The sequence below is a fragment of the Eubacterium sp. 14-2 genome (genome assembly GCF_000403845.2).
In the GTDB taxonomy this organism is placed as follows: domain Bacteria; phylum Bacillota; class Clostridia; order Lachnospirales; family Lachnospiraceae; genus Petralouisia.
The window spans coordinates 1,113,482-1,171,152 of record NZ_KE159568.1 but is presented as its reverse complement, the minus strand read 5'-3'; the positions used below and the strand labels follow the sequence as shown (position 1 = coordinate 1,171,152).

General features: G+C 41.6%; 51 protein-coding genes, 1 pseudogene and 1 other annotated feature (2 of these 53 running past the window's edge). Of the genes and pseudogenes, 51 read left to right on the top strand and 1 reads right to left on the bottom strand.

Going from position 1 to position 57,671, the window contains the following annotated elements; translation table 11 throughout:
• The 40 genes and pseudogenes from C805_RS22290 to C805_RS22105 all read left to right on the top strand — a co-directional run.
• Positions 1 to 230, top strand: the 3' portion of a protein-coding gene (locus tag C805_RS22290; protein WP_016216293.1) for a hypothetical protein. It extends 97 nt beyond the left edge of the window; the window shows 230 of its 327 coding nt (coding positions 98-327); the start codon falls outside the window, past its left edge; its stop codon occupies positions 228 to 230.
• On the top strand, positions 227 to 2,158 hold the full coding sequence (locus tag C805_RS22285; RefSeq protein ID WP_016216292.1) for a motility associated factor glycosyltransferase family protein: 1,932 nt from the start codon (positions 227 to 229) through the stop codon (positions 2,156 to 2,158). Before C805_RS22290 ends, C805_RS22285 begins: the two co-directional genes overlap by 4 nt.
• A complete protein-coding gene (locus C805_RS22280; RefSeq protein ID WP_016216291.1) occupies positions 2,148 to 3,869 on the top strand; it encodes a glycosyltransferase in 1,722 nt (573 codons plus the stop codon). Before C805_RS22285 ends, C805_RS22280 begins: the two co-directional genes overlap by 11 nt.
• Positions 3,870 to 5,105, top strand: coding sequence for a glycosyltransferase family 2 protein (locus C805_RS25500; protein ID WP_016216290.1), 1,236 nt, complete (start codon positions 3,870 to 3,872; stop codon positions 5,103 to 5,105).
• A 7-nt stretch (positions 5,106 to 5,112) separates the two neighbouring features.
• Positions 5,113 to 6,495, top strand: coding sequence for a radical SAM/SPASM domain-containing protein (locus C805_RS22275; RefSeq protein WP_016216289.1), 1,383 nt, complete (start codon positions 5,113 to 5,115; stop codon positions 6,493 to 6,495).
• 27 nt (positions 6,496 to 6,522) lie between these two features.
• The gene (locus tag C805_RS22270) at positions 6,523 to 7,446 is read left to right on the top strand and encodes an NAD-dependent epimerase/dehydratase family protein (protein WP_016216288.1); all 924 of its coding nucleotides are present in this window, start codon (positions 6,523 to 6,525) and stop codon (positions 7,444 to 7,446) included.
• Complete coding sequence (locus tag C805_RS22265; protein WP_016216287.1) at positions 7,447 to 9,042, top strand: aldolase catalytic domain-containing protein; 1,596 nt, start codon at positions 7,447 to 7,449, stop codon at positions 9,040 to 9,042.
• A gap of 15 nt (positions 9,043 to 9,057) precedes the next feature.
• On the top strand, positions 9,058 to 10,890 hold the full coding sequence (locus C805_RS22260; RefSeq protein WP_016216286.1) for a thiamine pyrophosphate-binding protein: 1,833 nt from the start codon (positions 9,058 to 9,060) through the stop codon (positions 10,888 to 10,890).
• A gap of 5 nt (positions 10,891 to 10,895) precedes the next feature.
• Positions 10,896 to 11,543 carry an HAD-IA family hydrolase gene (locus tag C805_RS22255; RefSeq protein ID WP_016216285.1) on the top strand — a complete coding sequence of 216 codons (648 nt, stop codon included), beginning with the start codon at positions 10,896 to 10,898 and terminating at the stop codon, positions 11,541 to 11,543.
• 71 nt (positions 11,544 to 11,614) lie between these two features.
• A complete protein-coding gene (locus tag C805_RS22250) occupies positions 11,615 to 12,715 on the top strand; it encodes a DegT/DnrJ/EryC1/StrS family aminotransferase (protein WP_016216284.1) in 1,101 nt (366 codons plus the stop codon).
• 522 nt (positions 12,716 to 13,237) lie between these two features.
• Positions 13,238 to 14,461: an ATP-grasp domain-containing protein gene (locus C805_RS22245; protein WP_016216283.1), complete on the top strand. Its 1,224-nt coding sequence runs from the start codon at positions 13,238 to 13,240 to the stop codon at positions 14,459 to 14,461.
• Positions 14,458 to 14,913, top strand: a complete 456-nt coding sequence (locus tag C805_RS25495) for a GNAT family N-acetyltransferase (protein ID WP_016216282.1) — start codon at positions 14,458 to 14,460, stop codon at positions 14,911 to 14,913. Before C805_RS22245 ends, C805_RS25495 begins: the two co-directional genes overlap by 4 nt.
• Before the next feature lie 17 nt (positions 14,914 to 14,930).
• Complete coding sequence (locus tag C805_RS22240; RefSeq protein WP_016216281.1) at positions 14,931 to 16,244, top strand: phenylacetate--CoA ligase family protein; 1,314 nt, start codon at positions 14,931 to 14,933, stop codon at positions 16,242 to 16,244.
• A 1-nt stretch (position 16,245) separates the two neighbouring features.
• Positions 16,246 to 17,052, top strand: coding sequence for a formyltransferase family protein (locus tag C805_RS22235; protein WP_016216280.1), 807 nt, complete (start codon positions 16,246 to 16,248; stop codon positions 17,050 to 17,052).
• 12 nt (positions 17,053 to 17,064) lie between these two features.
• Complete coding sequence (locus tag C805_RS22230; RefSeq protein ID WP_016216279.1) at positions 17,065 to 17,709, top strand: RraA family protein; 645 nt, start codon at positions 17,065 to 17,067, stop codon at positions 17,707 to 17,709.
• Between the two features lie 38 nt (positions 17,710 to 17,747).
• A complete protein-coding gene (locus C805_RS22225; RefSeq protein WP_016216278.1) occupies positions 17,748 to 19,376 on the top strand; it encodes an LbetaH domain-containing protein in 1,629 nt (542 codons plus the stop codon).
• Positions 19,377 to 19,380: 4 nt separating this feature from the next.
• On the top strand, positions 19,381 to 21,720 hold the full coding sequence (locus C805_RS22220) for a PEP-utilizing enzyme (RefSeq protein WP_016216277.1): 2,340 nt from the start codon (positions 19,381 to 19,383) through the stop codon (positions 21,718 to 21,720).
• A gap of 35 nt (positions 21,721 to 21,755) precedes the next feature.
• On the top strand, positions 21,756 to 22,505 hold the full coding sequence (locus C805_RS22215) for a class I SAM-dependent methyltransferase (protein WP_016216276.1): 750 nt from the start codon (positions 21,756 to 21,758) through the stop codon (positions 22,503 to 22,505).
• Between the two features lie 10 nt (positions 22,506 to 22,515).
• The gene (locus C805_RS22210; RefSeq protein WP_016216275.1) at positions 22,516 to 23,124 is read left to right on the top strand and encodes a gamma-glutamyl-gamma-aminobutyrate hydrolase family protein; all 609 of its coding nucleotides are present in this window, start codon (positions 22,516 to 22,518) and stop codon (positions 23,122 to 23,124) included.
• 1 nt (position 23,125) lies between these two features.
• On the top strand, positions 23,126 to 23,905 hold the full coding sequence (locus C805_RS22205) for a phosphocholine cytidylyltransferase family protein (RefSeq protein ID WP_016216274.1): 780 nt from the start codon (positions 23,126 to 23,128) through the stop codon (positions 23,903 to 23,905).
• A gap of 23 nt (positions 23,906 to 23,928) precedes the next feature.
• Entirely contained in the window at positions 23,929 to 24,456 is a 528-nt protein-coding gene (locus C805_RS22200) for an adenylyl-sulfate kinase (RefSeq protein ID WP_016216273.1), read from the top strand.
• 2 nt (positions 24,457 to 24,458) lie between these two features.
• Positions 24,459 to 25,586, top strand: a complete 1,128-nt coding sequence (locus C805_RS22195; protein WP_022751415.1) for a class I SAM-dependent methyltransferase — start codon at positions 24,459 to 24,461, stop codon at positions 25,584 to 25,586.
• 23 nt (positions 25,587 to 25,609) lie between these two features.
• On the top strand, positions 25,610 to 26,386 hold the full coding sequence (locus C805_RS22190; RefSeq protein WP_016216271.1) for a sugar phosphate nucleotidyltransferase: 777 nt from the start codon (positions 25,610 to 25,612) through the stop codon (positions 26,384 to 26,386).
• A gap of 38 nt (positions 26,387 to 26,424) precedes the next feature.
• Positions 26,425 to 27,951 carry a glycosyltransferase family protein gene (locus C805_RS22185; RefSeq protein ID WP_016216270.1) on the top strand — a complete coding sequence of 509 codons (1,527 nt, stop codon included), beginning with the start codon at positions 26,425 to 26,427 and terminating at the stop codon, positions 27,949 to 27,951.
• Positions 27,952 to 28,218: 267 nt separating this feature from the next.
• Positions 28,219 to 29,271, top strand: a complete 1,053-nt coding sequence (rfbG, locus tag C805_RS22180; protein WP_016216269.1) for a CDP-glucose 4,6-dehydratase — start codon at positions 28,219 to 28,221, stop codon at positions 29,269 to 29,271.
• Between the two features lie 44 nt (positions 29,272 to 29,315).
• Positions 29,316 to 30,086 (top strand): glucose-1-phosphate cytidylyltransferase, encoded by a 771-nt coding sequence (rfbF, locus tag C805_RS22175; RefSeq protein ID WP_016216268.1) that lies wholly within the window; start codon positions 29,316 to 29,318, stop codon positions 30,084 to 30,086.
• Positions 30,087 to 30,140: 54 nt separating this feature from the next.
• Positions 30,141 to 31,490, top strand: a complete 1,350-nt coding sequence (gene rfbH, locus C805_RS22170; RefSeq protein ID WP_016216267.1) for a lipopolysaccharide biosynthesis protein RfbH — start codon at positions 30,141 to 30,143, stop codon at positions 31,488 to 31,490.
• A 38-nt stretch (positions 31,491 to 31,528) separates the two neighbouring features.
• Positions 31,529 to 31,894: a hypothetical protein gene (locus C805_RS22165; protein ID WP_016216266.1), complete on the top strand. Its 366-nt coding sequence runs from the start codon at positions 31,529 to 31,531 to the stop codon at positions 31,892 to 31,894.
• A complete protein-coding gene (locus C805_RS22160; protein WP_016216265.1) occupies positions 31,891 to 32,559 on the top strand; it encodes an LbetaH domain-containing protein in 669 nt (222 codons plus the stop codon). Before C805_RS22165 ends, C805_RS22160 begins: the two co-directional genes overlap by 4 nt.
• A gap of 53 nt (positions 32,560 to 32,612) precedes the next feature.
• Positions 32,613 to 33,617, top strand: coding sequence for an N-acetylneuraminate synthase (neuB, locus tag C805_RS22155; protein WP_016216264.1), 1,005 nt, complete (start codon positions 32,613 to 32,615; stop codon positions 33,615 to 33,617).
• Positions 33,614 to 34,780 (top strand): UDP-N-acetylglucosamine 2-epimerase, encoded by a 1,167-nt coding sequence (gene neuC, locus C805_RS22150; protein ID WP_016216263.1) that lies wholly within the window; start codon positions 33,614 to 33,616, stop codon positions 34,778 to 34,780. The genes neuB and neuC overlap by 4 nt, the downstream gene beginning before the upstream one ends.
• The gene (locus tag C805_RS22145; protein ID WP_016216262.1) at positions 34,777 to 35,577 is read left to right on the top strand and encodes an acylneuraminate cytidylyltransferase family protein; all 801 of its coding nucleotides are present in this window, start codon (positions 34,777 to 34,779) and stop codon (positions 35,575 to 35,577) included. Before neuC ends, C805_RS22145 begins: the two co-directional genes overlap by 4 nt.
• Before the next feature lie 32 nt (positions 35,578 to 35,609).
• Positions 35,610 to 35,864, top strand: a pseudogene (locus C805_RS22140) (PD-(D/E)XK nuclease domain-containing protein); the annotation flags it as partial.
• Positions 35,865 to 35,900: 36 nt separating this feature from the next.
• Positions 35,901 to 36,977, top strand: coding sequence for a nucleotidyltransferase family protein (locus C805_RS22135; protein ID WP_016216260.1), 1,077 nt, complete (start codon positions 35,901 to 35,903; stop codon positions 36,975 to 36,977).
• A gap of 36 nt (positions 36,978 to 37,013) precedes the next feature.
• Positions 37,014 to 37,994: an NAD-dependent 4,6-dehydratase LegB gene (locus tag C805_RS22130; RefSeq protein ID WP_016216259.1), complete on the top strand. Its 981-nt coding sequence runs from the start codon at positions 37,014 to 37,016 to the stop codon at positions 37,992 to 37,994.
• Complete coding sequence (locus C805_RS22125) at positions 37,987 to 39,177, top strand: CgeB family protein (RefSeq protein ID WP_016216258.1); 1,191 nt, start codon at positions 37,987 to 37,989, stop codon at positions 39,175 to 39,177. Before C805_RS22130 ends, C805_RS22125 begins: the two co-directional genes overlap by 8 nt.
• A gap of 100 nt (positions 39,178 to 39,277) precedes the next feature.
• Positions 39,278 to 39,502, top strand: coding sequence for a hypothetical protein (locus C805_RS22120; RefSeq protein WP_016216257.1), 225 nt, complete (start codon positions 39,278 to 39,280; stop codon positions 39,500 to 39,502).
• Positions 39,503 to 39,527: 25 nt separating this feature from the next.
• A complete protein-coding gene (locus tag C805_RS22115) occupies positions 39,528 to 42,455 on the top strand; it encodes a P-loop NTPase fold protein (protein ID WP_016216256.1) in 2,928 nt (975 codons plus the stop codon).
• 11 nt (positions 42,456 to 42,466) lie between these two features.
• Positions 42,467 to 45,277 (top strand): amidohydrolase family protein, encoded by a 2,811-nt coding sequence (locus C805_RS22110; RefSeq protein ID WP_016216255.1) that lies wholly within the window; start codon positions 42,467 to 42,469, stop codon positions 45,275 to 45,277.
• A gap of 133 nt (positions 45,278 to 45,410) precedes the next feature.
• On the top strand, positions 45,411 to 46,223 hold the full coding sequence (locus C805_RS22105) for a flagellin (RefSeq protein WP_016216254.1): 813 nt from the start codon (positions 45,411 to 45,413) through the stop codon (positions 46,221 to 46,223).
• A 144-nt stretch (positions 46,224 to 46,367) separates the two neighbouring features.
• Here C805_RS22105 and fliD read toward each other — a convergent pair whose 3' ends face one another.
• A complete protein-coding gene (gene fliD / locus C805_RS22100; protein ID WP_016216253.1) occupies positions 46,368 to 47,669 on the bottom strand; it encodes a flagellar filament capping protein FliD in 1,302 nt (433 codons plus the stop codon).
• Positions 47,670 to 47,930: 261 nt separating this feature from the next.
• Between fliD and rpmG the strand changes: the two genes are divergently transcribed.
• The 11 genes from rpmG to C805_RS22050 form a co-directional block, all read left to right on the top strand.
• A complete protein-coding gene (gene rpmG / locus C805_RS0106645) occupies positions 47,931 to 48,080 on the top strand; it encodes a 50S ribosomal protein L33 (RefSeq protein WP_031201685.1) in 150 nt (49 codons plus the stop codon).
• 79 nt (positions 48,081 to 48,159) lie between these two features.
• Positions 48,160 to 48,366, top strand: coding sequence for a preprotein translocase subunit SecE (secE, locus tag C805_RS22095; protein WP_016216252.1), 207 nt, complete (start codon positions 48,160 to 48,162; stop codon positions 48,364 to 48,366).
• A 16-nt stretch (positions 48,367 to 48,382) separates the two neighbouring features.
• Positions 48,383 to 48,901 (top strand): transcription termination/antitermination protein NusG, encoded by a 519-nt coding sequence (gene nusG, locus C805_RS22090; protein ID WP_016216251.1) that lies wholly within the window; start codon positions 48,383 to 48,385, stop codon positions 48,899 to 48,901.
• Between the two features lie 61 nt (positions 48,902 to 48,962).
• The gene (rplK, locus tag C805_RS22085) at positions 48,963 to 49,388 is read left to right on the top strand and encodes a 50S ribosomal protein L11 (RefSeq protein ID WP_016216250.1); all 426 of its coding nucleotides are present in this window, start codon (positions 48,963 to 48,965) and stop codon (positions 49,386 to 49,388) included.
• Positions 49,389 to 49,477: 89 nt separating this feature from the next.
• Complete coding sequence (gene rplA / locus C805_RS22080; RefSeq protein WP_016216249.1) at positions 49,478 to 50,170, top strand: 50S ribosomal protein L1; 693 nt, start codon at positions 49,478 to 49,480, stop codon at positions 50,168 to 50,170.
• A 34-nt stretch (positions 50,171 to 50,204) separates the two neighbouring features.
• Positions 50,205 to 50,355, top strand: a sequence feature (ribosomal protein L10 leader region).
• Between the two features lie 32 nt (positions 50,356 to 50,387).
• On the top strand, positions 50,388 to 50,921 hold the full coding sequence (rplJ, locus tag C805_RS22075) for a 50S ribosomal protein L10 (protein WP_016216248.1): 534 nt from the start codon (positions 50,388 to 50,390) through the stop codon (positions 50,919 to 50,921).
• 70 nt (positions 50,922 to 50,991) lie between these two features.
• Entirely contained in the window at positions 50,992 to 51,369 is a 378-nt protein-coding gene (gene rplL / locus C805_RS22070; protein ID WP_016216247.1) for a 50S ribosomal protein L7/L12, read from the top strand.
• Between the two features lie 412 nt (positions 51,370 to 51,781).
• On the top strand, positions 51,782 to 52,345 hold the full coding sequence (locus tag C805_RS22065; RefSeq protein WP_016216246.1) for a sigma-70 family RNA polymerase sigma factor: 564 nt from the start codon (positions 51,782 to 51,784) through the stop codon (positions 52,343 to 52,345).
• On the top strand, positions 52,335 to 53,501 hold the full coding sequence (locus tag C805_RS22060) for a DUF4179 domain-containing protein (protein ID WP_016216245.1): 1,167 nt from the start codon (positions 52,335 to 52,337) through the stop codon (positions 53,499 to 53,501). The genes C805_RS22065 and C805_RS22060 overlap by 11 nt, the downstream gene beginning before the upstream one ends.
• Positions 53,502 to 53,648: 147 nt before the next feature.
• Positions 53,649 to 55,268: an IS1182 family transposase gene (locus tag C805_RS22055; RefSeq protein ID WP_016216244.1), complete on the top strand. Its 1,620-nt coding sequence runs from the start codon at positions 53,649 to 53,651 to the stop codon at positions 55,266 to 55,268.
• 387 nt (positions 55,269 to 55,655) lie between these two features.
• Positions 55,656 to 57,671 carry the 5' portion of a DNA-directed RNA polymerase subunit beta gene (locus tag C805_RS22050; protein ID WP_016216243.1) on the top strand. Its footprint extends 1,851 nt past the window's final position, so the window shows 2,016 of its 3,867 coding nt (coding positions 1-2,016); the start codon lies at positions 55,656 to 55,658; its stop codon lies off the right edge, out of view.

Here is a 57,671-nt window from a genome sequence, read left to right as displayed (position 1 = left end):
GGATTTATTTGCCGTCTTTAAATCAGATGGTAACAACTATCATTAATATGGTACAGGTACCGGAGATTTCACTGGAATTAAATCAGGCATTTGTATTACAGGTATTGCAGGATATTCTTTATGGAATAGAAAATGAGGATTCCGTATTTTTACTTGATGTTCTGCGATATGGCCTGTTAGAGATTTATCATTATGTTGAAACGGAATTGCAAAGTGAGGGAATATCATGAACGAACTGATTTATAAAAAAAATATGGAGGCGTTGAGAGGGAAATATCCGGTATGGGCAGCTATACTGGAAAATGTAAAACGGAAAAAGAGAAATTTTGATGTAATAGCGGAAGAAAGTCTGATGGAGAATACAACTATCCTGAAGGTGGTACAGGATGGAAAGACATTGTATCTCAATGGAAAATACGCACCTTCAGCAGTTATTGAGCGTTGGTTCCAAAATCAGGGAAAAATAGATGAGTATGCACCTGTTGTTATCCTGGGTGTTTCTAATGGCGAGCATATACGGCAGATTATGGAGCGAGCCCCGAAAACGTCAAATATACTGATTTATGAGCCATCTTTTGAGGTCTTTCGCAGAGCCATGCAGGAAGTGGATTTATCCTTTATTTTTCAGCCGGATATTCCGGTGGGGATTATAGTAGAGGGGATCAATGAGGAGGAAATAGAATCATATTTCAGATTATTCATTTCCTATGATAATATGACGTTGTTGCGGTATTATATTTCAGGAAATTATCACGACCTGTTTCAGGAAAAGACAGAAAAATTCATTACAAATCTTAAAAAGTATGTGTATGACATACATGTGGCATGGAATACAAAAGTACGTTATGCAAATGTACGGGCGGTAAACGTATTTGTTAATTTACATTATTTATATGAAGGATATAGTGTCAGGGCTTTGTATGGAATGCTGCCAGAAGAGGTTCCGGTTATCATTGTTTCTGCAGGCCCGTCCCTGAATAAAAATATTATGGATTTGAAAAAAGCTGTGGGAAAAGCCTGTATTATTGCCACAGATACAGCTGTGAAGCCCCTTTTAAATGCAGGAATTATGCCGGATCTGTTTGTAATTATAGATGGATTAAAACCGGAGATTCTGTTTCAGCATAAAGATATATCAAGAGTGCCTATGGTTGCCATGACAGCGGTATCTACCGAACCCATGACATACCATAAAGGGAAAAAATTTTTTTATGGCGCAGATTCTGCTCTGGAGGATTATCTTACAGGGGACATTAAAAAGAAAGAAAGTGAGCAGTCAACAAGAGTGATTCCGTATCTTGTAACTGGTGGTTCCGTGGCGACTTCAGCATATGCCCTTGGCCTGAACATGGGAACAGGGACAGTGATTCTGGTAGGACAGGACCTGGCAATGACAGGGAACAGAACCCATGCCGATGGAACTTTTCAGGATGAGATGGATCAGATTGATGCAGACAGCGGAGAATATTTTGAAGTTGAGTCTGTAGATGGAGGTAAAGTTCTGACCAGGCTGGATTTTGATTTGTACCGACGATGGTTTGAAGATCATTTTGAAAAATGGGATCATGTTACTGTGGTGGATGCCACAGAAGGCGGAGCTCTGATTCGCGGTACTAAAATTATGACACTGAAAAAGGCAATTCAGAAATATTGTGTCAGGGAATTTAACGTAAAATGGCATATTGACCGCTGTAAAAAGTTATTTGTGGGAGATGACCGTGAAAAGGTTTTAAATTGTTTTGGGGGATCTCTGAAGAAACTTGAGGAGGTAAAGAAAAAAGCCAAAGAAGGGCTGGGTTATTATGAGCGTCTGGAGAAGCTGTCCAGGAAGAAGAATGTGTCAGATCAGGAACTGGCAAAAGTATTGAAGAAGATATCAAAGGTAAACCGTTATATGGAATCTGACTATATGGCGCGGACCGTGATGGACAGTCTTGAGGGGCTGAATTATACTTTAAGACCCATTGCATATCAGATGCAGGAAGATAAAACGGGGGAACTCATGGATGTGGCAGAGCAGGGAAAAATCCTGCTGTACGGGGTGACAGTAGCAGCAGACGAAATATCAGATATTGCAGAGCAGACCATTGTAAAATATGCGAAAGAACATCCGGTAAAAGATAATGAGAGGCAGGAAGGAAATAAAAATGGCATTTGAGAACAGAGAATTGATGGAATATGCCTGTGTAAGATTTGAGGAAGGGAAATACGATGAAGCGTTAGAGTCTTTTGCTTTGCTCTATATGAGAGGCTATGAACAGGAATGGCTGATAGAGACAATTTATAATTGTTATATGGCAGAAAATGATGGAGAATTCAGGAAGGCCTTTCAGCCATTTGAAGAAAAAAATAAGGATATTTATGAAGAATGTATTTTAGATTTTATTCCATACAGAGATGGGGAATATTACATTTTTGATAAAGAACTGGGGATATTCCGGGGAGTTTTTTCTGTTCCGGATTTGAAAAAAACAGATTTGAGACCGGTATTTCAGGAAATGGAATTCAGTGGGGCAGTGCTGGAACTGGACTGGGACTGGAGTAAAGAAAAACCGGTACTGGCTGCTGCCAGGAATCGGAAAATTTATGCAATTTGCCATGACAGAAAAAGATGCATGTCTTTTTTCAAGATTCCGGAACTGGCAGACTATATGAATAATATCAGATTATTTTCGGATGTATTGGAATTTCAGGATTATTTTCATCAGAACACTTCTGCCTATTTACCGCGTATTTTGCTTGGAAATAAAGATACCATAGAAAAATTAGATAACATTATAGACCAGGAGCACCAGTACCGTTTGACTCCGGAAGGGCGTAATACAGAAAATGTATTGCTGACAATCGGTATTCCAACAGCAAATCGGGGACATATGGTTTTAAAACGTCTGGAAAATTTATTAAGAATGTGCTATGATGCAGAAATTGAAATTGCAATTTCTAAAAACTGTAATGATTATTATCAGGAAGAATATGATGAAGTTGGCAGGATAACGGACGCCAGAATTCATTATTTTGATCATGGAATAAGATTAAAAGCATCTGATAACTGGATTTATACAGTAGAAATGGCCCATGGAAAATATGTTTTATTTGTGTCAGATGAAGATGATGTAGTGATAGAGGCGGTGGAACATTATCTGGCACTTTTAAGTAAACACCCGGAAGCAGGTCTTATAAGAGCCCGGACAGAGTTCCAATGCGCAGATATAAAAGAAAACCTGCATAAAAAAAAGGGGCTGGAAGCCTTTAGCGCAGAATTTCTTCGACAGAATTATTTGTCAGGTCTCATAGTAAGGAGAGAGGATTTTATTCTGGAGGATTTACATAAATTAAATGAATTTTCTGATAATTATTTTTTTGCCTGTTATCCCCATGAATGGTGGTGCGCAATACTGAGCAGACGTGGCGATTATTTGGAGGATCCGGTTACATTGATTTCTGAAAACGAATCATTAATTTCAGAAGAAGTAGAGATGGGCAGGAAAAAAGGGCTGGAGTTGCAGGCAGGAGAAGAAGGGCTTGTAAAAAATTCAAAGCTCCCTACTTACGCCACATATGAGTCGAGATTGAAACAATTTAGAGGATATATAGATTTTATACATTATTTTATGGAAGAAGATTGCCAGGGTGCAGAAGCCGGACTGGCATTGGCCATTGGTAAGGCATCGTTTTTATTTGAGTTAGCAAGAAGGTACAGTTATAAGCCGGATGACTTTTTGAATATGACGGACAAATTACTCTGGAGTTTTATGGAGGCAATAGATGAATTTACTCTGGAAGAGGAACAGAAAATACATCTTTTGAAAATGGCAGAATCATGTGGACTGCATTTAATGGGGCTTCATGAACAGCTTGGGGGAATATAGATGAAAAAGGATATTATGGTGTCTGTATTGTGCCCAACATACAATCATGAAGCATTTATAGGAGATGCGATAGAAGGAGTGCTCAGTCAGAAAACAGAATTCAAATATGAGTTGATTATTCATGAAGATGCTTCTACTGACCGTACAGCGGAAATTGTAAAAGAATATGCGGACAGATATCCGGAGCTGATACGGGTAATCTGGCAAAAGGAAAACCAGTTTTCAAAATATGATATAATGGGGAAATACATGCTGCCGCTTGTCAGAGGCAGATATTTTGCATTGTGCGAAGGGGATGATTACTGGACAGATGACAGAAAACTGCAGAAACAGATTGATTTTCTGGAATCACATCAGGACTACTCCATGTGTATGCATAATGCGGTTAAATTAGACATGAGGACAGGGGAAAAAGTTTTACTGGATACTTTCCCGCGGGACGGGACATATTCACAGGAAGAACAGATTAAGGCAGGTTTGGGTTCAGATTTTCCGGCTACTGCTTCTTATGTTTTTCGGACAGATTTGTATTTGGAAATGCCTTCTTTTTTCTCGGAACCTCGGATAATAGATTATTTTCTTCGCCAGTATTATGCAAGCAGAGGAAAAGTATACTATTTTCAAAAGCCGATGTCAGTATATCGTGTCATGGTACCGAATTCCTATAAAACAAAAACGGTGGAAAATCAGGCGTTTTGTAATGAGCATACGATTAATACGATCCGTTTCATGGAAAAACTGGATGTTTATACAGAAGGAAAATACCACGAGCTGCTGGAAGGTAAAACAGAGTCTGATTATTTCGGATATTGCACTTCGATTGACAAAGAGGCTGGCATAAAAAAAGCTCTGGAGCGAGACATGAATTTAGAGAGAATTCAGAAATGTTATGATTGTCTGGACGTATTACGGTTAAGCTCTTCTGTTATTGAAATATCATTGGCTTCAGAGAACCTGTTTATTTATGGAACCAGCAGACTGGCCATGATATGCAGACAACAGATGGAAAATGCAGGAGTAGAATTTAAGGGATTTGTTGTATCAGATGGGCAGATAGGCCCGAAAATCCTGGAAGGAAAGAAGATATATCATTTACAGGAAGTGATTGACAGGTTTAGAAATCCTGGGTTTATACTGGCAGTGCAGCCGGTGAACGCAGATGTAATTGCAGAGTATTTAGAAGAAAAGCATATGGTGAATTACTGTATGCCATACAGATTGGAAAAAGAGAGGTAAATAGCGAATGAAGGTTTGTAAACGGGCATTATATGCTCAGGTGATTGATGGAATCGGAACGGTTCGTGCCTGCAGCTGGGCAGGATTTTATCTGCTGGGTAATCTCAGGGATAATACTATGAAGGAAGTATTCAACAGTGAGGCGGCAAAAAGATTCCGCCAGACGCTGGTGGATGGTACTTATGATTATTGTAACGAAGAAAATTGCCTCTACATGGCAAATAATAATCTGGAATCCTATATGGTTGAGATTGATGAATTCCCGGAATATCCGGAGATAGTAAGTCTGGCATATGACAGGCGATGTAATTATCATTGTACCTGCTGTGCTTCCAGGAGCGATGAAAAACCGGATCCGAATGTTGAAAAAAAGGTTGAAAGTGAGATACGGGCCGCTTTGCCATATGTAAAAGAGTTTTCGGCAAATGGGCTTGGCGAATTTTTTGTCAGCGACAGTATGATAAGGCTGGTATCAGAATGGAGACCTGAGGTGAAGGAACAGGCAAATTTTTCACTGGAAACAAATGGCTCATTATTTACACCGGAGAACTGGGAGAAGATTAAAAATATTGGAGATGTCCATCTGGATGTGGCTATAACGGTCCATAGTTTTGATGAGGCGGCTTATCAATGGTGTTCAGGAACAAAGCTGCCGGTAAAGCGTATAGAAGACAACCTCAGATTTGTAAAGAAACTTCGTCAGGAAGGGAAAATAAATTTTCTGGAGCTTGCCATGGTGATGCAGGAGCGGAATTTTAGAACGCTGCCGGAATATATTGACAGATGTATCAATGAGTTTGGAGCAGACGTAGTCCGAATTCGCAGATTTTTACCGGAAAAAGCCATGGAAGAAAACCTGGAGTGGTTTTTTGATATCAGAAATCCGCTTCACCCATATCACCAGGAGTATCTCCGGATTATGGAGCACCCTGTATTTGAAGACCCACGTGTATATATATGGACAGGAGATCATTTGAGCAACAGAGGAGAGTTACCGGCTAAGGGAGATTATCGGGTGTTCCGGAATTTATTTTTCATCGAAGATGTTGGAAAGAAGCTGGCAGATTATCTGAAGGAAAGAGGCATAGAAAGGATTATACTGTATGCTGTTTCAGAAATTGGAAAAGCATTGACAAAAATATTAAAAGACCAACCTGTTGAGATTCTGTATATTTATGACAGAAATACTCATATAACAGAGTGGAATGGATATGAGGTGAGAACGCCTGCATGTGAAGCACTGGCGTCAACAGAAGAACCTTTATTGGTGACCCTGGCGTCTCGTTATGGGGAAATTGCAGAATATGTACAGGGACGCGGCTATAAAGGGGATATATTATCCTTGGATAAAATACTGGAAGAACTCAGAAGAACAGAGTGTGGATGCTGAATTTGAATCTGATGGAGGTTCAGATATATGAAGCGTGTGGCAGTAACCGGTGCTACCGGTGCAATAGGGATGGCACTGATACAGAAATGTATTACAGAACAGGTGGAAGTATGGGTATTCTGCAGAAAAGATTCTGAAAGAATAAATTGCATTCCCAGGCATCCTCTGGTACATCTGACAGAATGCAGTTTAGACGGAATAAAAGAGTTATCGGCAGAAAAAATTCCAGGGTGTGAAGTGTTTTATCATTTTGCCTGGGCATCTACAATTGGTGCAGGCAGAAACGATGTGTATCTGCAGCTTAAAAACGTAGAGTATACCCTGGATGCTGTACATCTGGCGAAACGAATTGGGTGTGAAACTTTTATCGGAGCAGGTTCTCAGGCCGAATATGGCAGGCATGAGAATTTGCTTACACCGGATACACCGGCATTTCCGGAAAATGGATATGGAATGGCAAAGCTGTGCGCAGGTCAGATGAGCAGGCTGGAGTGTAAGAAACTTGGGATGCGCCATATATGGACCAGAATATTAAGCGTATACGGTCCTTACGATGGACAGGCTACGATGATTTCCATGTTAATTCGGAAACTTTTGAATGAGGAGAGGCCCCTGTTGACAAAAGGGGAGCAGCAGTGGGATTATCTCTACAGCCAGGATGCGGCAGAGGCGTTATTTAGTCTGGGGTTAAAGGGCAAAGAGGATAAAGTATACTGTGTTGGAAGTGGTAAAACAGCGCCTTTATGTGAGTATATGGAAAAGGTCAGACGAGCTGTTAATCCGGCGGCAGAACTGGGAATAGGTGAAGTGCCTTATACTCCAAATCAGGTGATGTTCCTGGGAGCGGACATATCGGAACTTATCAGAGATACAGGCTTTCAGCCAGATACAGAGTTTGATGAAGGAATCAGAAAGACAGTTCAATGGTTCCGTAAACAGGAGGGACTGTGAATGGGAGAAATAAAACTGCTTGACTGTACGTTACGGGATGGAGGGTATATAAACGACTGGAAGTTTGGGAATAACAATCTCGTAAGTATCTTTGAACGTATCGTAGATGCAGGAACAGACATTATAGAAATTGGCTTTCTGGATGAAAAGCGCCCCTTTGATCTGGACAGAAGTATTATGCCGGATACGGGATGTGTGGGAAAAATATATGGAAAATTGAATAAAAAACAAACCATGGTTGTAGGGATGATTGATTACGGAAAATGTGGTCTGGAGTACATCAGCCCATGCAATGAGAGCTTTCTGGATGGAATCAGAGTAATTTTCAAAAAACATTTAAGAAAGCAGGCCATAGCCTTTTGCGGAGAATTAAAAAAGCTGGGATATAAAGTTTTTGCGCAGCTTGTCAGCGTTACCAGTTATAGCGATGAAGAGATGATGGATTTGATTCAGCTGGCGAATCAGGTCAGGCCTTATGCGGTATCCATGGTAGACACCTATGGACTGATGCACCAGAATAATCTTATGCATTATTTTACCCTTTTAAGTGAAAATCTGCACAGCGGTATTGGATTAGGGTATCATGCCCATAATAATTTTCAGATGGGATATGCAAACTGCATCACTATGTTGTCAAATGAAACAGAGAGAATGATGATTGTAGATGGTTCTCTTTATGGGATGGGAAAGAGTGCCGGTAATGCACCAATAGAACTTCTTGCCATGCATTTGAATCATATTCATGGAAAACGGTATCGTATCAGCCAGCTTCTGGAAGCCATTGATTCAAATATTTCACAATTTTATCATCCTGCAACCTGGGGATATAATATGTTTTATTATCTGGCAGCTTCTAATGACTGCCATCCGGATTATGTATCGTATCTGATGAACAAGCACACATTGTCAGTTAAGTCTATCAATGAATTGCTGGGGAAACTGGAGGGAGAGAATAAACTTCTTTATGACAAAGATTATATGGAGCAGTTATATGTTCAGTATCAGTTAAATGAAATTAATGACCGGAAAGCGCAGGAATTATTAAAGAAACTGTTTGAAGGGAAGGAATTATTACTGGTGGGGCCGGGGAAATCCATGGAGTTGGAACATGATAAAATAGAAAGCTATGTGAAAGAACAGAATTTGCCGATTATATCCATTAATTATATTCCGGATTATCTGCATCCGGATTATATTTTTATCAGCAATTCAAAACGTTATGTACAAATGGCTACAAATTTAAGTCAGGAAAAATATAAAATAATTGCCACGTCAAATGTCACCTGTTCCAGTGGAGAGTTTGATTATGTAATAAATATAGGTCCTTTACTGGATCGTGAAACAGAATTGATTGATAATTCACTGGCTATGTTATTAAGACAACTGATTCGTTTACAGGTAAAGACTGTGGTTTTGGCAGGGTTTGACGGATATTCCTGTGGAGAAATGAATTATTTAAATGAGCATATGGAATATGAATTTATAAAAAATAAGTCAGATTATCTCAACAGATATATGAGCGCGTTTTTGACAGAAAACAAATCCCTGATAAATGTTCGGTTTTTGACAAAAACGAAGTATAAAATGGAATACTGATGGGAGAAAGCAATTATGAGAATAAAAGTTGCACAATACATTTCGGAGTTTCTGGTAAATCATGGTATCAGGGATTGCTTTATGGTAACAGGCGGCGGCGCCATGCACCTGAATGAGGCCATAGGCCATCAGGAGGGATTACATTGCGTATTTAATCATCATGAACAGGCCTGTGCGATTGCAGCGGAAGCCTATACAAGAATGACAGGTGAATTAGCCGCAGTCTGCGTGACCAGCGGACCTGGAGGGACAAATGCCATTACAGGAGTGTTCGGCGGCTGGGTAGATTCCATACCTATGTTTGTCCTGTCCGGACAGGTGAAAAGGGAAACTACAGTCTGGTCGTGTCCGCAGCTTGCATTACGTCAGCTGGGAGATCAGGAATGTGATATTATAAAATCTGTATCAAATATGACAAAGTATGCAGTGATGGTTAGGGAACCGGATGCGATTGCCTATCATCTGGAAAAGGCTTTGTATTTATCCAGACATGGGAGAGGCGGTCCGGTGTGGCTGGATATTCCTCTGGATGTTCAGGGAGCCGAGATTGAGACAGAGCGGCTGCAGCATTTTCAGTCTGAGACAGAGCAGTTCTGGAAGATACCGGAACTGTCAGCCAATCAGGCAGATATTATTTTAAATAAAATCAGAAATGCAAAGTCTCCATTGCTTTTGGCAGGTACAGGGGTGCATTTGGGAAATGCGGAAAATGAATTTCTGGAACTGATTAATAAATTGAAGATTCCGGTTGTGACTGCATGGAATGCCAATGATACGGTGGCTTATGAAAATCCGTATTTTGCAGGAATGCCGGGAACAGTTGGGACAAGGCCCGGTAATTTTGCGTTGCAGAACAGTGATTTGCTGTTAAGCCTGGGATGCAGGATGAATATTCGGATGATTGGATATAATCATTTTGATTTTGCGAAAAATGCATATAAGATAGTGGTTGATATAGATGAAAAGGAACTTATAAAGCCCACAGTTCATGCAGATATGCCGGTTCATGGGGATGTAAAACAATTTGTCAGAAAGATGCTTGACATGGAATATGAACCGCCCGGCCACCATAAGGCGTGGGTGGACTGGTGCCATAAGGCATTGGAACAATATCCCGTTGTTCTGGAAAAGTACCATGATTCAAACAACAGATTAAATCCATATGTTTTCATAGATGTTTTGTTTGAAAAACTAAATGCGGCTGACAGAGTTATTTGTGGGAATGGCGGAGCATGTGTTATTACATTTCAGGCCGGAAAGATAAAGCAAGGACAGCGGATGTTTACAAATTCCGGATGTGCGGCTATGGGATATGGGCTGCCGGCAGCAGTGGGAGTGGCTGTATCAGATAACAGCAGGAGAACTATTTGTATCGACGGAGACGGAAGTATCATGATGAATCTCCAGGAACTGGCGACAGTTGCTTATAATAAGCTGAATATTAAGCTGTTTATCCTGAATAATAGCGGGTATCATTCCATACGGCAGACTCAGAGAAATCTGTTTCAGTCGTCGTTTGTGGGCATTGACAGTGAGAGCGGGGTGGGCTTTCCTGATTTTGAAAAACTGTCCGGGGCTTTTGGCATAAGTTACTGTAAAATAGATTCAGAAGCACAGTGTAATGAAATTTTAGCAGATGTACTGTCCTGCGAAAGAGCATGTATCTGTGAAGTTGTTGTTGATTCGGAGCAAAATTTTGAACCAAAATCGTCTTCAAGGCTGCTGCCGGATGGAAGAATAGTATCGCCTTCTCTGGACGATATGGCACCCTTTCTGGAACGGGAGGAATATGACAAAATGCGATATAAGCGGAATGGTTACAGTAACATAACAGAAAAAGGAGAATAAATGTTATGGGGTGCTTCAGACTTGTGATATTTGATGTGGACGGCACCTTACTGAATACTTCAGAAGGGATTTTAGAATCTGTCCGTTATACAATTAAAAAATACGGCCTGGAAATGCTGGAGGAGTCAGTATTAAAGACATTTATCGGTCCTCCAATACAGGAATCCTTTCAGAGGGCTTATCATCTGGATGAAGAAACTGTAAAAAAACTGACGGAGACATTTCGCGACAGATACAAAAGTGTCGATTTGCTGAAAGCAGTACCCTATGAAGGAATTTTTGATGTTTTCAGGTATTTAAAGGAAAGTGGAACGAGAATTGCCATAGCAACTTATAAAAGGCAGGATTATGCAGAAATTATCCTGCGTCATTTTGGATTTGGAGCATACAGTGATATTATTTTCGGGGCAGATCATAACAATAAACTGAGAAAAAGCGATATTATAAAAAAGTGTCTGTCAGCGGCGCAACTGGATTCTTCAGCAGAAGCAGTTATGATTGGCGACAGCGAAAATGATGCCACAGGTGCGAAAGAGGCCGGTGTGCAGTTTATAGGTGTAACGTATGGTTTTGGTTTTCAGAATCAGTATATGGAAAAAGTTTCGGCGTTGAGAATGGCAGATGAGCCAATACAGCTGAAAAAGTATTTATAAATGGTCACGGTATCGTTGTCTGACAAAATTAATATGAAATACCGTAAAATAAGAAAAAGGAGAAATAAGAAGTGCAGGAAAATATCTTGGTAACACAGTCTTCTATGCCTCCTTATGAAGAATACATAGAAGCGATTAAGCCCCTGTGGGATACCCACTGGCTGACAAATATGGGGCAGTATCACGGGCAGTTGGAGAAAGAATTACGGGAATATCTGGATGTTCCGGAATTATCGTTAATGGTAAACGGCCATATGTCACTGGAAATGGCGATTCAAATGATGGGCTTTCCGGAAGGAGCGGAAGTAATTACAACGCCGTTTACTTTTATTTCAACAACACATGCAATTGTAAGGAATGGCTTAAAACCCATATTTTGTGACATAAAACTGTCTGATGGGACAATAGATGAGACAAAAATAGAAGATTTAATCACGGAACATACAGTGGCAATTGTACCTGTGCATGTGTACGGAAATATCTGTAACGTAGAAGCAATTCAGAGAATAGCAGACAAATATGATTTGAGAGTGATTTATGATGCAGCCCATGCTTTTGGTGTAAAGTATAAAGAAAAGGGGATTGGGTGTTATGGTGATGCGTCAATATTCAGTTTTCATGCGACAAAAGTGTATAATACCATTGAAGGAGGGGCAGTTACCTTTTCGGAACATCGCTATTACGAGAAGCTGTATAATCTCAAGAATTTTGGCATACGCAATGAAAATCTTGTGGCAGGAGTAGGAGCGAATGCAAAAATGAATGAATTCAGTGCAATTATGGGGCTGTGCAATCTGAAGCATGTTGAAGAAGTAAGAGAAAAACGAAGGCACAATTATGATTGTTATATGGAAAATCTGAAAGAAGTAAAAGGAATCCGCTTCTTTAAGAAAAATCCGGAGGCAAACAGCAGTTATGCTTATTTTCCTGTGATTATAGAAGATGAGTATAAGATGAGCCGGAATGAACTTTATGATCATTTAAGGCAGCACGGAATTTATTCCAGAAAGTATTTTTATCCCCTGACCTCAGACCAGGCATGTTATAAAAATAAATATAAAAAACTTGATTTAAGAAATGCAAGAAATTTGGCCGAGAAGATATTGGTACTTCCGTTATATGAAAATTTGGAAAAAGAAGGGATAAAAAAGATTATCAGTTTATGTATATAAATATTATCAGAGCATTTTAAATGGATATACAGGCAGCAAACCAATGGCATTCTCTCAATATTTATGAAGAAGAGAGGAAGGAGTGAGTGAGCGTGAATAGCTTTTGTTCTATAACCGAATTGAAAGAAAAAGGCATTAAATTATGAGGGGAGAGGTAAAAACGTATTAATCAGTAAAAAGGCGAGTATATATGGAACAAAAAACATTTCAATCAGTAGTAATATAGGAATTGATGATTTTTGAATTCTGAGTGGGAAAATTATAGTAGTGAAAATTTTAGAAATACTTCCCCGGAATAAGGCGAAATTGGAAACAATGATTTTTAACCAGGATGAAAAAATGGTTGTTTCCGGATATGTTTTGGTAAAACTACCAAATTGAGTTTACATTTTCAGGAGAAACAACCCTTCGGAAACGCTGAAATTGTGTTCCATATGCATTTTATTTGAATAAAAAATTCAGGAAGGAGAACGTACTGATAATTTAGATTCAGGATTGTATATCAGTACGTGAGTGGTTGTTTTGGGAAAAAAAATTGTGGTATTACCAGGCAGTGAATGGCAGATACCCATAATAAAAAAAAGTAAGGCAAAGGGATATAAGACATTTGTGATTAATCCATATGAAGAATCTCCGGCATTCAAATATGCAGATGGATATTTACAAAGTGATATTTTTGATGTTGAGAGAGTGGTAAAATATTGTGAAGATATAAAAGCTGATGCTGTTATTTCAGAGGAATGCGATATTGCGATGCCTTTGTTGGCAGAATTGGGAGAACGTTTATGTTTGCCGGCACTGGACAGAGAAAGCGCACGTCTTTTTACAGATAAATACGAAATGCGGGAGTTTTCCAGAAGAAATGGATTACATGTACCGGAATACAGGATGTGCAGGACCCTGGAAGAAACAGTTGATTTTTTTGAATTTATTAATTCAAAAATTATTATAAAACCATTGGACAGTAATAGCAGCAGAGGTGTTTTTACAATTGAAAGTACGGAAGATATCCGAAGGCATTTTGAAGAAACATTATCTTTCAGTAAAGTACGGAATGCCATACTGGCGGAACAATATATAGAAGGTACGGAGTTTACTGTTGACGGGATCAAAACTCCGGACAGGCACTGCACGCTGGCTATTTCTCAAAAGAAACACTATGCGTACAATTCCAATATTGCCTGTGAGCTTTATTTTACTCATGACAGCGAACTGTATGATTATCAGGAATTAACAGTGGAGAATGATTTATTTGTAAATAAATCGTCCTTACAGTTTGGCTTAACACATGCAGAGTATAAATTCCAGAATGGCAGATATTATTTGATTGAGATTGCGGCCAGAGGAGGGGGAAACTTAATATCTTCCCATATTGTTCCTTTTATGTCCGGGGTGGATAATTATGATTATTTGCTCGAATGTGCTCTTGGTAATATCACAAGTCCGGAGTTTGAAGTAAATAAAAATCTGAGGGAGCGCTGTGCGGTATTAAGATTTTTTGATCCTCCTGCTGAAAGAGGTATTGTTGAAAAGATAGATGGATTGGATATTTTGAGAAACAATCCTGATATCCTTGCGTATGGATTTAATATTAAGGCAGGCACTTATATAGAGAATGCTCAAAATGATGCTGAGAGAGCCGGATTCTATATTGCGGGCTGTGAGAAAAAAAGTGAGTTGGATCAGTTGATAAAAGATATAGATAATAATGTGAAAATTGTATGTCGGCAGGAGATAAAGATATGATTTTTTCTACAGAAAATGAAAAGGATATAATTGAAAATATTTTATTTGAATGTCGAAATGACTTGTACAACAAAAACATTTCAGATGAAAAATTAAGAGAACTAAGTGAAAAATTTGCATCAAAAGCAGAATTTATGGTTATAAGAGATGAAAATTCCGGTATGGATAATATGGGGTATGCCTCAGTTTATGCAAATGATATAACTGACAGAATTGCCTGGCTGTCGATAATAGTGGTACGGAAAAAATACAGAGGGGGGGGGTACGGGAATTACCTGCTCAAATCGACAATAAAGACTGCCAGGAAGAATGGAATGCATAAAATAAGACTGGAGGTTGCTAAAACAAATCTGATTGCTTATGAAATGTATACAAAATCTGGATTTGAAAAAATTGGAGATAATGATTCCAATATATTAATGGAATTGAAAATCAGAGATGACTGTTTGTAAAAGGAGAGATATACATCATGACAGAAAGAGAATTAAAATATACAGCTTTTGTGAAAGATGATATTGAGAATAATAAAGGGCGTCTGGTAAATTGCTGTGATGAAATTGATTATATACTTGGACATCCGGAATGTACGGAGATATTTCAAAAACATTATTTAAATGAGATTCTTAACTTTGCAACTATGTTTTCAGACTATTACAAAAAGTATAAAGGATATCAGACGTTACAGGACTTCCCTGTTGTTGATAAATCTCACTTAAAAGAGCACTGGGATGAAATTGCAGTAAAAGAATATGAAAACCTGGAAGATAACTGCTGTAAATATACAAGCGGTTCTACAGGTACGCCTTTTAAAATGGTTATGGACAGATATAAACATTGCAGATGGATAGCCGGAAATAAAGTATTTCGCGCTAATGTGGGCGTTCCATCGCATACAAAAACACTCTTTATCAGTGAGACAGTAGCTGATAAAAATATACCTGTGGAACGGCAAATCAGAGATAATGTTTATTATTTGGATAGTAAACATCATGATGAAAAAGCATTTTCCAGTCTTCTGGAATATTTGGAAAAAGAAAAATTTGAAACACTCACATGTATGGCTTCCTATTTGGATCATCTTTCGCGTTTTATTATAAATGGGAAAGCAGCGGGGAGAAAATGCCGGTTAAAAGGGATATTTTCGGTTTCCGAGACATTGAAAGAAACTGCCAGAAAGACGATTTCAGAATATTTTGGCTGCCCGGTGTATGTCCTTTACGCTAATGAGGAAAATGGCGTACTGGCTGTAGAAGATGGAAGCGGTCTTGGCAGCAGGGCAAATACGGCAGATTTTTACTTTGAAATATTGAAAATGGACAGCAATGAGCCGGCAGAAGAGGGAGAAGTTGGGAGACTGGTGCTTACTGACTTTTTTAATAAAGCATTTCCTGTAATAAGATATGAGAACGGTGATTTGGTGACGAAAAAGACTATGGCAGACGGAAAAGTATATATAACAGAAATACATGGAAGAAAGACAGATGCCCTTTACACTACGGATGGACAAATGATAAATTATTTTAACAGTATTTCATTTTTAGAGCCCTTTATGGATATCAGACAATTTCAGCTTGTTCAGGAGGATTATCATAATTTTACATGGATATTGAATACGACAAATCATACTTATGAAGATATGATTGTGAAAGAATGTAAAGAACTTTTCGGCGGAGACAGTAACTGGAAATTTGAATATGTAGATGATATTCCAAAGCTCAGAAGCGGAAAGACTCGGATGACCGTCTGTAAAATACCTGAGAAATGCAGGAATCAGGGAAAGTAAAATGAAAAAGGTAATTTATTTTGGATATTCTGAGAAGATGATAAAATATCTTCTGGAATGTGAATTCCTGGATTTGACAGGTGCTGTTGGTGTAACAGGAAGGTTGACAGAGAAATATTACGAATTGGTAAAGAATAAAAATCTGAAATATTATGAAATAAGTAAAAAACAGGAATTAAGCAGTATTACAGATAATGTTTCTGCCATGGAAATTGATTTTATCATAATGTACAAATTTGAATTTATTATTCCGGAAAGTATGGCTCAGAAGTATGCTATCTATAATTTTCACGGAGGAAATTTACGCTTTAACAGAGGGGCGCATGCTGTTGTAAGAACTATACTTAACAGAGATACTGAAACCTGTTTGTCTTTATATAAACTGACAGGAGGAATAGATGAAGGTTTGCTTATTGGTGAATATGAAGTTTTGGTAGACCAGGAGGATGATGTGCCTTCATTAAATGCAAAACTGACAGAAGGTATTCCATATTTGTTAAAACGCCTGGAATTGTTTCTGAATGGGAAACTGGAGGGAGAACTGATTCTCGCCGGGAAATATTGGCCTAAAATTTCTGAAAAAGATATTATAATTGATTTGAATTTTGATACTTTTGATGTAATCCGCGGAAAGATTTTGTCCCAGCGGGAATTTTATGGAGCAATTTGTGAAATTAATGGCAGAAAGCTCAGAGTAAAAAGGTATTCTTTTGAAAATAAAAAATCAGATGAAAAGACGATGATAACAGATAATGATACTGTTATTTTAACAGATGCCAGCGGTACAATGATATTACATTGTGAATAGCAGGAGGAGGATATGGATATAAAACAAAAGATTATTGACTATATAGAACAAAATCGTGTTTCAACAACAGAGGTGGCAGACTGTCTGGGAAAAACCGGAGCGTTATGTGAAGTCCAGGCACTGAATGCCAGACATTTTGCTGTAGGAGAAATAGAATATCTGTATGCTGTTCAGGAATCGAACTGGACAGTGCATGAAGATTTACATAATAAACCCGTTGCCGGAAAGATAGTTCTGATAGATGCGATAGACGTACATGAACGGGCAATTATTGGTGATATTGTATCAAAATATATTTTACTGTATTTAAGAAACAGGGCAATTGTCTGTACAGGAAAAATGAGGGATGCCCATACGCTGATCAAAGAGAATTATCCTGTCTGGTGTCAGGGAGTATCTCCTGTGGGTTGTTTTAACAAACCTGTAGATAAAACAGAATACAGGGAAATAATCAGTAACAGGAGAAATGTATATCAGGGGGCAGTGGCAGTGTGCGATGACTCAGGAGTAGTAATTATACCCAAAGAAGAAATAAATGAAACATTTCTTCAAAAGTTAATCCAAATTGAGGAACAGGAAGATATCTGGTATGACTGCATAGACCGGAGAAAGTGGTCTACCTTTGAGACGATTTGCCTGAAAAATTATTTGAAATAGTGCGTAAGTTAAAGTTGATTATAAGGAGTAGTGAAGAAATGTGGCATAAAAGTATAACAGATACGATTAATCAGGCGAAAGAACGGGAAATGTGTTTGTATGGGGCTGGTTTTTGGGGTGAAATTGCGTATCGGATATTTACAAAAATGGGATGTAATCCGGTGTGTTTCTGTGATGATGCACCGGAGAAGTGCAGACAGAAATATCAGGATTTACCGGTTTATTCTCTGGAAGAAGCAGTAGAGAGATATCCGAATGCTGTATATCTGGTTTGTATTGATGTGGAGAAGAGAGTTGGCACATGGAACAGAGACGGATTTACCAATATGATCAGAAATCTTAAAAAATATGGAGTATATGACAGCAATTCAGAGTTGCGGATTCCTCTGTATCTTTATTTGCTTGACCTGGCGAATGTGAATGATATGGACATTGTTGAGAATCGGGAAGAATTAATTTGTGCAGAAGAAATACAGAATGTGGTTATTTTTAATCACATGTCAAATTCAGGCAGTTTTTATCTGGAACAGCTTTTAGACGGTCATCCGGATATTTTAACATTGCCATACAGTACCCATGTATTTGGACTCGTTTACGAACACAGGTTGAAATATCTGGAAGGTACAGAATTACTGATTGAAATGGGAGCACAGATGTTTGGATATTTTCATTCAGCATACGGCCATTTGAGTTGTGTGAAAAATAATAAATTTGCATTAATTATGGACGAAAAAGGCCAGTTTATGGATGATGTTCTGATACATCCGGACGATTTTATGCGTCAGCTTCGGATACAGTTTGCAGGACGGAAGATATCACTTACTTCTTTTGGAGATATGATGAAAATTTATGCGGCAGCATATAATAATTGTCTGGGAAGAAAGAAAAGAGACACTTCTTATTGGCTTTTTTATCATATGCATAAAACAAATTATGATGTGGCTGATACATATGAATATTTTCATAAGGATGAGTTTTCCAGGATAGAAAATCTGATCATTATCCGGGAACCCGTGCAGCAATGTTATTCTTATGTTCGCAGGATGATTATAAAAGGGAAAGATAATATTATTCTCACAAAGGATGCAGATTTTATTCATACCATAAAATGTGAGATGGGTTTGAATCTGGAAAAGCGTAAAGGTATTGACTGCGTAAAGGTAATTCGTTTTGAGGATTTAAAATTCCGTTCGGAAGAAACAATGAGAAGTCTGTGTGATTGGATGAAAATTCCATACAGTGATATTCTGTCGTCTACCACAACAAACGGATATGAAGTTTATTTTCCGGTGTTTACAGCGGATGGTGTGAAATATATTACAGGCAATGATACAACAACAGTTGGAGAAAAGAATTTTTCAGAGGCACTGACAGTATGGGATGAAGCAAGGCTTAATATGATTTATTCTAAATTTAAAAAGGCCTACGGATATGAAAATGATGTACCGGAGTTTACAGAATTTGATGAAGCAGCTCTGGAGCAGATATTGCAGAAAGATTTTAAATTTGCCTCAATTGCTCAGGAGGTTCTTGATGAATATGGAAGACCGGAAGATAAATATGATATAAACGAGTTTATAAAGAAGATGTATGCAGAATATATGCGTGGATACAAAGAAGAAACAGAATACTATGATTATATCAGACCGGTTGCAGACGAGGGATAAGTCAATGTTGGAGTTAGGAACAAAAGCTGAAACATTACAGAGAATATATGGAAAACTTTCCAGGGCACAGGTTCTGCCTCAGCTTTCTTTTACAGTGAAAGAATGGAATGAGAAAAGACAGGAAACACTGTGGGAGAAAATTATAGAAGAATTTTCAGTAAATCCTCTGATCGTCAGAAGTTCTGCCTTAAATGAAGATACGGCTTCAGAATCTCAGGCCGGTAAATTTGAATCGGTGGGAGATGTGACAGGCTATGAAAATTTTGTACAGGCTGTAAACAGAGTAATTGAATCTTTTGATGATAATAATATGGACAACCAGATTCTGGTTCAGCCTATGCTGAAAAATGTGGTATACTGTGGTGTTGCATTTACAGCTGAGCCAAGTACGCTGGGAAATTATTATGTGATTAACTATGATGAGACAGGTTCCACATCAGCTATCACAGCAGGAAGTGGAAGGGAGAGTAAATTACTTTACAGGTTTAAAAAAACAGCAGCAGGAGGAGAAAAAGGATTTCCGGGAAATTTATATTTTACGTTGGAAGAATTGGAAAATCTGTTTGGACAGGATAATCTGGATGTGGAATTCGCGGTAACAGAAGATGATATGTTATATATTTTCCAGGTAAGAGCATTATGTTTAAATGGGATGCCAGTAGATTATGAGAGGCAGAGAAAGGAACTTGCCCGGATCGAAAGAAAGATTAAAATGGAGCAGTTTCCCCGACCCTTTCTGTGTGGAAGAAAGACAGCGTATGGCGTCATGCCGGACTGGAACCCTGCTGAAATGATAGGAATACGTCCAAAGCCCCTGGCAATGTCATTATACCGTGAAATTATTACCGACAATATATGGGCGTATCAGAGAGATAATTATGGATACAGAAATCTCAGGAGCTTTCCACTTATGGTTGATTTCTGTGGGTTGCCCTATATTGATGTTCGGGTCAGTTTTAATTCTTTTATTCCGGCAGAACTGGATGAAATGATAAGTGAAAAACTGGTAAATTATTATCTGGAGCGACTGGAAAAAGAACCGTCGAAACATGATAAAGTTGAATTTGATATTGTATTTTCCTGCTATACACTGGATTTGCCGGAACGCATCCGGATATTGGCAGAGTATGGTTTCACATCAGAGGAAACGGAAGCAGTTATAACTTCTCTGAGGAACATTACTAATCGGATTATTAACCATGAAACAGGGCTCTGGCGGAAAGATTATGAAAAAATCAGAGTTCTGGAAAAGCGCTATGAAGAAGTAATGTCCAGTGATCTGGGAGATTTGGAGAAAATATACTGGTTACTGGAAGACTGCAAGCGATATGGAACACTGCCTTTCGCAGGACTGGCAAGAGCGGCGTTTATTGCAGTGCAGCTTTTGCAGTCACTGGTAAATAAAAAGATTATTTCAGAGAAAGATTATGAACTTTTTATGGCAGGGGTTGAAACGGTCAGCTCTAATATGAACAGAGATTTTAAAGAACTGTCCAGACATAGTTTTCTTAAAAAATATGGACATCTTCGACCAGGAACATATGATATTACCTCGCCCCGCTATGATGAGGCTCCGGAACTTTATTTTGACTGGAATAAGGAGGACAGTGAAGAGAAGGTATCTTCCGGGGAGGTATTTCGCCTGTCTCTGAAGCAGATGCAGGGTCTCACCGATGCACTGACTGAGAATGGCCTGAACAATAACATTCTGGAACTTATGGATTTTATAAAAAGAGTAATAGAGGGAAGGGAGTATGGAAAATTTGTTTTTACCAGGAACCTGAGTAAAGCGATACAGATACTGGGAAAAATCGGAGAAAAGTATGGTATTTCCAGGGAAGAATGCGCCTATATGAACATACAGGCAGTCAGAGAACTGTATATGTCCACAAAGGACACGGAAATGAATTTAAAGAGAGCCGCAAAAAAAGGCAGGGAAGAATATGAGCTGACAAAATCTGTGACGCTGCCGCCTCTTATCCTGAACGCAGAGGATGTCTGGTCTTTTTATTATCCGGATACAGAGCCTAATTATATTACGCTGGGATGTGTGGCTGGTGAGACGTTGGTTCTGGAAGGCTCTGTTGACAGTAAAGAAATAAAGGATAAAATATTATTGATTCAAAGTGCTGATCCGGGTTATGACTGGATTTTTGCACATGGAATCAGAGGATTCATCACAAAGTATGGAGGAGCGAATTCCCATATGGCCATAAGGGCAGGAGAACTGGGAATTCCGGCAGTAGTAGGTGTTGGCACGAAGCGTTTTGAACAGTACAGAAAGGCTGAAATACTGGAAATCAATGCATTGGCGAAAAATGTCAGGATTTTAAGAAACAGATAGTAATTGCTTATTTATAATTTGAAAGGAGAATCAGAATGAAAACAGAATGGGATTATACAGAATTGGCAGCAGCATATTTGAAAAGGCCGGATTACGCACAGACAGCTATTGATAAAATGTTACAGACAGCAGGAGTGCGGAAAGGTGATCTGGTTTGTGATGTTGGAGCCGGAGCAGCTCATCTGACCATAAAACTGGCAGAATTTGGCCTGGAGGTATTTGCTGTGGAACCTAATGATGCCATGCGGGCAAACGGAATAGAGAGAACGAAAAAATTTGAGAATGTCAGATGGTTTGAAGGCGTTGGAGAACATACCGGTATGGAAACCGGAAAATTTGATATGGTGACGTTTGGATCTTCCTTTAATGTGTGTGACAGGCAGAAAGCACTGGTGGAGGCAAAAAGAATTTTAAAGGATAATGGATGGTTTGCCTGTATGTGGAATCACAGGGATTTGAATGATCCTCTGCAAAAAGAAATTGAGGCTGTATTAATGCAGGAGATTGAAAATTATGGCTATGGAACCAGAAGGGAAGATCAGACAGAAGTGATTAATAAAAGTGAAATTTTCCAGGAAGTGGTTTTTGTGGAAGGAACCGTTATGCACGAAGTGCTGGCAGAAGATTTTATTGAAGGCTGGAAATCCCATGGGACAGTTCAGAGGCAGTCAAAAGAAAAATTTCAGTATATCAATGAGAGAATAAGAGAAGTGGTAGAAGGGAAAGGGCAGGAATATATTAAAATTCCTTATACTACCAGGATATGGATGGCGCAGGTAAAGTGAGGAAACTGTAATGAAAATCGTTTTATATACGCAGCGGGTAGAGGTCGTGGAAAGTTATGGAGAACGGAGAGACTGTGCAGATCAGTGCATTCCTGTTTTTCTGGAAAAGTGCGGATTTCTTCCGATTCCGCTGCCAAATGTTTTATCAGTAGCAGAAGAAATGATGTATCAGTTGAAGCCTGCCGGTCTTGTTCTGACCGGTGGGAACAGCCTGGTGAGGTATGGCGGACAGGCGCCTGAACGTGATGAGACAGAGAAAAAATTACTGGACATTGCATTGAAAGGGAACGTACCTGTTTTTGGTTTTTGCCGTGGAATGCAGGTGATTCTGGATTATTATGACTGTAGACTTGAGGAAATCAGTGGGCATGTGGCAGTTCGCCATAAGGTTCAGGGCAGTCTGGGGGAATTTACCGTAAACAGTTATCATAATCAGGCATGTTTTCAGGTGAAGCGTCCTCTGGAAGTTCTGGCAATTTCAGAAGATGGAGTGATTGAGGCAGTTACGGACCGGGAAAAAGGCATTCTGGCGGTTATGTGGCATCCTGAAAGAGAGTCAGAATTTTGTATGGAGGATATAAGACGATTACAGGATTTATTTGAAAAAGAGAGGAAATGAGATGAAAGTAATTATATTGGCAGCGGGGCAGGGAAGCAGGCTGCGTCCGTTGACGGAGCATTGTCCGAAATGTATGGTTGAGGTAAATGGAAGAAGCATTATAGAGCGGCAGCTTGATACCATGTACTCCTGTGGTATGAAAGAAGAAGATATTACGATTGTTGCTGGCTATAGAAGTGATGTGTTAAGAGAAAAGCTGCAGAAAACAGGCATTCATTTTATAATTAATGAAGAATTTGAAACAACGAATATGGTATGCTCTCTCATGTGTGCAAAGGATCTGATGGAACGGGAGGATGATATTCTTATTTCGTATGGAGATATCATATACAGCGAAAAAGTCCTGAGGAAAATTCTGGAAACATCTGATGATATGTCGGTGATTGTGGATGATGGCTGGTATGAATACTGGTCAGAAAGATGTGATAATCCACTGGATGATGCGGAGTCTCTCATGTTTGATGAGAATGATTATCTTACAGAAATCGGCCAGAGGACATCAGAACTGAAACATGTACAGTCTCAGTACATTGGCCTGATGCGATTCAGAGGACAGGGGTTAAAGAATGTACTTAATCTTGCATCAGAGGCCAGAAGACGTTCAGAAGCCGGAGAACAGCTTTGGAGAACAGAACGGAATTATGAAAAGATGTATATGACAGATTTGCTGCAGGGCCTTGTTGATGAGAATTATAAACTGAAAGCGGTACATATTCAGCGTGGATGGTTTGAAATTGATGACTGTGATGATTTAGAGATTGTGGAGAAAAAGATAAAATAGTATCAGGCAGGAAAGGGCAGGAAATGGCGGCAGTTTATTGGATTACAGGACTTTCAGGAGCAGGGAAAACCACTATTGGCAGGATATTTTATGAAAAATTAAAAACGAAGTATTCCGGTACAGTATTTCTGGATGGGGATATTATGAGGGGGATTTTTGGGAATGATCTTGGATATTCGGAAGCAGATCGAAGAAAATGTGCCATGCGATATTCACGTTTATGCCATATGTTACAGAGTCAGGGATTAAATGTAATCTGCTGTACAATTTCCATGTTTGACAGTGTACGGGAATGGAATCGGGAAAATATCGAAAATTATCATGAGATTTATGTAAAGGTTACCATGCAGACGCTGAAAAAACGCGACCAGAAAGGACTGTACAGTGCATATGAATCCGGAGAGGAAAAGGAGCTGGCAGGTTTTCAGGTAGGACTGGAAGAACCCAAATGTCCGGATTTGACAATTCAGAATGACGGGAATATATCTCCGGAGAAACAGGCAGAAAAGATAATGAGTTTTTTTGAAAAATCAGGTAAGGAAGGTATGTAATCGTGGGAAACAGAATTTGTCCTGTATGCGGCGGGAATCATACAGAGGTGATCAGGAAAATTGAAATGAGAGTTCCGGAAAATTATCGTCTGCCGGATTCCTATAATGTGGTGGTATGTGATAACTGTGGATTTGTTTATGCAGATACAGCGGCGTCTATGGAAGACCTGGACTGGTATTACAGTAATTTTAATTTTTATGGTGATGACAGCAAAGATGATAACAGTCTTCGTTTTGAAATGGTGGAAGAGTTTTTATTGAAATATATTACAAAAGAGTCTGTGATGCTGGAGATAGGGGCAGGAAACGGACGATTTGAAGTGGCATTAAAGCAGCATGGGTATTCAAATATTACGGGAGCAGATCCCTCTGAGGAAAGTGTGAGGCGTTTACGAGAAACGGGAATAGAGGCGTATGTTGCAAGTATTTACTCTGAAGTTGCACCGGAAGAAACAGAAAAGTATGATTGTATTTTCCTGTTTGAGGTGGCAGAGCATTTGCTGATTCCAGGAAAAGGGATGGATAATGTTGCAAAGATGTTGAAAAAAAATGGTGTATTCATGATAAGTGTTCCTGATTATTCAGAAATCGAAGATGATATGTCCAGTATTCCCAACCATTTTAATCTGGAGCATATTAATTATTTTTCAGCAAAATCGCTGGATTATCTGATGGCCCTGCATGGTATGGAACGAATTGCACAGAAACATGATGCGATAGATTTGATACAGGTTTACCGTAAGGCAGATCAGACAGTATTGCCTGAGAAGGATACTGCTACAAAAAATGCGGTTTGTTCTTATTTTCGACGCCAGGAGGAGCGTGCAGAACGGATAAAATCGGTTATAGAAACGTTAAAAAAAGAAAAAACAGAACTGGTGATCTGGGGAACAGGTTCTTATGTGATGAGTTTGCTGGCGACTACAAATTTATCACAATGTAATATAAAAGGATTTGTAGATAATAATAAAATTAAGCAGGGAATGGAAATATACGGATATACAGTATATTCACCTGAATATTTGGAGGATCAGCATTGTACAGTTTTAATCTGTTCTATGTTGTATGGAGAAAGGATCAGAGAACAGCTGGAAGAAATGCATACAGAGAATGAGGTTGTTCTTTTGTAGACGGAAGCAATAGAGGTAAGCAGATGAAAGTAATTATACTGGCAGGCGGCCTGCCAAGCACATTGATAGAAGAAGACGAAAAGATGCCAAAACCAATGGCAGAGATTGGCGGCAGACCGATTTTATGGCATATCATGAAACAGTATGCTTATTATGGATACAACGATTTTATTATCTGTACCGGATATAAAGGCGAGGCAATCAAAGAATATTTTATGAATTTTTATATCTATCAGTCTGATATTACGGTAGATTTGCAGACAAATGATGTGGAAATACACCGGAAGCAGACAGAAGACTGGAAGGTGTCTGTAATTGATACCGGGCGCAGTTCTTCCGTGGCAGACCGGCTGTATATGGCAGGAGAATACAGCGGAAGTGAAACTGTGCTGGTGACTTATGGAGATTGTCTGTCTGACATTGATATCCGGAAAATGACAGAGCAGCACAAAGCTCATGGAGATATCGCTACTTTTGCGGTTGCCCATCCCACAGGAAGAAATGAGATACTGGCTTTAAGTGAGAACGGCAAATACCAGGGTATTATGGACAGAGCTTCTGCCGGTGAGGCCTGGGTAAATGCCTGCAGTATGGTACTGGAGCCTGAGGCAATTCCGTATTTTGCGCCTGATTCTCCCACCAGAGCGGCTACACTGATGGAGTGCCTGGCGCAGGAAAAGGCAGTACAGACATACCGGCATGAGGGGTTCTGGTCGCCGGTAGAAACAATCCGGGATAAAACGTGGCTTGACAACCTTTGGGCAGCAGGAAAAGCGCCCTGGAAAGTATGGGAGGATTAGTTCATAGGAAACAGGGAAACCTTTAACGGGAGTTTGGAATGGAAAGAAAAAATATTTTATTAATAAAAACAGCATCGCGTTATGCTTCTTCAGAACGATATATTGAAGAATGGGCATTGGCCATGCGGAAACTTGGGTGTAATACCTGTATTCTGGATGGATGGTCTCTGGCGCAGCCCATGTTATATAATCATGTACTTGCGAAATATAAATTTGATGTGGTTCTGGATTTGAACGGGGTATGCTGCGACTGGGGAATTACGAGAAATCTTTCACCGGAAAGCATATACGGTATTTATCTGTGTGATCCGCCTGTTGGAGTTGGGGCCCACCTGAATCAGGCAGATGACAGGACCATTGTGTTTGGATGTGACAGAAACTTCTGTGATTACATAGATAAATTTTTTCCAATGGTTAAACATACATCGTTTATTCCGTTGTCAGGAAGCGCACGTCCGGAATATATACCGTTTGAGAAGCGGACTCTGGATATTATATTTACCGGAACCTGGCAGGATCCGGAGCAAATAAAGAAAGAATTATCAGAACGGTTTGGACAGGGCGGTGTACTGTTAAAATTTTTGGAAGACATGCTGGAAGATATTATTGTGAATTCACAGTATACGCTGGAGGAATGTCTTTCCAGAGCATTGAAGAAGTATAATCAGGAAGTAAGTGATGCAGATTTCCACGAACTGATGGGCGAATTTTTTAAAGTTGATTTTTATGCCCGTTTTTATTATCGGGATAAAGTAATCCGTGCATTGTTGGATGCCGGCCTGACCATTCATGTGTTTGGACAGGGGTGGGAGAATTTTTATTCGGAACATATGGAAAATCTTGTGATTCATGAAGGCGGTGCTTATGCAGCAGAAAAAGCGCTGGCAGACGCCAGAATTGCTCTGAATATTATGCCCTGGTTTAAGGATGCTTTTCAGGAGAGAATCGCAGCGGCCATGTTGAGTAAAGCTGTTGCGGTTACAGATGAAAGTAAGTATACTGTGGAGAATTTTAGGGATAATGAAGAGCTGATTATTTTTTCATTAAAAGATGTTGAATCCCTGTCCGGACGTCTGAAATATCTGCTGTCACATCAGGAGGAAGCAGCTGAAATTGCAGAGAATGGTTATAAGAAAGTTCAGAATCATACCTGGTATAACCGTGCTTACGACATGCTGAGGAAGATGGAAGAAGAGTTTGGCATTTCTCTGCTTCAGGAAGGGGAAGGAAAGCGTCTGGAATCTGATCTGGAATATCCGGATGCACAGTCAGTCAGACTTGACGCAGTGTATGAATTATACAAAATGGCAGACCTGGCTGATCATGATGTGGGAAAAATTGAAAGACTGACAGAAGGAGATATGAATTTTCTGGCAGGAAAGTTTGAAGTTTTTAACCGTCAGTTTGGAAGTCGTCTGGAAGGCATGGATTTGAGTGATGTTGTGCGAAACCATATGTCTGATTCAGACCATGGGAATTTGAAGGAAGCCGTAGAATTATTTTCCATGCAATGTAAGGCTCTTGCGGGAAAGCTGTTGTTGGAAGAAAAGGGGCTGAGGATATAAACGAACAGACTATGGTTTGATTCAGTCAGCAGTCCATTGAATTTATGCAGCTCAGTTGTAATTTCGCCAAAAATCCGTTATACTATGGTCAGTTGACAGTATAGCGGATTTATTGTTTGGAGTGGCTTATGGCAGGAACCATCCATAATCTTTTTCATTCGCCATATATGTTATGCAGGAATGAAATATTTACGATAATATATACGGAATGATTCTTATTACCGCTTACATACCAGATATTGCGAAGTGTTCGTGGAGGAATAAAACATGTCTGATTTTTATAAAAACAAAACCATACTGCTCACCGGCCATACGGGCTTTAAAGGCGCCTGGCTCAGCCTTATGCTGCAGATGGCAGGGGCCAGGGTAATTGGTTATGCATTAAAGCCGCCGGCAGAAGAGAACCTGTTTCAGCTCTCCGGCGCAGGAGAGGGAATGACAGATCTGGAAGGAGATATCAGAGATTATCAGAGCCTGAAATCCGTGTTTGACAAATATCAGCCGGAACTGGTTATCCATATGGCAGCCCAGCCCATTGTGCGGGAGAGTTACGAAAATCCCGTTTATACTTATGAGACAAATGTGATGGGAACCGTACATCTGCTGGAATGTGTACGGAATTCAGAACGTGTGGTTTCCGTATTAAATGTAACCACAGATAAAGTATATGAAAACCGGGAATGGAACTGGGGATATCGTGAAATAGATCCGCTGGATGGCTATGACCCGTATTCTAACAGTAAATCATGTTCGGAACTGGTCACCCACAGCTATAAAAAATCCTTTTTTGACGGCAGGAATATGGCAGTTTCCACTGCCAGAGCCGGAAATGTTATCGGAGGCGGGGATTTTGCAAAAGACAGGATTATCCCTGACTGTGTCCGGGCAGCGCTGGCAAAAGAGGAAATTATTCTGAGAAATCCTTATTCCATACGCCCGTTTCAGCATGTACTGGAACCTCTGACTGCCTATCTGGCCATTGTGGAGCAGCAGGCCGAAGAGGCCCATAAGCAGGGCTATTATAACGTGGGCCCTGATGAGGAAGACTGCATTACCGTAGGGGAACTGACAGATCTGTTCTGTCAGTCCTGGGGAGAAGGACTGAGCTGGAAAAATCTCTGTGAAGAGGGTCCCCACGAGGCCTCCTTCCTGAAGCTGGACTGTTCCCTGATTAAAGCCCGGATTGGCTGGAAGCCCGCCTGGAAGATTGGAACTGCAGTGGAAAAAACCGTGGAATGGACCAAAGTATATCGGGAACGGGGAGATATCCGTTCCTGTATGGAGTGCCAGATTAAGGAGTTTTTGGGTAAGAAGCAGTAAGTGTAACATCAGATAAAAGAATTCAGAATGAAAGAGCGGCAGATATGAAAGTAGTTATTTTAGCAGGCGGAAAAGGAACGAGAATCAGCGAGGAATCCAGGCTTCGTCCGAAACCCATGGTGGAAATCGGAGGCAGGCCCATTTTATGGCATATTATGCGGCAGTATGCGGCTTTCGGATTTCAGGAATTTGTCGTATGCTGCGGTTACAAAGGGCATATGATAAAAGAATATTTTGTAAATTATTATCAGAACAACAGCCAGCTGAAAATCAGTTTGAAAAATCAGAAGGTTCAGATACTGGACAAGAACAGCGAACCCTGGAAGGTGACGCTGGTGGACACCGGACTGGAGACGCTGACAGCAGGAAGAATTCTGCGGGCCCGTGATTACATAGGGGAAGAGCCTTTTATGCTGACTTACGGGGACGGTGTTTCTGATGTGGATATTCATCGCCTGCTGGAATTTCACAGAGAGCAGAAAAAAGCAGTGACGATTTCCACCACTCAGCCGGAAGGCAGGTTTGGAGCGCTGCAGCTGGATGATACAGGCAATCAGGTGCTGGGTTTTCAGGAAAAAGCCCGCTCCGACCAGGCCTGGGTCAATATAGGATTTATGGTGATGGAACCTTCTGTATATGAGTATCTGGGAGACGGAAGCACCATGCTGGAACGGGAGCCTTTTGAACGTCTGGCGGCAGATAACCAGATGGCGGCTTACAAACATCCTGGTTTCTGGTCCCCCATGGACAATATCCACGACAGAGAATATCTGGAAAACCTCTGGAGCAGCGGGAAAGCCCCCTGGAAGGTTTAAAATTCAAAACAGGATTCGAGTGTGTAAAAATTCAGGCAGAAAGGAAGACAGATTATGTTTGAACAGAAAACAGAACAGGAGGCACGAGAAGAAATCCTTTCCATGGTGGAGGAATATTACAAAGCCTATCACCGGAAAACAGAAGAATATCAGGAGGGAGAGCGAATTTCCTATGCATCCAGAGTATATGACCAGGAGGAAATGCGGAATTTAACCGACAGCGCCCTGGAATTCTGGCTCACCTCCGGGCGCTATACGGAAAAATTTGAACAGGAACTGGCAGAATATATCGGTGTGAAGTACGGTTCACTGGTCAATTCCGGCTCTTCGGCAAATCTGCTGGCATTTATGACACTGACTTCTCCCCTTTTGAAGGAACGGCGTATTCGGCCGGGAGATGAAATTATTACCGTGGCGGCAGGATTTCCCACTACAGTTACCCCCTGTATTCAGTACGGGGCTGTTCCGGTTTTTCTGGATCTTGCCATCCCTCAGTATAATATTGACGTGAGCCTTCTGGAGCAGGCTCTTTCAGAAAAAACAAAGGCGGTTATGATTGCCCATACCCTGGGAAATCCTTTTGATTTGAAAGCGGTGAGAGAATTCTGTGACAGACACAGCCTCTGGCTGGTGGAAGACAACTGCGACGCCCTGGGCAGTGAATACCGTATGGACGGAGTATGGAAGAAGACAGGGAGTATCGGGGATATTGGAACCAGCAGTTTTTATCCGCCCCATCATATGACTATGGGAGAAGGAGGGGCTGTCTACACAGACAATCCTCTTCTTCACAAAATTATGCGCTCCATGCGGGACTGGGGACGGGACTGCATGTGCCCCTCCGGACAGGACAATCTCTGCGGCCATCGCTTTGAGAAACAGTATGGGGAACTGCCCCTGGGATACGACCACAAATATGTCTATTCCCATTTTGGTTATAACTTAAAGGCTACGGATTTACAGGCGGCTATCGGCTGCGCCCAGCTGAAGAAGCTGCCGGGGTTTGTGGAAAAGCGCAGAGCTAACTTCAACCGGCTGAAAGAGCAGCTGCAGGAACTGGAAGAATACCTGATTCTGCCGGAAGCCTGCCCGGATTCTGCACCGTCCTGGTTTGGTTTTCTGATGACCTGCCGGGAGGGCGTGGACAAAAATCAGATTGTCAGCTATCTGGAAAATCACGGTGTTCAGACAAGAATGCTGTTTTCCGGCAATCTGGTGCGCCAGCCCTGTTTCGATGAGATGAGGCAGGAAGGCCGGGGATATCGGGTGGCCGGTGCTCTGACTCAGACAGACCTTATTATGGAGCGCAGTTTCTGGATTGGGGTTTATCCGGGAATGACAGAGAAGATGACAGATTACATGGCAAAGACCATAAAAGAAGCAGTTTCAGAACATTTATGTTAATATTTTGAAAGAAAATACAAAATCAGGAGGATAAGAAAATGATTGAGAACAGAGCAGAACAGAAAGAGGCACTGGAGACATTACTGGAGTTTAACGTACGTCTGGTAAAAAACATGAACATAATCGTAAAAGAACTGTCCGGAGAGCGTCTGGAAGATACGGAAGCATTCCTGAACGATATTGTGCAGGCCATGAACTGGGAAATCCAGGTATTTAACGGCACCATGGAGCTTCTGAATGAAGACAAAGTCCGCATCGAAAAAGAAATGTTCAATGAGAAGATAAAGGCTTTGAGCGAGGCCATTGCGGCAAAAGACGATGCACAGATGGCAGAGAAATTTACAGAAGTCATCCCTGTATTTGAAGCCCTTGGAGTGGCTGCAAAAGAAGTAACTGCAAAATGACGCAGAATCTTATTCTGGCCGGTTCCGGCGGATGTATGCGGGAGCTTCTCTGGCAGATAGAGCTGCTGAATCAGAGTCATGCTCCGGACCCTGTATGGAATGTAACAGGCTATGTGGATCTGAACCCCCGCGTAAGCCATGGTACAACAGATATTTCCGTGGGAAGTCTCACATGCCCTTATCTGGGCGATGACAATGTGCTGCTGGCCATGGAGCGGGAAACCAGCGTGGCGGTCTGTGTGGGAGAACCGGAGCTTCGCAGGAAAATTGCAGAAAAACTCATGCAGAATCCCAGATTAAAATTTCCGAATCTCATTCTGGGGGATACCAGAATCTGTTCCGATGTGAAACTGGGACAGGGCTGTATTCTTTCCATGGACTGTCGTATATCCACCAACGTTACTCTGGGAAATTTTGTATTTCTCAATACAGGCTCCATGGTCTGCCATGACGGAGTGATTGGGGATTTTACCACCTTAAGTCCGGATGTAAAACTGGCCGGACAGGTTACCCTGGGGAAGCAGTGCGATTTGGGGCTGGGAACCAGAGTAATCCAGGGCATTACCATTGGAGATTATGTGATTGCCGGAGCCGGAAGTGTGATTGTAAAGGATATTTCCGCCGGCAGCAAAGTGGCCGGAGTTCCGGCCAGACCCATGTTATAAATGATATGGAACAGGAAATGTGAAGAAATCTGAACAGTTACAGGGAGCAGGTTATGAGTATAATAATTATCGCAGAAGCAGGTGTAAACCACAACGGCAGCCTGGCAGCTGCAAAACAGATGGTTCTGGCAGCCAGAAATGCGGGGGCGGATTATATTAAATTCCAGACCTTTTCTCCGGAAAAATTAGTGTCTGTTTATGCAGAAAAAGCGGAATATCAGAAACAGACTACAGGAACAGAGGAAAGCCAGCTGGAAATGCTTAAGAAGCTGGCGCTGACCCAGGAAGATTTTCTGGAACTGAAAACATACTGCCGGCAGCAGGGGATTGGATTTCTGTCCACCCCCTTTGATCTGGACAGTATTCATTTCCTGGATAAACTGAATATGGATTTCTGGAAACTGCCTTCCGGAGAAATCACCAATCTGCCCTATCTTCTGGAAATTGCCAGGACAGAAAAACCGGTGGTTATGTCCACCGGCATGTGCGGGATGGAAGAAATAGGACAGGCCGTAGACTGTCTGAAAAAGGCAGGCACACCTGAGATTACATTACTTCACTGTAATACGGAATATCCCACGCCCATGAAAGATGTCAATCTGAAAGCCATGATAACCATGGAAAAGGAATTTTGTCTGCCGGTGGGATATTCAGACCATACCCGGGGCATTGAGATTCCGGTAGCGGCGGCGGCGCTGGGAGCCTGTGTGCTGGAAAAGCATTTTACTCTGGACAGAGGGATGGAAGGGCCTGACCATCAGGCCAGTCTGGAGCCGGAAGAACTGAAAGCCATGGTAACAGCAGTACGCAATGTGGAAGAAGCCCTGGGCAGCGGGAAAAAAGAACCTTCGCAATCCGAACAGAAGAACCGGGCAGTAGCCCGGAAAAGCATTGTTGCAAAATGCAGGATAAAAAAAGGAGAACGGTTCAGTGAAGAAAATCTCACGGTGAAAAGGCCGGGAACGGGGATTTCTCCCATGCGGTGGCCGGAACTGATGGGGCAGACAGCAGACCGGGATTACGCAGAAGACGAACTGATTGGGAAAGATATATTATGAAAAAAAAGAAAGTCTGTATCATAACTGCCACCAGAGCAGAGTATGGTATTTTAAAACCATTGATACGGAAATTAAAATCTTTATCAGAACTGGAGACAAATCTGGTGGTTACGGGTGCCCATCTGATGGAAAGCCAGGGGTATACCTGCCGGGAAATTGAGCAGGACGGAATGGAAATTTCAGCCAGAATTCCCATACATGCAGAGGGAAATACCAGCTATGATATTACCAGGACCCAGGCATGTGCACTGTTGGAATTCGGCCGGTATTTTCAGGAAGAAAAACCGGATTTACTGGTGGTTCTGGGAGATCGTACAGAAATTCTGGCCTTTTGTACAGCGGCCACGAATGAACAGATACCCATAGCTCATATTCACGGAGGCGAGCTGACCCAGGGAGCTGTTGATGATAATATCCGCCATGCGGTTACGAAAATGAGTTATCTGCACTTTGCTTCCGCGGAAGAATACCGCAGGAGAATCATCCAGATGGGAGAAGAACCGCAGCGGGTGTTTAATGTGGGAGCCCTGGGTGTGGAAAATATATTAAAAGAAAAACTTCTGAGCCGGGAAGAACTGGCAGATCAGGCAGGATTTCCGGCAGATCAGGAATATGCGGTGGTTACGTTTCATCCGGTCACTCTGGGGCCGGGGGAAGGAGAAAGCCAGGTAAAAGAGCTGTTTTGGGCCATGGAGTCCCGGACAGATATTTTTTATCTGATTACAAAGGCCAATGCAGATGCCGGAGGGGAAGCAATCAACCGATTTATGGAGGGGGAAATTACGAAGCACTCCAATATGAAACTGGTGGCCTCTCTTGGCATGAAACGCTATCTGAGCGCTGTAAAATATGCCAGATTTGTTCTTGGAAATTCTTCCAGCGGAATCATTGAAGTTCCCGCTTTCGGGATTCCCACCGTCAATATCGGGGACCGGCAGAAAGGCAGGATTATGGCAGAGAGTATCATAAACTGTGAGCCGGATCGCAAGGCCATTCAAAAGGCCATGGCGCAGGCCATGGATATGAAAACCGGAATATATGACAACCCTTATGGAGACGGAACCACATCAGAACAGATTGCCCGGATAATAAAAGATTTTCTGGAAAATGAGCCGATAAATTTAAAGAAAACATTTTATGACATACCCTGGAGGAGCATATGAAAAACAGCAGTCAGTCCGGCCTGCAGGAGCCAGTGAAAAGCAGCAGTCAGTCCGGCCTGCAGGAGCCAGTGAAAAACAGCAGTCAGTCCGGCCCGCAGCGGTCTGTGAAACATATCGCAGTTATTCCGGCCCGCAGCGGCTCCAAAGGATTAAGGGATAAAAATATAAAACCCTTAAACGGAAAACCTCTGATGGCATACAGTATAGAGGCGGCGCTGGAATCAGGGCTGTTTGACTGTGTGCATGTGTCCACCGACAGCCCCGATTATGCGAAGACAGCACAAAAATACGGAGCGGATGTTCCCTTTCTGAGGAGCCGGGAACTGTCCTCTGACACAGCCACTACCTGGGATGCCATGCGCTTTGTATTACAGGAATATGAGAAACTGGGAAAAGAGTTTGATACCCTTGCGGTGCTTCAGCCCACATCCCCCCTGCGCACCTGTCAGGATATCCGGTCTGCTTATCGGATACTGGAAGAGAAACAGGCGGACAGTGTGGTGGGAGTATGTGAAGTGGAGCATTCTCCTCTGTGGAGCAACACACTGCCGGAAGATGGCTGTCTGAAGGGATTTATCCGGGAAGATGCCAATGGCCCCAGACAGAAGCTCTCCAGCTATTACCGGATTAACGGGGCAGTTTATATTGTGTCGGTGCCCCTTTTGCTGAAAAAGGGAACCCTTTACGGAGAACGGGGCTATGCCTGTATTATGTCAAAAGAACATTCCATTGATATTGATGATGAACTGGATTTTGCAATGGCAGAGTTTTTGCTGGGGCATATCCTGCACCTGTAACCTTTGAAAGATTTAACGGAGGAAATGGCAGGGCTGATATTATTATGCGCTCTCCCAGCCGGCATGGATTTGCCATAATATTTGAGCTGAAAATAGCAGAGACAATTGACGGGCTGAAAGAAGCCTGTGAAAAAGGCCTTCGGCAGATTGATGAAAGAGGTTATGCAAAAGAACTGGCAGAAGACGGGTACAGACAGATCAGAAAATATGCCGTTGCATTTTACAAAAAGGACTGTGAAGTAATGTGCCCTGAGGATAAGGAACAGATATTTGACAAAGATTGCTGACAGGAAGACAGCACAGGAAACAGGAGGTTTTTCCCGATGAAACAGGAGGAACTTTATGATTTTCTCATAGCCGGGACCGCTACTGTGGTGGAAGCCATGCAGAAAATTGATTTGAATACAAAGGGAATTTTATTTGTAACAGATGAGGAAGAAAAGCTGGCCGGGGTCATCACTGACGGAGATATCCGCAGGTGGCTGATCAGAACCGGAAATCTGCAGGAAGAAATCTGGCGGATCATGAATAAAAATCCCAAAATTATTTACTGTAAAGAAAGAAACAGAGCGCAGGAATTTATAGAAAAATATGTAATCACTGCCCTGCCGGTGGTGACCACAGAATACCGGATCATTGATATTATTTTCAAAGAGGAAAAAATAATCGGCGAAAAAATTAAGGAGCGGGATACCCTGAAAGAGGTTCCTGTGGTGATTATGGCAGGCGGAAAGGGAACACGTCTTTATCCATATACAAAGATTTTGCCAAAACCTCTGATTCCCATCGGGGATATTCCCATTATGGAGCGTATTATCAATGAATTTCGTACATACGGAATAAAGGATTTTCATGTGACGGTAAATTATCGAAAAAGCATGATAAAATCATATTTTTCCGAGAGCATTGCTGACTTTCCCCTGCATTATGTGGAAGAAAACAAACCCCTGGGAACTGCGGGAAGCCTTACCCTCCTGGAAGGGAAATTTTCCGGACCGTTTATTGTGACAAACTGCGATATTCTGATTCATGCAGATTATGCCGATATCTATGAGTATCATCAGAAAGCAGGAAATGAACTCACCATTGTAACAGCCCTGAAAAACATCATTGTGCCTTACGGAGTGGTTCATTCCAGTGAGAACGGCCGAATCAGAGCCATGGAAGAAAAACCGAAAATTTCCTATTTTGTAAATACAGGTATGTATATTCTGAGCCCGGAACTTCTTCAGGAAATACCCAAAGATACGTTTTTCCACATGACGGATCTGACAGACCGCCTGCTGAAAGAAGACCGCAGGGTGGGCATGTATCCCATCAGTGAGGATTCCTTCCTGGATATGGGAGAGTTTGAGGAAATGCATCGTATGGAGCAGAAACTGAATCTAAAATCAGAGTAAAGCAGAAGCTGAAATCGGAACAGAAAGGATACTGTTATGAAAAAAGTGCTGGTAACAGGAGCGGATGGGTTTATCGGAAGCCATCTTACAGAAAGTTTGCTGGAAAAAGGCTATGAAGTAAAAGCCTTTGCTTATTATAATTCTTTTAATACCTGGGGGTGGCTGGACACGCTTCCTCCGGAGAAATTAAAAGAAATTGAAGTATTTACCGGTGATATCCGGGATCCCAACGGAGTGCGGGAAGCCATGGAAGGAATGGACGCAGTCTTTCATCTGGCTGCACTGATTGCCATTCCTTTCAGCTATCATTCTCCGGACTCTTATGTGGATACCAATATTAAAGGGACGTTAAATGTACTTCAGGCGGCCCGCCAGCTGGAAACCGGACGGGTGCTGGTGACATCCACCTCTGAAGTGTACGGAACGGCTCAGTATGTACCCATTGATGAAAAACATCCCTATCAGGGCCAGTCCCCTTATTCTGCCACGAAAATCGGAGCGGACAGGCTGGCAGAGAGCTTTTACCGCAGTTTCCGGATGCCGGTTTCCATTGTGCGTCCTTTTAACACCTTTGGGCCCAGACAGTCTGCAAGAGCAGTAATACCAGCTATTATTTCCCAGCTTCTGGCCGGAAAGGAAGAGATAAAGTTAGGCTCCCTGACTCCTACCAGAGACTTTAATTATGTGAAAGATACGGCGGCAGGATTTATCGCCATTGCAGAGTCAGATAAAACCATCGGGGAAGAAATTAATATTGCAACCCGGCAGGAAATTTCCATCGGAGAACTGGCACGGGAAATTATTTCTCAGATTAATCCCCATGCGGAAATTGTATGTGATGAACAGCGTCTGCGCCCGGAAAAAAGTGAAGTGAACAGGCTTCTGGGGGATAATACAAAGATTCAGGCTCTGACAGACTGGAAACAGCAGTATACCTTTGCACAGGGGATAGAGGAAACCATAGACTGGATGCGGCATAACATGAACGCCTATAAAGCGGACATTTACAATGTGTAATGAAACAGATGATGATATGAATATATTATTTTACCGATACAACAGTATTTGTGAGCCGGATATTCTTGGGGTTCTGACCCGGCTTGACCATAAAGTAACAGAAGTCACGGAAGAAATGAAGAATAAAAAGCTGGGGGCAAGAGGCCAGATGAATCTTGTCAGTGCAGCCTTGAAAAAGCAGGAATACCAGATGGTATTCAGCGTCAGTTTCTTTCCCGTGATTTCAGAAGTATGCAATATTTTCCATATACCATATGTAAGCTGGGTGGTGGACTGTCCGGCCATGGAGCTGTATTCTCATTCTGTCCGCAACTCCTGGAACCGTATTTTTCTGTTTGACTATGCGCTGTATGAGGAATTTCGTTCTGAGAATCCCAAAAAGATTTTTTATCTGCCTCTGGGAGCGGATTATGTTCGTCTGGACAGTTTGTTGGAACACATTACCAGACAGGACAGAGAAAAATATGCTGCGGAAGTGTCTTTTGTAGGCTCTCTCTATACGGAGAAATGTCCTTACAATTACCTGCAGGAAGAGAGTTACCTCAAAGGCTATCTGGACGGTGTAACAGAAGCACAGGTGAAAGTCTATGGATATAATTTTTTAGAGGAATGTATTACAGAGGAAATTCTGCAGGCTTTCAAAGAAAAAGTGCCCTTTTACCAGTTTCCGGAGCGGGCGGAGCACAATGAGCAGGCGGCCATGGCTCATCTGTATCTGGGCAGCAAGGTAACAGAGCAGGAGAGACTCCGCCTGCTGAAACGAGTGTCGGAAGAATTTGAACTGGATTTGTATACATCCAGTGATTTCAGTGTACTGCCCCGCGCCAGCTACCGGGGGATTGCCAGCGCTGCCACAGCCATGCCGAAAATTTTTCATCTCTCCAGAATCAATCTGAATTTCACATCCAAACCCATAAGAACCGGACTGCCTCTGCGATTCTGGGATATTCTGGGAGCGGGCGGGTTTCTGCTGACCAATTACCAGAGCGAAATACCGGAGTATTTTGAGATTGGAAAAGACCTGGAAATCTATGCCAGTGAAAAGGAACTGACTGACAAAATCAGGTATTATCTGGAGCATGAAGAGGAGCGGGCGGAAATTGCCCGAAACGGGTATGAGAAGGCAAAAGAAAAGTATTCTCTGGAGATACGGATTCGCCAGATGATGCGGCTGGTACATTAGAATAAAATGCATGTTACAATTGAATATGGGGCAGAATTGTGTTAGAATAAAAACGAAGCTCCATTTTCCTCTGGAAAATGAAATGAAAGGGGGTTGTACAATGGCAAAAATCACATATACAGAAACAGGAAGGAATATATCAGAAGGTATTTCCATTGATAAATTTGAGCGCAGCATTACAAGGATTTCCAGGGAAATAGAGCAGCAGGAAAAAAGAAAGCGTTTTTCAGTACGAAGACCTGGACCAGGAAGTGTGGAAGAAGAGTTAAAGGGTATTACAATGTTGGACAGTATTTTATCGCCGTATGAATTACTTTCGAAATGAGACAATGTACATGAGGAGGATAAATATGAGGGAGACAGAGGGAGCAAAGGAGACGAAGGAAGTTACGCATAAAGTAGGTATAAAGTTATTGAGCGATGTACAGTTGCACAATACTTTTCCTGGGTTTGACGACCTGTGGCGTAAAATTGAGGATTATCGGAAAGTGAATATTAAATCTATACAGAAAAGACGTTATCAGGATACACTTATGTATGATAATGTCTTTTCTGTTTTAGGAGAAAGAGGAACAGGAAAAACATCCGTGCTCTATACCTTAAGTAAGAGGATAGAGGACGAATACAAGGGGGATCTGGTACTTCCTGTTATTATGCCGGAAATCATACCGGAAGAGTGCGATATTTTAGACTGGGTACTGGCAGTAATCAGTGAGAAACTGGAGCATCTGGAAGAAAAGCAGGAAATGGATTATGCACAGAGATGTCACGTGGAATATACAGAGAACCTGAGAAAAAAATTGAAAAAAATCTGTGAACTGAGTTTTTCCGTGAAATATAATCCCAATTCGGAACACTCTTTTTATGAGGTAGTCAGTAATTCCGAGCGTCAGGCACAGAATGCCTTTTCTTTTGCCAGGGAATTGACAGAATTCTGGACAGAGCTTGCCGAGACGCTACGGAAAAATAACAGAGTACAGGAAGAAGATAATGAGAATTCCATGATCTATTTTTTCTTTGATGATGTGGATCTGGCTCCGGAACGGGTGAATAATCTGTTTTCTGTAGTCACAAAATATCTGGCCCATCCCAATATTATTGTGATTATTACAGCAGATGAAAATCAGATTATGGAAGTGACTGAGATAAATATCACAAACCGAATGAGAAAGCTGCCGAAAGAATGGCAGATATATCTGGAAAAAAACAGTGTGAATAACGGCTGGCTTACCGGATGGGAACAGGTAGACATCAATTACAGAGATTATGAGAGTGCACGGGCATATTTGCTGAAGATTTTGCCTACTTCAACACGCTATTATCTGAAAGAATTCAGCCGCATATCAGAAAAAGAAAATTTTATAATAGTTGGTGATGTATCCCTGAACATGGCTGTGAAAGATTTAATCAGCCAGCTGTATTTTGACGGCAGAAGGCCGGATATTACAGACAGCGAGATTGCCTTTTATTTCCAGTTTATTGGAAACTCATCCAGACAGATGGGAAATGCCTATCATATTATGCGGCAATTTCTGGAAGGCGTGCTGCGTCTGTCAGAACAGGTCCGGGAGGAAAAGAAAACCAGGCAGATGTATATAAAGGATTTATATGAGTCCATGAAACAGTTTGTTTATCTGATTTTGCGGTCCAATACAGAAAAATTTGATAAAATTGGAGAAGAAGAGGAATTTACAGATAAATTTCTGCTGTATCAGTATAATCAATGGGACATGTACATAAATTACCGTTATATACCAGAGTTTTACGGAGAAAATATGGACCATGAGAATGAGCGAGCAGGCGGTTACGGGGAAAAGAAAAAGGCTTTTATGGATATGGCCATAGCCTTGTATGCACTGGGATTTTTTCTGGACAGGGTTCTGCTGCTGCTGAATGAAAAAGTAAAGATTTCTGTCTGTCCCGGCCGGCAGAAATATTATGCCCAGAATGAGTTGTCAGGATTTATTAACAGGCGGGTGTTTTCCAATCGTAAAATGATTCGGACCGATATGAATATGCAGGATTTTCTGGGACATTATGAAGATTTGTTTCGGGAAATCGGCAGGCTCTATAAATTTGAGCGAAACAATGCCGGGGATGTATATGATTATCTGCACTGTTTTGACCGAAAGCAATGGAAAGGAAACCGGAGTGTGGTGAAGAAACTGTTCTACAGAGAAAGGGAATGGTTTGAAAATATTCTGGCAATTGTTTCCATGGCCTGTGAAAATGTTTATATTTTTGGTTCGGAACTGTCTCTTAAGACAGATATTATGTCAAAAGAACTGGAGCTTGATTTTGTAGCCACAGTGAGAAAAGATGTGAGGGCGGAAATAGAAGATTTTATCTGCCGCAGAAAACTTCGTACATACAGGCAGCTCAGAAACGGTATTGTGTGGCAGGAAGGAAAAAGAAAGATTTTTTTAGAAGAAGTGATGTTTCAGACAGAGTCCCATAACCATTATATATACCTGGGAGATGTGTACGAAAAGTGTAAGGAAATGCTGATTCAGCTGAAACTGGAAAGCAGTGAAAATCCGGAGATGGTAGAAGATATAACCCTTGATGATATGGTATATTACTGCTCAGAGAATACGGCAAAGGCCCTGACAGGACTTCTGAGAAATGTGGGCGATATTGGTGTGGTAGAAGAATATATGGAAGAACTGAAGGATAGTATCGAGTACCAGTACAGGAAGTATTATAATCTGGTGGAAATACTGGATGAAGAAGAATATTTTGAAAGCATGAAACAGGTCAGTAATTCAGAGGCAGAAGGTTATGAAGTGTATCGGAAAATGATTGAGCAGGAATTTATGGGTGGGCAGAGAGTATTCAATAACCGAATCCTGAATTTTGCCAGAAATGTAAAGAATGTTCTGGACAGGACAGAGCAAAACAGGGAATCTGAAGAACAAAGCAGAATTTATGAAAATTATACCCTGCCTTATCACAGAATACTGAAAAGCGTGGCGGTCTGCATACCGGAAGAAAGGCTGGAGGAGGCCATAGATTTTTGTCTGGATATCATCACTTATCTCTGTGTGGTGGAATGGTATCTGGCAGGAAGAGTTGTCTGGAAGGAACAGGGAGGAGAAGTATATACTGCCGGAGAGTTATTTCATACTTTTCCGGAACAGGGAAATGCATATTATGTTATGTTTTACCGAATATGTGAAAAGATTATGAATGCCCGGAAGGAAAAGTGGATAGGGGAAACGCTGGAAAATATTGTGAATGATGCCAGACAGGAGTATGTGGATTATATTTTGGGATAAGAGGGAGTATATTGAATAAATTCAGACTAAATCAGATTTTGGAAATACTGACTTTTCCTTATACGGATACCCGCCTTATGCAGGAGGACGCACTGGCGGAACAGGAAGACGCCTGGTGTGCCTATATTGATCACACGGAACGATTCAGTGTGAAAGGGAGAGGGGAGGCCTCCGTAAGATATGAAAAGGCCCGTAAAAATTTCGGAAAATATCTTTGCAGGCTCTGTTCCGGCAGAGCCAGGTCTCTGGATGATGTACTGATGGCGGGAGAAAAGTTTTTTTCACATAACAGGATTGTGGAAGATATGAGCCACAGGTGGAAAGGTGCAGGACGCAAAGAGATGGTAGCGAAATGCTATATGGATAATATCTTCTGGATTGCCAATTCTCTGCTGACTTCAAGAGACGGCGTAATTGCCATCCGGACATGGAAGAACAAGTCCGGAAGAGAGTTTCCGGAAGATATTCTCGGAACCAGCGGGGCTTTTGATAAAGTGGAAATCTGGAATACCCTGATTCGGATAGTAACGCCGGATTTGTTTATTGCAGCTTTTGTGGTACTGAACGGAAATCGAATGGAAATGTTTTACAGGCAGGGGGCCAATATTTCTCTGGCGGACAAGCTCCTGATGGCAAACCTGAAAAAGGGAATGGCAGAAACTCACATGCATATCAATGTGTCCAGTGATTATCTGATGCTGTGGGAAAAAACCATGAATCTGGCCATATGGAAAGAATACATTGCCAATCCAAAAAGTAAATTTGAAGGGTACGATTATGTTCTGTTTCATGTATCGGTGTATCGCTGCATGGCGGCATATTTTCTGGAGTATAAGGCCGGAAAATCCGGTCAGGAAAATTTCTTCACAGAAAAATTTCCGGAATTTCAGCAGAGTATGCGTGAGCCGGATGTCAGCAGATGGGAAACCAGAGGGGAAAAGATCCTGTATTTTGAGAAGATGGAGAAAAAGTGGCAGGCGTACATAGATGATATTGATGTCCTGGAAATGAAAAACCGCGATATTTTGTACAGTATCCTGTATGAGCGCTATGAGGAACTGGATACCAGTGCGGAGTATATTTTTCTGGCAAAATCTCTTGGATATATCCGGCAGAGCCAGGATATGGCCTATACCAGGCTGTTTTTGCAGTATATCAGAATTAAAAATACCTTTTTTTCCAGAATCTTTCAGAGAAATACGGTGCAGGGGCTTAACTGGTTCCAGAATTATTTTTCAAAAGCATCAGAGTTCTTCCGAAGAGGAATGACAAAGGAAAGACGATGGGACTATATTCTGAAGACCCAGATGAATATCAGGTCTTTGAAAAAACTGGAGCTTCGGATGTCTGTGGATACTGAACGGAGATTTTATGGAGCGGACGACAGACAGGTACAGCTGGAGCTGCAAAAAGAGATTTTAAAGGAAGTGGGAAGTTTTTTGGTTCATTATCGCAACTACATCCATGGAAGAGCAGAAGCACCTACAATTGGAATTGTACTGCATTTTAACAAAAGAACTTCACTGGACAACACAACAGGGTATTTTTGCTGGAGATGCGTGGATGAGGCGCAGCTTTACAATACCAGACATAAAATAGCATTACGGAGAAAGTATGTGAATATTGCCAGAGCAATTGCGGTGATACGAAATGAAATACCATATCTGGACGAATATCTGGTGGGGCTGGATGCTGCATCTGATGAAAATGCCGCGGAGCCCTGGCTGTTCTCTCCGGCCTATAATGAGGTGAGAAACCGTCGCTATTCTGAGATGGTAAAAGTATATACGGGAACAGAGGGGGATAAAAGGTATAAAAGAATTAATAATATTGGCCTGACATACCATGTGGGAGAAGATTTCAGGCATATTTTGTCAGGACTCAGGCACATAGATGAAGTAATTGAGAAATATAATTATCGTTCCTGTGACAGGATCGGCCATGGAATAGCCCTGGGTGCGGATGTGGATTACTGGATGGAAAACAGCCGGAACGTGCTGATTTCTCTGGGAGAATATCTGGAGAATCTTCTTTGGGTATGGGGTGTTGTAATTGAAAACAAATGTGAGCTGCCGGTTTCCGCCTATGCCCTGGAAGGGAAAATACTGGAAACAGCCATGAAAATTTACGGCAATATGGCCGGAATTACGGTTCACATGCTGTATCAGGCATATCAGGAAAAATTTAAACAGAATTTTACGGAAATGTTCCGAAAGCAGGATAGAGAAATGAAGGAGCAGGAGGGAGGAAAGGAGGATGAAAAAAGGCCCTTATGCCGTTACGGGACAGGAAGCAACGGCGGTGAAAAACCCTGGAGTCTGTCAGAGATTGTATGTACTTATTTTTGTCCTGTGTATGAAAATAAATATAATCAGGTAATCTGGCTGGAAACCACAGAGGAAGATGTAAAGCTGCTGAAAGCATTGCAAATGTATATGATGGAAAAAATCCGGCAGAAAGGAATTTATATTGAAACGAATCCCACTTCCAATCTGGCAATTGGTGAAATAGAAAGTTTGTACAATCACTACATTCTCAATCTGAACAGCCTGGAGAAGAAAAATTCCGGACAGAATCTGATGGTCACCATTAATTCAGATGATCCCATGGTATTCAATACAAATGTGGAAAATGAACTGGCTTATATGTATCATGGCCTGATTAATGCGGGATATGACTCCGGTACTACGCTGGAATGGATTGACCAGGTAAGGCAGTATGGACTGGAAAGCAGCTTTATTGCAAAGATAAAGAGTGTGAAAGAAATGGAGGAGGAAATCACCATTATTGAGAAAGAAATCGAAAATTTCAGGAAAAGATAATCAGAAATTAATGACTTTTCCTGAAAATTTTTCCGGATAATCATTGCAAAAATCTCCTCCTTTGCTATAATAAAACTAATAACATCAGTGGCGAACAGCATACAGTATTTTAGAAAAAGAAAGGAGGCATATTATGAGTATTTCATCCATTGGCAGAAGCCAGAGTTTATACAGGAATCAGAGTTTATACAAAAATCAGCATCTGAACCAGCAGCGTAATGCCCAGAAACTTTCCAGCGGAAAGCGCATCAATTCAGCGGCAGATGATGCAGCAGGCCTTGCCATTGCCCAGAAACTTCTGAAGCAGCAGAAAGGCCTTGATATGGACACCAGAAATGCCGCTACTGCTCAGGATATGGTAAATGTGGCAGACGGAGGCCTTTCCATGATTTCCGATTCCCTGCAGCGTATGCGGGAACTGAGTGTTCAGGCGTCTAATTCAGCTATTTACGGACCGGACGACCGGGCGGCTATCCAGCAGGAGATTTCTCAGCTGAATGATTATGTTTCTTCTGCAGCAGGCACCACACAGTTTAACAATAAGAATCTTCTGGACGGAACCATGAGCAATGCCCAGGTGGCATCGGGACCCGATGGCAGCGTAATGAATATTACCATGCCAAATGCCACGTCCGCTTCTCTGGGTATCTCCGGCTATAATGTAACCGGGAATTTTGATATTTCATCCATTGACAGCGCACTGAACAATGTATCGTCAGCAAGAAGCAGTCTTGGAGCTGCTTTTAATCGTCTGGGACACACCATAAGCAATAATTCCAATACGTCGCTGAATACGTCGGCAGCCCACAGCCGTATTGAAGATCTTGATTACGGCAAGGCAGTTTCTGACAAGAAGAAAGATGATTTGCTGAAAGAATACCGGATTCTGATGCAGAGAAAACAGCAGGAAGAATTCGGGACCGTGAACCGGCTTTTGAAATTCTGAATAAAATGTTATAAAAATACCTCAGCCAAAATGGCTGAGGTGTTTTTGTTATTCTGCAGGAAAGACCCTGTCACGGGAAAGGATCGTCCTGTAAAACAGAAAATAATATGCGTATTTTTTCAGATAAAAGTCAGTGTGTATCTGTCAGCAATACCGATCCATCATCATCCCGGAATAAATAGAAGTAATATAAGGGGTAACCAGATGATCTTTTACCGGATTTTTGTAAGTAACCACAATTTTGTCCACATATTTCATGGGGTCCAAAGAGGCGTTGTTTGCCTTGGTATTCAACAGATTTTTAAAATCATTTAATACGGACAGATGTTCTTCGGCATTGTCCTCGGAAACAGATTCTGTCAGCAGGGCCTTGTCTATGGTAATTTCACCCTTATCGTCTACCAGAAGCCCCATGCTTTCCAGACTGTTCTGAAATGCAAAGGCTGTGCTGCTCATATCGCGGTACAGTTTTACACTCTGATGCTGCGAATCAGAATATTTGCTGGCTGTGTGCAGAATGGAATTGTAAGAATCCACCAGAGTCTGAATATTTTCCGCCATGGCGTCTGCATTGGTCTTAAAACCGATCACAGCAGGATTGCCTTCTTCACTGATTCCATGAAGTTTCAATTCAAAAGCATGGTTGATGGTAAATGTATTTGCATAGGAAGAACGTTCTTCCCCGTTCAAAAGGAAGCGGGCGTTTCTGGCTTCCTGTGAAACGTGGTCAATGCCAAGGGCTTCCACTGCGGAAATGGAATCTCTGGTTCCCTGAGGATAAATGGAAAAGAGAAACGGTTCATCCGGAGCAATTCCGGTAGAAACAGATTCAATCTGCAGGGCACTTAAGCCATTATCATCTTCTGTTACGGAGGCTTTCAGTCCGATATCCGCATTGGTAATCAGATTGGCCAGTTTGTTCTGAGTACTGTAATTTGTATCGTCGGTATGAATGGTAAACTGAAATTCAAAAGTGGAAGTGCTGTTTTCCAAATCAAAAGAATAAGAACCGGGTTTCAAAGTCAGATGATTTTTATCCAGAAAATTACCCAGATTAATCTGGGAAGAAGCCAGTTCTTTTACCTCAACAAGAAAACTTTCCATTTCGTCAGTTTCCTTATTATTACCGATATAATCTGCCGAAACCACATCTTCCTGAGAAGATACGGCAATTTTTTTCTGAAATGCATTGCCAATGCCTTCTTCTGCATCCGAAAGGGAAGCAACGACATTTTTGATAACGCGGGTGCTTTCCTTAATGTCTATGGCAAATTTCTGAACATCCCCTGAGTGTTTAATTTTGTAGAGGGGGGCATCTTTATTAATTTTGACAATTGTATTATAAATATTGCGTAATTCGCTCTTTTTATGCGAATCATAACGGGAAGCCGACTGATTAGCATAAGTGCTCAGATAATAATGATAAGCAGTATCAATAGCGGCCATATAAATCCCCTCCTTTCATCCGTGAAATCATGCCGAAGCACGGGGGCACAAAACAACTCCCTGTATAATTTTGTGTTTTTCATATATAATTTACACTATATATCGGATGTTTGTGAAGATTTGTTAATATATTTGTGTCTGCTTTTTGAAATATCTCGAAAAGTATTGACGAAAACAGGCTGAATATGGTATAGTAGACAGGCGATGGAAGTAGGTCTTTTTTTTATGCCTAAAATTAGAAATTAAGTGGAGGTGGAAGTTGTGCGCACAAGAATTACACTGGCATGTACGGAATGTAAACAACGCAATTACAACATGACCAAAGACAAAAAAACTCATCCGGACAGAATGGAGACGAAAAAATACTGCAGATTCTGCAGGACACACACATTACACAAGGAAACCAAGTAATGGGATGGAGCGGAGTAAAGGTTATATTTTAACCATCCCTGATATGGATGGTGTAACAGTACACCACTGGAGGTAAAAAATGGGAGAAACCAATACAGAAAAGGCTTCAAAAACCAGTTGGTTTACCGGTCTTAAGGCTGAGTTTAACAAAATTATCTGGCCGGACAAAAAGTCACTTGGCAGGCAGACAGCGGCTGTGGTAGCTGCTTCTGTTGTATTAGGTCTGATCATTGCCGTATTGGATGTGTTCATTAAATACGGTGTGGATGTCCTGGTGAAATTATAGGAGGCATAGGTGATTTATGGCAGAGGCAAACTGGTACGTAGTTCATACTTATTCGGGATATGAAAATAAGGTCAAGGAGAACATTGAGAAAACAATTGAGAATCGGCATCTGGAGGACCAGATTCTGGAAGTACGGGTTCCGATGCAGAGTGTTGTGGAAATGAAAAACGGTGTGAAAAAGACCGTGGAGAAAAAAATGTTTCCAGGATATGTTCTGATTAACATGGTTATGAATGACGATATATGGTATGTTGTCAGAAATACCAGAGGTGTTACCGGATTTGTTGGTCCGGGTTCCAAACCCGTACCGCTCACTGAAGCTGAAATGAGACCATTGGGTATCCAGGTTGACAGTCATGTGGTTGTAGACTTTGAGGAAGGCGACTCTATCAGAGTTACCGGCGGTGTCTGGAAAGATACAGCAGGCATTATCCAGTCCATAAATCATGGAAAGCAGATGGTTACAATCAATGTAGACCTGTTCGGTCGTGAAACACCGGTTGAAATAAGTTTCACAGATATCAGAAAGTTATAAGATGCACAGTTACGGGGTTCCATGGAATACCTGTAAAGAAACGTGAAGGAGGAATTTCCAAATGGCAAAGAAAGTAGAAGGATATATCAAATTACAGATTCCTGCTGGAAAGGCTACACCTGCGCCGCCAGTTGGACCTGCCCTTGGACAGCATGGTGTGAACATTGTTGAGTTTACAAAACAGTTCAATGCCAAAACTGCTGACCAGGGAGATTTAATTATTCCGGTAGTAATTACCGTATACTCAGACAGGAGCTTTAGTTTCATAACAAAGACTCCGCCGGCTCCGGTGCTGATTAAGAAGGCATGTAATATCAAATCCGGTTCTGCAGTACCGAATAAGACAAAGGTAGCGACCATTTCCAAAGCAAAGATTCAGGAGATTGCAGAACTGAAAATGCCGGACTTAAACGCTGGTTCTCTGGAAGCAGCTATGAGCATGATCGCAGGAACAGCAAGAAGTATGGGAGTTACTGTTGAGGAATAGGCTGAGAGCAGCTGGCCAACAGAACGAACCCGTATCTGCAAAAACGTGGGAGGGACAGCTCCCGATATTACCACAGGAGGTTATTTAGAATGAAACGAGGAAAGAAATACAGAGAGGCTGCAAAAGCAATCGACAGGACAGTGCAGTATGATACAGCAGAAGCAATCAGTCTGGCTAAAAAGGTTGCAATTGCAAAATTTGATGAGACCATTGAAGCTCATATCAGAACCGGTTGTGACGGACGTCATGCAGAACAGCAGATTCGCGGCGCTGTAGTGTTACCCCATGGAACCGGTAAAACAGTTAAGGTACTGGTATTTGCCAAAGGCGATAAAGTAGACGAAGCACTGGCAGCAGGCGCTGACCATGTGGGAGGAGAGGAACTGATTCCGAAAATCCAGAACGATGGCTGGCTGGATTTTGATGTTGTAGTTGCTACTCCGGATATGATGGGTGTCGTAGGACGTCTGGGACGTGTACTTGGACCGAAAGGATTAATGCCAAACCCCAAAGCAGGAACTGTTACCATGGACGTTACCAAAGCAGTAAATGATATCAAAGCCGGTAAGATTGAGTACAGATTAGATAAAACAAATATTATCCATGTGCCAATTGGAAAAGCATCTTTTACAGAAGAACAATTAGCGGACAACTTCCAGACCCTTATAGATGCCATCATTAAAGCAAAACCATCCGCTTTAAAAGGACAGTATCTCAAGAGCGTTACCCTGGCTCCTACCATGGGACCGGGCGTGAAAATCAATACTGCCAGATTTATTTAGTTTTAATGTTGACATCTGAAATATAGAATGTTATACTTGACAATCATATTGACCGAAGACAGCAGGTGCCGGAAGGCGTAACCATGTGACCTGCCGAGGAAATTTACAGGTACTTTGTACCGGTAATGTATGAAAGATAATTTCAGCCTCTCTGTCTCGGACAGGGAGGTTTTTGTTATTCAACAGGAAACTGAAAATATAAGGAGGTGCACAATTCGTGGCAAAAGTAGAATTAAAGCAGCCTGTAGTACAGGAGATTTCTGAACATATCAAAGATGCTCAGTCTGTAGTGCTGGTGGATTACCGTGGATTGACGGTAGAAGAAGATACCAAGTTGCGGAAACAGCTGCGGGAAGCAGGTGTGGTATACAAAGTATACAAGAACACATTGATGAATTTTGCATTTAAGGGAACTGATTTTGAAAGCATGAGTGATTTGCTGGAAGGACCCAATGCAATCGCTGTTTCCAAAGATGATGCAACTGCTCCGGCAAGAATTCTTGCAAAATTCGCAAAGACTGCGCCGGCGCTGGAATTAAAAGCAGGCGTGGTAGAAGGAAACTTTTATGATTCTGATGGAATTAAGGTAATTGCTTCCGTTCCATCCAGAGAAGAACTGCTTTCCAAATTCCTTGGAAGCATTCAGTCACCGATTACCAACTTTGCCCGTGTTCTTAATCAGATTGCAGAACAGGGCGGCGGTGCAGAAGCAGCAGAGGCTGCTCCGGCAGAAGAAGCTGCTGAGGCTTAAACCGGCTGCGCTGTAAGGTATTATGAAGTATTGAAAACCAAAACAAATATAAATATGGAGGGAAATTATAATGGCAAAATTAACAACTGCAGAATTTATTGAAGCAATTAAAGAGTTAAGCGTATTAGAGTTAAATGAACTGGTAAAAGCATGTGAAGAAGAATTCGGCGTATCTGCAGCAGCAGGCGTTGTAGTTGCAGCAGCAGGCGGAGACGGTGCAGGCGCAGCAGAAGAAAAAACTGACTTTAATGTAGAGCTGACAGAAGTTGGACCGAACAAAGTTAAAGTTATCAAAGTGGTACGTGAAGTAACCGGTCTTGGATTAAAAGAAGCGAAAGAAGTAGTTGACGGTGCTCCGAAGGTTGTAAAAGAGGGTGCTGAAAAGGCAGAAGCAGAAGATATTAAGGCTAAACTGGAAGCAGAAGGCGCTAAGGTAACTCTGAAATAATTGTTTTCTGACAGATTGAAGCGTGAAACAGGGCTGCCGCATCAGGAATGAGAATTTCCCGGTGCGGCAGCCCTGTTCTGTCATAAATTTTTTGTATCGTACGAATTTTAATAATAATTTTTGCATTTCGTGCGATTTTATTGATTTTCTGTGAAAATTTTCTTATCTCCTGATTACCGAATGGGATTATGACGGTATAATCCCATACTTTCTGTTTCTAAGGACAAAGTCACAAATCTTAAACATAATTTTGGGGTTTTATCCCTGTCTGGTTTCACCCATAAGGTATAAGAACAGAAAATCATCCGAATTATTATTTTAAAGAACTGATAGATTTCCTTTTTGCCATTCGTAATAATAAGTGTAAGACAAAACAAACCGGCGCGCAGGTTTGGAAAAGAGGATAATTTTTATGAAGATTGGAGAAAAGAATTATATTCAGCAATTACAATTGCACAATGAAAAAGCACTCATGTATGTAATCGATGAATATGGCGGGCTTTTGATGGCAATTATCCGCAAACATCTTTTCAGCCAGCCGGAAAAGCAGGAAGAATGCTTTGACGATGTGCTCCTGAAAATCTGGCAGAACATTTCTGAGTTTGATGAACGTAAAAATTCATTCAAAAACTGGGCGGCGGCCATTGCAAGATACCGGTCCATTGATTACCTTCGCCAGTATCAGCGGGAACTGGTGACGGTGGATATTGAAGATACCGCCATTGCCCAGGAGGACAGTATGCTGGCCGGAATACTGGAAAAAGAAATATCTGAGGAAATGGAAGGGATACTGGGGTGTCTGAAACCTCTGGACCGGGAATTATTTTTGAAATTATATGTGGAAGAAAAGACCATGGAGCAGGTAAGTGAAGAAACGGGAATGAAAAAAGAAGTAATTTACAACCGTTTATCCAGAGGAAAAAACAGAATCCGCAGGCATTACAGGGCAGAAAGGGGTGTCTCGTATGGCAAATAATATTTATGGATTACTGAATGAGGTGGAAACTGATTTTAGTGAATATGAAGAAACAGAATTATCCTCCAAAGAAAAAGAAAGACATAAACAGAGAATTTTGATGGAGGTAAAAAGAATGGAAAAAAGAAATCATAAAAAAGGAAAAACCTGGAAAGCGGCGGCAGGAACAGCGGCTGCCTGTGTAATCGGCATAGGAGCGCTCGGTCTGGCAAATCCGGTTCAGGCACAGGAATTATTCAGCAGCGTGTTTGGAAAGCTCATTGAGGCTTCTCAGGGGGACAAATACGAACAGGAGGACACCGAGAGATATAAGACCATCGGAGAAAATGCGGTTGCAGTTCAGGAAGAAGTAGACAAACGTCAGGAAGAAAGCTATGTGCTGACTGCTGAACATGAAGGGGTTACCATTTCCGTATCCGACGTGTACTGTGATGGCTATGTCCTTTATTACACTACCACGCTTAAGACCGACCGTGAAGATTTAAACAGCGCAGACGGAATTGTCGTTGAGAAAAAGACCGGGGAACCTTACGATATCAAAGTCAACGGTGAAGAACTCTCAGAGGTCATGCGGCCCTTTGAAAAATCGCCGGACGGAACCTTTGTGGCTGCTCAGCAGATAGACCTGATGGCTCCCTGCGATATCAGCGCTCGTCCAATTGAACTGACGCAGGACGATGAGGGGACACTGGTGGTAGACTGTACGGTACGTCAGCTTGACGGATATCTCTGGGATGCCTGGGAAGAAAACGGTGAATATAAGACTACCGGAACTGCAGCCGGAGAATGGAGCCTCCGGTTCCCGGTTACGGTAGATACTTCCCAAAACGAAGCCTTTGATATTAATAAAGAAGAAAACGGCATTCTGGTAAAACGCGGTATTAAAACAAAAGCAGGCCTTGTAGTAGAAGTGGAACTTCCGGATTTCAGGCAGGAGCCTTATAATGACCCCCACAATGACCCGGAAATAGGAATTAAGGACAGTCAGGGGAAGTATATCCAGTGGCTGAATCAGAAAGCAGACCTTCGGGAGGACGGTACCTGCACCAGCCAGATTATGGTGCTTTACAACGGACAGAAGGATTTGTCATTTAACGTAACTACCAGGGATGAAGACCAGATTCAGATTGCAGATATCGAATTCCAGGTACCGTAACACAGGCGGTCCCCGATGAATTGCAGATAAATACCGAAACATGAAAAAGGGGCTGTCGCACTAAGTAATTAGTGCGCAGCTCCTTTTCTATACAAAAAATAACTGCCAGACCTCGAAAGAATCCGGCAGTTGGTGTAAAATATAAGTATGCAAACCCTTATATCATTACACAAGAATTATACTTTGAATGGGGAAGGATATCAACTAAAACTTCCCTTAAATTTAGAAACAATCATTCCGGTAGATGATTCTGTGCGATTACTGAGTCAGTTTGTGGAGGCCATGGATTTAACTGATTTATATTCTACTTACAAAAGAATAAATACGTTTTCTCCAAGAACTCTGCTGAAGATTGTTTTGTACTCATACATGAATGGTGACTATTCCTCCCGCTCTATGGAGCTTAACTGTAAGCGGGATATTAACTTTATGTATCTTTTAGAAGGAAAGCCAGTTCCTGACCATGCCACTTTTGCACGGTTTCGTAGCATTCATTTTGCTCCATGCGCGAAACGCATTCTCGCTGAAATGTCCCACCTTCTTTATGATCTCAGGGAAATCTCAGGGGAAACGATTTTTATGGATGGAACAAAAATCGAGGCTTGCGCCAATAAATATACATTTGTCTGGAAAAAGGCCGTCACAGGAAACCAGGGAAAACTGCTGGTAAAAATCGCCGACCTCATTGCCGAATGTGAGCAGCTTTATGGGATTCGGATTGTCCATGGAGATACCGTCAAAATGAAACATGTAAAACGATTGCGCAAAAAACTGTATGCATTAAAACAGGAGGAAAACATTGCGTTTGTACATGGAATAGGCAAGAGAAAATCTGCGCTGCAAAAGAGCATTGAAACACTGGAAGGTTACCTGGGGCGTTTGAAAGGATATACGCAAAAGCTGCATATCTGCGGAAAAAGAAACAGTTTTTCAAAAACAGATCAGGATGCGACTTTTATGCGCATGAAGGAAGATGCTATGGGCAACGGACAGTTAAAACCGGCATATAACCTGCAGCATGGGGCAGATGCAGAATACATCGTCTGGCTAACGGTTGGGCCACAACCTACAGACGCCACCACGCTGATTCCATTTTTAAAAGAAGCCGGAGAATATCTGTCCTTCAAGCATAAAAAGATCATCGCAGATGCAGGGTATGAAAGTGAAGAGAATTACGTTTTCTTAGATGAAAATCAGCAGTTGGCATATATCAGGCCATCGAATTATGAAATATCGAAAACGAGAAAATATAAAAACGATATTGGACGAATGGAACATATGGATTATGATGAAACGAGTGATTCCTACACTTGCAGAAATGGGAAAAAACTATCGTTTGCATATGTACGCCGCTCAAAGTCAAAAACAGGGTATGTCAGCGAAAAAAGTATTTATCAATGTAGCGAATGTAAAGGCTGCCCTTACAAAAAGGACTGCATCAAAGGAAATAACTGCAAAACGCCAATGGAAGAACGCAATAAGGTTCTTTCTGTGGCAAAGACATTTCTAAAGTATCGAAAAAAGGATTTGGAGAGGATTCTCTCAGAGGAAGGGATTCTGCTCCGTACAAACAGGAGCATCCAGGCGGAAGGTTCTTTTGGCGAGTTGAAACAGGACATGCAGTTTCGAAGATATTTGAGCCGGGGTACACCAAATGTTCTTGCTGAAAGTGTTTTGCTTGCAATGGCAAGAAATGTGAACAAGCTTCATAATAAGATACAAAAAGGAAGAACAGGAAGCTATTTATTCCCTATAAAAAGTGCATAAATTTTGAAAAGTCAAAAAGTTTTTTCAGGTTTTTCCGCCTTGTTTTATAGGCGTGTTAAAGTGCGTCCTTTTTTATTTCAGGACAACTTTTCTAATAGAATAGCGTGAATATAGATATAAAAAAGTCAAAAAGGATGCTGCCGCTTCACGAGTTTTCATTCATTAAAGCGACAGCCCCTTTTCAAAATAATCCTTGACATAAAATCGGCGGTTGTGCTATCATATAGGGTGCACTATTGTGATAAAGTGTGCTTATTATAATTAATCATAGAGAAACAACAGGAAGCGTATTTTAGAAACGAAATATTCGGCGGTGAAAACCGCTGAATTACTGTTGGTTGTTGCACGGAACTGTTAATAAATTAGAAAACGAGAGGTGAACCGTCAATGGAGAAAAACAGAATACGTCCGATTAAAGCAGGAAAAAGCGTTCGTATGAGTTACTCGCGACAAAAGGAAGTATTGGAAATGCCGAACCTGATCGAGGTTCAGAAGAATTCTTACAACTGGTTTATCAATGAAGGGTTGAAAGAAGTATTTGCTGATATCTCTCCCATCGCAGATTACAGCGGGCAGTTAAGTCTGGAATTCGTTGATTTTACATTATGTGAGAAAGATGTGAAATATTCCATCGAAGAATGTAAGGAACGTGATGCAACTTATGCCGCACCCTTAAAAGTAAGAGTGAGATTTTACAACAAAGAAGCAGTTGAAGAAGTCAAAGATTATGAAATCTTCATGGGCGATTTACCACTTATGACAGAAACAGGAACTTTCGTAATCAATGGAGCAGAACGTGTTATCGTCAGCCAGCTGGTTCGTTCTCCTGGTATATATTATGGAATTGCACACGATAAAGTGGGTAAGACATTATATTCCTGCACAGTAATCCCAAATCGTGGTGCATGGCTGGAATACGAGACAGACTCCAATGATGTTTTCTATGTACGCGTGGACAGAACCAGAAAGGTTCCGGTTACCGTATTGATTCGTGCACTGGGAATTGGAACCAATCAGGAAATTCTGGATCTGTTTGGAGAAGAACCCAAGATTATTGCCAGCTTTGGAAAAGACGTTGCCACCAATTATCAGGAAGGCCTGCTGGAATTATATAAGAAAATCCGTCCCGGCGAGCCTCTTACCGTGGAAAGCGCGGAGAGCCTGATTAACGCAATGTTTTTTGACCCAAGACGTTATGACCTTGCGAAAGTAGGAAGATATAAATTCAATAAAAAACTGTCTCTCAGGAACCGTATTCACGGACAGGTTCTTGCAGAAGACGTGGTAGATGTTTCCACCGGAGAAATTATCGCAGAACAGGGAGCTACTGTCACCAGAGAAATGGCAGATGATATTCAGAACGCAGCCGTTCCCTATGTGTGGATTCAGGGAGAAGAGCGCAATATCAAAGTGCTGTCCAATCTGATGGTGGATGTGACCAACTATGTGGATATAGACAGAGAAGAAGCCAGAAAACTGGGTATTACGGAGCTTGTATATTATCCTGTACTGGAAACCATTCTGGAAGAAAATGAGACGCTGGAGGATATCAAAAATGCCCTGCACCGTGATGCGGCGGATCTGATTCCCAAACATATCACCAGAGAAGACATACTGGCCTCCATCAATTATAACATGCATCTGGAATACGGTCTCGGAAATGACGACGATATTGACCACCTGGGCAATCGTCGAATTCGTGCCGTGGGAGAACTGCTGCAGAACCAGTATCGTATCGGACTTTCACGAATGGAACGTGTGGTTCGGGAACGTATGACAACCCAGGATCTGGAGGGAATTTCTCCTCAGAGCCTGATTAACATCAAACCGGTGACTGCTGCGGTAAAAGAATTTTTCGGTTCTTCCCAGCTGTCCCAGTTTATGGACCAGAATAATCCTCTGGGTGAGCTGACCCACAAGAGACGTCTTTCCGCACTGGGACCCGGAGGTCTGTCCAGAGACCGGGCCGGATTCGAAGTGCGTGACGTGCATTATTCCCATTATGGAAGAATGTGCCCCATTGAGACCCCTGAAGGACCTAATATCGGTCTGATTAACTCTCTTGCAACTTATGCGAGAATCAACGATTACGGGTTTGTGGAAGCGCCCTATCGTAAAATAGATAAATCCGATCCCAAAAATCCGCGGGTTACGGACGAAGTTGTCTATATGACAGCAGACGAAGAGGACAATTACCATGTGGCCCAGGCTAACGAAGCGCTGGACAAAGACGGACATTTTGTGAGAAATTCCGTGTCCGGACGTTACCGGGAAGAGACACAGGAGTATGAAAAAACCATGTTTGATTACATGGACGTTTCCCCGAAAATGGTATTTTCCGTGGCAACCGCACTGATTCCTTTCCTGGAAAACGACGATGCCAACCGTGCGCTGATGGGATCC

Coding starts and splice junctions, on each gene's coding strand:
- C805_RS22285 (WP_016216292.1), top strand. CDS start 227: ATGAACGAACTGATTTATAAAAAAAATATGGAGGCGTTGAGAGGGAAA.
- C805_RS22280 (WP_016216291.1), top strand. CDS start 2,148: ATGGCATTTGAGAACAGAGAATTGATGGAATATGCCTGTGTAAGATTT.
- C805_RS25500 (WP_016216290.1), top strand. CDS start 3,870: ATGAAAAAGGATATTATGGTGTCTGTATTGTGCCCAACATACAATCAT.
- C805_RS22275 (WP_016216289.1), top strand. CDS start 5,113: ATGAAGGTTTGTAAACGGGCATTATATGCTCAGGTGATTGATGGAATC.
- C805_RS22270 (WP_016216288.1), top strand. CDS start 6,523: ATGAAGCGTGTGGCAGTAACCGGTGCTACCGGTGCAATAGGGATGGCA.
- C805_RS22265 (WP_016216287.1), top strand. CDS start 7,447: ATGGGAGAAATAAAACTGCTTGACTGTACGTTACGGGATGGAGGGTAT.
- C805_RS22260 (WP_016216286.1), top strand. CDS start 9,058: ATGAGAATAAAAGTTGCACAATACATTTCGGAGTTTCTGGTAAATCAT.
- C805_RS22255 (WP_016216285.1), top strand. CDS start 10,896: ATGGGGTGCTTCAGACTTGTGATATTTGATGTGGACGGCACCTTACTG.
- C805_RS25495 (WP_016216282.1), top strand. CDS start 14,458: ATGATTTTTTCTACAGAAAATGAAAAGGATATAATTGAAAATATTTTA.
- C805_RS22240 (WP_016216281.1), top strand. CDS start 14,931: ATGACAGAAAGAGAATTAAAATATACAGCTTTTGTGAAAGATGATATT.
- C805_RS22235 (WP_016216280.1), top strand. CDS start 16,246: ATGAAAAAGGTAATTTATTTTGGATATTCTGAGAAGATGATAAAATAT.
- C805_RS22230 (WP_016216279.1), top strand. CDS start 17,065: ATGGATATAAAACAAAAGATTATTGACTATATAGAACAAAATCGTGTT.
- C805_RS22225 (WP_016216278.1), top strand. CDS start 17,748: ATGTGGCATAAAAGTATAACAGATACGATTAATCAGGCGAAAGAACGG.
- C805_RS22220 (WP_016216277.1), top strand. CDS start 19,381: ATGTTGGAGTTAGGAACAAAAGCTGAAACATTACAGAGAATATATGGA.
- C805_RS22215 (WP_016216276.1), top strand. CDS start 21,756: ATGAAAACAGAATGGGATTATACAGAATTGGCAGCAGCATATTTGAAA.
- C805_RS22210 (WP_016216275.1), top strand. CDS start 22,516: ATGAAAATCGTTTTATATACGCAGCGGGTAGAGGTCGTGGAAAGTTAT.
- C805_RS22205 (WP_016216274.1), top strand. CDS start 23,126: ATGAAAGTAATTATATTGGCAGCGGGGCAGGGAAGCAGGCTGCGTCCG.
- C805_RS22200 (WP_016216273.1), top strand. CDS start 23,929: ATGGCGGCAGTTTATTGGATTACAGGACTTTCAGGAGCAGGGAAAACC.
- C805_RS22190 (WP_016216271.1), top strand. CDS start 25,610: ATGAAAGTAATTATACTGGCAGGCGGCCTGCCAAGCACATTGATAGAA.
- C805_RS22185 (WP_016216270.1), top strand. CDS start 26,425: ATGGAAAGAAAAAATATTTTATTAATAAAAACAGCATCGCGTTATGCT.
- rfbG (WP_016216269.1), top strand. CDS start 28,219: ATGTCTGATTTTTATAAAAACAAAACCATACTGCTCACCGGCCATACG.
- rfbF (WP_016216268.1), top strand. CDS start 29,316: ATGAAAGTAGTTATTTTAGCAGGCGGAAAAGGAACGAGAATCAGCGAG.
- rfbH (WP_016216267.1), top strand. CDS start 30,141: ATGTTTGAACAGAAAACAGAACAGGAGGCACGAGAAGAAATCCTTTCC.
- C805_RS22165 (WP_016216266.1), top strand. CDS start 31,529: ATGATTGAGAACAGAGCAGAACAGAAAGAGGCACTGGAGACATTACTG.
- C805_RS22160 (WP_016216265.1), top strand. CDS start 31,891: ATGACGCAGAATCTTATTCTGGCCGGTTCCGGCGGATGTATGCGGGAG.
- neuB (WP_016216264.1), top strand. CDS start 32,613: ATGAGTATAATAATTATCGCAGAAGCAGGTGTAAACCACAACGGCAGC.
- neuC (WP_016216263.1), top strand. CDS start 33,614: ATGAAAAAAAAGAAAGTCTGTATCATAACTGCCACCAGAGCAGAGTAT.
- C805_RS22145 (WP_016216262.1), top strand. CDS start 34,777: ATGAAAAACAGCAGTCAGTCCGGCCTGCAGGAGCCAGTGAAAAGCAGC.
- C805_RS22135 (WP_016216260.1), top strand. CDS start 35,901: ATGAAACAGGAGGAACTTTATGATTTTCTCATAGCCGGGACCGCTACT.
- C805_RS22130 (WP_016216259.1), top strand. CDS start 37,014: ATGAAAAAAGTGCTGGTAACAGGAGCGGATGGGTTTATCGGAAGCCAT.
- C805_RS22125 (WP_016216258.1), top strand. CDS start 37,987: ATGTGTAATGAAACAGATGATGATATGAATATATTATTTTACCGATAC.
- C805_RS22120 (WP_016216257.1), top strand. CDS start 39,278: ATGGCAAAAATCACATATACAGAAACAGGAAGGAATATATCAGAAGGT.
- C805_RS22115 (WP_016216256.1), top strand. CDS start 39,528: ATGAGGGAGACAGAGGGAGCAAAGGAGACGAAGGAAGTTACGCATAAA.
- C805_RS22105 (WP_016216254.1), top strand. CDS start 45,411: ATGAGTATTTCATCCATTGGCAGAAGCCAGAGTTTATACAGGAATCAG.
- fliD (WP_016216253.1), bottom strand. CDS start 47,669: ATGGCCGCTATTGATACTGCTTATCATTATTATCTGAGCACTTATGCT.
- secE (WP_016216252.1), top strand. CDS start 48,160: ATGGGAGAAACCAATACAGAAAAGGCTTCAAAAACCAGTTGGTTTACC.
- nusG (WP_016216251.1), top strand. CDS start 48,383: ATGGCAGAGGCAAACTGGTACGTAGTTCATACTTATTCGGGATATGAA.
- rplK (WP_016216250.1), top strand. CDS start 48,963: ATGGCAAAGAAAGTAGAAGGATATATCAAATTACAGATTCCTGCTGGA.
- rplA (WP_016216249.1), top strand. CDS start 49,478: ATGAAACGAGGAAAGAAATACAGAGAGGCTGCAAAAGCAATCGACAGG.
- rplL (WP_016216247.1), top strand. CDS start 50,992: ATGGCAAAATTAACAACTGCAGAATTTATTGAAGCAATTAAAGAGTTA.
- C805_RS22065 (WP_016216246.1), top strand. CDS start 51,782: ATGAAGATTGGAGAAAAGAATTATATTCAGCAATTACAATTGCACAAT.
- C805_RS22060 (WP_016216245.1), top strand. CDS start 52,335: ATGGCAAATAATATTTATGGATTACTGAATGAGGTGGAAACTGATTTT.
- C805_RS22055 (WP_016216244.1), top strand. CDS start 53,649: ATGCAAACCCTTATATCATTACACAAGAATTATACTTTGAATGGGGAA.